We start from the raw sequence: 57671 nt of genomic DNA on the forward strand, positions 1-57671 counted from the left end.
CGCTGCCCCTTGCCGACCTGCACGCCGGAGATTTGAAAGCCGTTCATATCGCTTTCTTAAGCAATGCTTATGCCATGCCGGACCCTGCCGGTGATCCGTCGGAGATCAGCCTTGTTGCGAAGCCGCAATTATTGGTGGATGGCGATACGTCGGATTGGGCCGGCATTCAGCCGCTGACGGTTACCGCAGACGGGCTCACAACGGTGAAGACATACGTGACGGACGGAAAGCTGTATGCACTCCTTGACGGTCGAATCGATAATGCCGAATTCCCGAATTTGTGGGAGCATTTGTTCCTCGACATAGACAAAGATCCTTCGACCGGTACCTCCAGCTGGGCATGGGCCGGGAAGCTTGGAGCCGAGTATCTGGTGCAGACGGCCATTCTGTATGCTTCTAACGGAAGCGGCGGCTGGGATCAGACGGATACGGCATTCCCTTATGTCAGCACGGGGACCGGCGATCATAAAGTGATTGAATGGTCCGTTCCGCTTGATGAGCTGGGGATTACCGATGAGCAGTCTATCCATGCCGGTTTCCTGAGCAACAGCTATGCTTCTCCTGACGCAAGCGGAGATCCGGCCGTTATTCCGATCCGCAGCAGCGGTTCGCTTATTGCGGTGGATGGTGACGACAGTGATTGGAGCGGGGTGGAGATCGGTGCTTCCGCTGGAAATGCCCCTTACCTGATGGACGCTGTTCAAGATGAAGAGAAGCTCTACGTCCGGGTGAAGGGGGAGAATCTGGATCTGCGGAGTGTTTATTATTTGAACACGGACGGCGATTCGGATACAGGGGCATCTGCCGGCTTATGGACGGAGGAGGGCTTCGATTACAAAATCGACCGCGGAGCCTTGTACGAATACCGGCAGCAGGACGGAGAATGGGTGAGCAAGGGGCCGGTCTATCTGGCGGTATCTGATGATTCCCTTGAAATTAATATTTATCTGGATCAGCTTGGACTTGATGAACCGGCAGCCATCGAACTTGGCTTCGTCAACCGCGGAATGCTACGGCTTCCGATGGGCGGTAACCCGCCGCTGACCGTAGATAACACGGTGCAGACTCAGGATGCTTCAGGCGTATTCTACCCGCGCCAAAGCTTTGAGCTGCTGAACAATCCTTATACGGGATGGGTAGCATGGGCGAAGGATTCCTCGAAGCCGGACGGAACGGCCTATCCGCAGCAGCACAGCATGGTGTATGCGGGCATATCGTGGCGCGAGCTCGAGCCGGTGAAAGGTCAATTTGACTGGGAAGGCATCGAGCAGAAATATCAGTTCGCCTATTGGGCTTCGCAGGGCAAACGGATTAATCTTCGGATCGTGCTGGATACGCCTACGGCTGATCCGTCCCATAAAGATATTCCGGATTGGCTGTATGACGAGCTGGCCGCAGAAGGGAATGCCGGCATTTGGTACGATACGCAGGAGGTTGGCTCGGGCTTTAGCCCGAATTACAACAGCTCTACACTGCTGGCCGAACATGAGCGGATGATCGCCAAAGTGGCCGAGCGCTATGATAATGATCCGCGGATTGCCTATGTTCAATTGGGAAGTCTGGGCCATTGGGGAGAATGGCATACTTGGCCAAGCGGCTCCGGCGTGTTTCCAAAGCTGAGTATATCTGACCAGTATGTTCAGCATTACTTGGACGCGTTTGAGAACAAGCAGATTGGCATGAGAAAGCCGTTCCCGATTGCAAGCGAGCAGCAGGTTGGTTTGTTTAACGATGTGTTTGGCATCAAATCCAGCACGGAAGAATGGGTTGGCTGGACGCAGAACGGCTGGGCGGGGATTGGCGAGTCCGTGGATGATCCGGCGGATGCGGCAGCCGCTCAAGCAGCGTCTGCCATGCCGGACTTCTGGAAATATGCGTATTCCGGCGGTGAGTTTGCCAACGGCAATCCGGAAAGCTGGCTGACCGATGATGCCATCATGGAATCGCTGCGTCAGATGCGGGTCAGCCATACCTCATGGCTTGGACCATCATCGCCGGCGCGTACCGCATATGGAACGGACATTCAATCCAACATCGAGACGATGCAGAAATTGATGGGCTACCGCTATGTAATTGAGGCCGTTAAGCATTCGGGCTCAGCCGCACGCGGGACATCCATCTCCGTAGAAACGGTTTTGAACAACAAAGGGGTTGCTCCGTTCTATCAGGATTGGAAGCTGGAATACAGCCTTGCTGACGCGAATGGAACGATCGTATACAAACAGCAGCAGGATACCGATTTGCGTTCGCTTCTGCCTGGCAGACATGTCATGGACAATCGGCTTGATTTGCCTTCGGCGCTCGCAGCAGGCAGCTATAAATTGAATGTTGCTGTTATTGATCCGGCAACGGACGCGCCGGGGATGAAGCTGGCGATTGAAGGGAAGCGCCCGGATGGCCGTTACGAGGTAGGATCTCTAACGGTTTCGGGCTCGCCTGGCAGCACGGGCGGCGTGAGCGGTTCAACGCCGGAAGACAGCAAGGTTCAACGCTTGAGTAACCCGGCTCTTACGGATGGAAAGCTTGCGGTTACTCTGCTTGCAGGCAAAGAACGTATTGAAGTGCCGCTTCAGGCTGCGGCTCTGAAAGGCAATCCGTCTATCGTTATTTCGAGCGGAGACACGAGCTGGGAAATACCCGGGGAGCTTCTCGCTAAGGCGAAGGAGCGGGCTGGCAGCAGTTCGGCCTGGCTGACTATCGATCTTGCGCCAACTGCCGATATAGCCACCTATGCGGCGAAGGATAAAGCTAAAGCGCAAGGAGTCGGGCAGGCGTTCACCGTAGGTGTTGCAATAGTAACGACAGCAGGGGAAACGCCGCTTGATTTCGCAACGTCGCCGATCAAGGTATCGGTAAAAACGGAAGCGGGCGCAGCAAATATCGTTAATCTCTATAACGTTCAAGGCGAACGCCTGAAGGCTGCCGCAGCGGTATTCCGCAACGGCTTGTTAACGGCACAAATGACAGAGCCGGGAACCTATCAATGGCTGCGGTACGAGAAGGCTTACAGCGATGTTGCAGCCGGTCATTGGGCGGCTTCGGCTATCCAAGCATTGGCTGCCAAGCAGGTAATGCAAGGCGTGGATGCCGACCGCTTTGCCCCTGACCGCTCTATTACGCGTGCGGAGCTTGCCGCTATGTTGGCGAGAATGCCGGGGCTTGGAATAGGCTCGGGGGATGGAGCAGAGCTTCCATTCAAGGATATTCCGGCACAGGCTTGGTACACAGAGGAGTTGAAAGAAGTATTGGCAGCAGGATTAATCAATGGTTATGGTGATACGTTCAGGCCAAATGCGGAGATCACGCGCGAGGAGCTGGCGGTCTTGGCGATCCGCGCGGCTTCGAAGGCTTCTGGCGGAGCTCTCTCCGGGACGGCTCGGAATAACGGGGATGGCGATTATCCGGATACCGATCAGATCAGCAGCTGGGCAAAGGACAGCGTGCATAAGGCAAAGCAGCTTGGTTTAATGATCGGCGATGAGGATGGCCGTTTCCGTCCGAAGGAAGGCGTGTCACGCGCGGAGGCTGCAGTGATTACACTCCGTCTGATGGAGATGTTGTTGAAATAAGGGTGAAATAGAAGGCCGTCCGGGCAACCGGACGGCCTTCTGTTTGAAATCTTAATAGCCAAACAATAATTTCAGGCAAAGTTTTATCGCAATTTGCCTAACGAACAATAAATTTGGCGCAAAATTTAAAATAATACCTTACTTTACGGTGTCATATTTCCATTATTTATGGAGTAAAAAGTTTAAACTTTTAGCCTATAACCCGCATGATCACTGAAAAAATTGATGAAAAAATATTTGGCGCAAATATGTTAGGTATTTTACCCAAAAATTGTTGACTTGTTGTGAAGGCTGCGTTATTATCAGAACATGAAAGCGAGTACTCGCCATGAGTTGTAACGATCTGGATCATATTTGGCGCAAAATTATCGATGGAGAGTGTAGACATGGAAAAACTGAGAATGGCATTTATCGGCGTAGGAGATATGGGCTCGCATCATTGCATCGGTTTTGATCTGCTGCCGGAATGCAAGGTGAACTATATTTGCGATATGAACCAGGCGAACGTTGAGCGTACGCTGGCAGAACTGAAGAACAGTAATCCGGTAATCGTGACGGACTACAAGGAGCTTTTACATAAAGAGGATATCGATGCGGTTGTGATCAGCGTTCCGAATTATTTGCACCGCGAGGTGGCTGTCGCTTTTCTCGAAGCCGGCAAGCATGTCTTTCTGGAAAAGCCTGTTGCGCACACGCTTGAAGACTGCAATGCCATTATCGAAGCAGCCGAGGCGAACAAACGTATCCTGCAGATCGGTCTTGTATACCGCTACTCCAACGTGTATCGGAGAATGGCCGAGGAGCTTGAGCGTGGACGTTTGGGCGATGTGAAGCTGATGTGGTGCAAGGAATTCCGCGATCCGTTCCCGCCGACGGAGTGGTTCTACGACAAGAACAAGTCGGGCGGCGCGCTGGTCGAGAAGGACTGCCATCACTTTGATATTTTCAACTGGATGATTGGTTCGAAGCCGCTGCGGGTGTTCGCAACTGGCGGACAGCACGTCATGAAGCAGGGGCAGCCGAATATGATTACGAATTCTTACAGCCATTATCCGGCCAAACCTATCGAGAATGTCTCGATTGTGGATCATGCCTGGGTAACGATTGAATACGAGAACGGCAGCAAGGCAAATTTGGGACTGTGCATGTATCTGAAGCCCCGCAATTTGATGGGGGATGGCCTTGAGATCGGGCTGATCGGCGAGAATGGCGGCCAGATGGTGGCAAAGAACGACAAGACGATCGATATCGTTGGCGGACAGAACTTCACCCGCGATCATCTGGATATCGACGTCACATCGGATTCGATTATGGGCGGGCATACCGGCGGTCAAACGCAGCGGATTGAATTCGTAAGGAGCGTTACGGAAGGCAAGCAGCCCTTTGCCTCCGCTTATGTCGGCAGAGATGCCCTGCTGATCGCGCTGGCAGCGGAGAAGTCGATTGTGGAAGAACGATACGTGTACGTGAATGAATTAATGAAGTAAGGGGGTGCCGGGATGAAAAGCAATTTGAGAAGATATGATACGCTTGTTTTCTTCTTGTTTATATCCCCTTGGATAATCGGTTTCTCGCTCTTTTTTCTTGTTCCTTTTGGTACTTCCGTGTTTTACGCGTTTACGGATGCCCGGCTGCCGGGAGCGGTGGACTACAACTTCGTGGGGTTGTCCAACTTTGTAGATATGGTGGGTAATCCGATTTTTAGCAAAAGCCTGCAGAACACCGCATACTTCGTCATTGTTGGCGTTCCCGTCGTAACGGCCGGCATGCTGCTGATCGCGCTGCTGCTTAATATGAACGTCAAAGGCATAGCCCTTTACCGGACCTTCTATTACTTGCCGACGCTTGTGCCAATCGTTGCAACCGTCATTATTTGGCGGCTTGTGTTTAACTCGGAATTTGGCATTCTGAATGCAGGGCTGTCCGTGCTGGGGATAGGCAAGACCGATTGGATGGGCAGCGAAGGCTTGATCAAGCCGGTTATTATTCTGCTGCAGGTATGGATCTCCGGAAGCGGGGTGCTCATCTTCCTGGCTGCTCTGAAGAATGTGCCGAAGCATCTGTATGAAGCGGTGCTCATTGATGGGGCAAACAAGGTTCAATCGTTCTTCCGAGTGACGCTTCCGATGATCAGCCCTTCCATTCTGTTCGTGGTCATTATTCAGACGATGTATAACTTTCAGATGTTCACCGAAGCGCTGCTGCTGACAAAGGGCGGACCGAATTATGCGGCTTACACCTTTGTCTATAACATCTACAAGTCGGCGTTTACGGATCTGAAATTCAGCATGGCGATGACGCAATCCATCTTCTTGTTCGCGCTGATCTCCCTTGTCACATTCGTACTGATGAAGCTGTCGAAGCGGTTTGTCTATTATGAAGGCGAGAAATAGAGGGGGGAAACAAGATGACCACGTCTAACAAACGTTTGATAAAGCAAACCGGCAAATATGCGCTTCTGACAGCTGCGCTGGTGCTGTTCGCCGGACCACTCGTATGGATGCTGTCTACGATGATGAAGACCAAGGCGGAAACATACAAGGTTCCTCCCGGTCTGCTGCCGGAATCTTTGAACTTCGAAGCGTTTCACAGGCTGTTCGATGTGCAGCCGCTCATGTGGAGATGGATCCAGAATTCATTCACGATTTCCGCTCTTGTTGTGCTCGGCGCGGTAATATCCAGCTCCATTGTGGCCTATGGCTTCTCACGCTTTTCAACGAAATACAAGGATCGGCTGTTCCCGATTGTCCTCATGACGCTGATGATTCCGCCGTCCATCCTGATGATCCCGTCCTACGTGCTGTTCACGAAGCTGCACTGGGTAGACACCTGGCTGCCGCTTATCGTCCCGGCATGGCTTGGCGGCGCGTATTACATCTTCTTGTTCCGGCAGTTTTTCATGACCATTCCGCAGGAGCTGGATGAAGCGACCTACCTCGACGGCGGGAACCGGTGGACCGTGTTCACCAAGGTCATTATGCCGCTGTCCAAACCTATTGTTGTGACAACCGTCATTTTTGCCTTCGTGAACTCATGGCTCGATTTTCTCGGACCGTTCCTTTATATCAAGAGCAACAGCATGTTCACCCTAAGCGTAGGTCTCCAGCTGCTGATCGGCCAGACGAGTCAGGACTTCCCGGCGCTTGCCGCCGGCGCTTTTATCAGCATTGTGCCAATTGGCCTGCTGTTCCTGTTCGCGCAACGCTACATTGTGGAAGGGGTGGTGCTCACGGGTTCGAAGGGTTAAGGTGGACAACGCGGGCAGGCATAAGATGTTCAATACTGCTGTTTTCAAAATAATCTAAAGGGGAACTGGATATGAAAACGAACAGAAAGTGGTTATTGGGTCTTTTTACGCTTATGTTATCAATGGTAATGATCATCTCCGGCTGCGGCAGCAACAATAATAATGGCGGTTCCGGCGAAGCGGCAAACGGTGAGCAAAGCAACAACGGCAGCGCGGAGCAGACAGAGAAACCTGCTGAGCCGGTTACGATCACCTACTCGCAGTGGGGAACGGCGGAAGAGCTGCAGCGTACGCAGGAGCTTTTAAATAAATTCATGGAAGCCTACCCGAACATTACGGTTAAGCTGGAAGGCAAGGACTGGGCCAGCTATTGGGATGGTCTGACGGCTAATGCCGCGGGCGGCACGCTTCCTGACGTGTTCAAAACCAGCTATGCTTTTATCGAGAAATACGGCGAGCTTGGCATCTTCAAAGAGCTTGACGGTTTGCTCGCTGACAAAGGCTTTGAACTTGGCAATATCGATGAAAGCCTTCTTGGTCTACATAAATACGGCGGCAAACAAGTATCTCTTCCAATTGATGCGAACGTGATCGTCTGGTACTACGATAAAGCGATCTTTGCGGATCCGAAGAAGAACCCGAAAGGCGCTCCGGTTCCATCCCTCGAACCAACCTGGGATGAAGTTCTGGACATCGCCACCAAGCTGACGATCGACAAAAACGGTAAAAACCCTGGGGAAGCCGGCTTTGACGGCGACAATATTGTGCAGTGGGGCATGTCCGTATCGCCAGGCTCCACGATGGACTGGTTCCTTGAACCGGAGCTGTGGTCCAATGGCGCGAAGCTCATGAATGATGACGGATCGCTTGCCCTGAATACGCCTGAAGCACGTGAAGTACTGGACTTCTTTATTGATGCAACGAAGAAACAAATCAATACAACGCCTGCTCAAATCGAAGGTCTGGGCGGCCAGGTGAACCTGGGGATTACAACCGGTAAAGTAGCCATGAACCCGGGCGGCAACTGGAACACAACAAACTTCAAAGAAGCCAAAGTGGATTACGGCATGACGTACCTGCCGAAATTCAAAGAGAACAAAACCGTCGTACAACCGGCTGGCATGGCAATTGCGAATAATACGAAGCATGAAGAAGCAGCTTATACCCTGCTTGCATGGCTGGCAGGTCCTGAAGGTCAAACGGAGCTGGCGAAGCAGGGCTATTCGATCCCGGCGAATAAAGCAGCATCCGATGCTTATATCGCAACCGCAGGTGAAGCGAATAAAATCTTCCTCGACGCGCAGCAATTCGGCATCATTTCGCCGTTCACAGTGAAGAAAACGGATCTGGTATGGACATATGGCGAGCAATCGCTTAAGAATCCGCTCGCTGGCGACGGTGACGTGGACGCGGCCATTAAAGATCTGGAATCGAAGCTGAAGTAAGAGGGGTTAGGAAAGAGCGGGGAGAAGAAGCGTCTGGTCGCTTCTTTTCCCTTTTTTGCTTAGGCCCAAAAGCCTGAAATGGCGGTGTTTCTTGACTATTGATGAATACGGCTTTACAATAGAATTTGCCGCAACTTTTGGTTAGTTGCCGCAATTATAGAGAGCATATATTCGATATAGGAATAGAGAGGAACGTATGATGGCCAAGTTAAAGGACATTGCAGAGCAGGTTGGGGTTTCCATCTCGACGGTATCGCGGGTCATGAAGAATGATTCCACACGTTCCGTCAGCGAAGAGACCCGTAAGAAAATTTGGGAAGCTGCGGAGAAGCTCGGCTACAAGGCGAACCGCGTGGAGAAAAAATCCGACAACAAGCTGATGGTTCATATCGGCTGCGTGGTTGCCATTCCTCAGAACAAATATAATAATCCCTACTTCTCTGTTATATTGGAGGGTATTGAGAAAGCGTTGACAGAGTCCGGCTTCCGGCTGGAATTTGTATACAGTATCGAGAATCAAGCGGATATTCAGCAGCTGCAATCGCTGGTGAAGGAGCACCGGATTGACGGCATGATTATTGTCGAGCGGATTGATGCCGATGCGTACCAGTGGATTAAACAAAATGTGAAAGCGGTTGTTGGCGTGGATTTGGCAGACAGAAATATTCCCGTCGTCTGTTACGACCGCGAAGCCGCGGCGAAGGAAGCCGTGCAGCATCTCATTAAACAGGGGCACAAGCAGATCGGCTATATCGGCGGTCCGGAGCTGAATGATCCTTTCCGGCAGGAGAAGCGTTTCCTCGGCTATCAGAGCGCGATGCGCGAAGCGGGACTTGAGCTGAATGACAACTGGGTTATTGATGTGAAATGGGATGTATCGTTAAGCTATGAGCTGACCAAGCAGGCGTTTGAGAAAAAAGGCTATTCGCCAACCGCGATCTTCGCGGCCAGTGATATGATGGCGATTGCCGCGATGCGTGCCGCAACGGAGCGGGGTCTTCGTATTCCGGAGGATATCGCGGTTGTTGGCGTCGATAATATCGAGATCTCCGAGTTCACCTCGCCGCCGCTGACGACGATTCATGTTCCGAAGCTTGAGATGGGGATGTTCGCCGTTAAGCTGCTGCTTGATTATTTGGATCACCAATATTCGCTGCCGGTGCGCATGACCATTCCGTACCGGATGGTATACCGCCGCTCTTCCGAGTCGCAGCAGCCGGCCGTTATTAGCGTGCAATAAGAGGCTGTCCCGAAAGCTATCTTTAATGATGGCATTGGGGCGCCTCTTTTTTTGTCTTTGACCCATTGCACTGGATACTTTGGAACTCCGCCGGTAACTTTCGTTATCAGGAACAAACTTCGGCTCAAATGAGCTGATTTTGCCGGCCGGAATGGAATCCAATGTAATACTGCGGATTTAAACTGCACGAAGTGCAGGATATTTGCCCGGAATGGTAGTTGCTCGAGAGATATACTGTACAAAATGCAGTATATTTCGTCTAATAAGCCCGGAACAGCCGATGTTGTCCGAATATCCTGCACTTCGTGCAGGATATTGCTGATTACTGAGCTTCAACGTTCCATTATACTGCATATTGTGCAACGTAGATGGATAGCGGGTTAAAAGCAAACTTGATCTTGATAGGCTGCAAATAGAGGTGTTTCACGTCTGCGCCCGTGCTTTGGCGGTACGCGCATAGTCCGACGGCGGCATGCCGGTCGCTTTCTTGAAATCGCGAGAGAAGTAATGAATGCTGCTGTAGCCAAGCATAGCGGATATCTCGGTGAAGTTGTACTGCTGCTCGCGGATCATCGTTTTTGCTTCTTCAATCTTCAGCTGCTTGAAGTAGTCCATCGGTCCAACGCCAGCCTGCGCATGGAAGACCTCCTTCAGCCGGCTTTTCCCGAGGTGCAGCTCTTTGCACAGTCTGTCGAGCGTCAGCTGCTCGGATAAATGCCCGCGCATGAATGCAATAATCCGCTCGGCCGTCTGCTGCTCCGCCTTCTCGGTCTGGAACGAAGCGGGCTTGCGCACGGCTTGGCGTTCGGCATCGTCCTGCTGCCGGATCAGTTGAATGAGCAGCGTCTCCAGGTAATTGCGCATGGCCTGCTCGCTGGCGAATGGTGCGCCTTCCCGTGTAATGAGCTCGTGGATATCGGAATTGTCGTATGGCGGCGCGAAGGAGTGGAAGCCTTCCTGCATAAGCAGCGACAGCAGATTCCGATCTTTTGTGCCGAGCTGCATCACCCGGTTCTCGAATCTTTCCATGCACGGGGAAGCGCATTCGAACGACAACACGAATAAGTTAGGCGGCTTATGCCGATGTCCTACATTCACCGTATGAAACTCCCCGGGTTTATGGAAGATGATCATGCCTTGCTCGAGCTGATGCGTAAGCTCATCCGCCCTTACCTCCACAGAACCCTTGTCCACATACAGCAGCTCCCAGAAGTCATGCTGCTCCCCTTCGAACACGTAACCTTTGGCAAACTCGAAATAATGGAATGAAATCAGCTTACGTACCGCAAGCATTTCCTTAAGCGTATGGCGAGCGAATTCCATCGGCCGACCACTCCTTTTTCAACATCGTTTGCATTAATTATAAATGCTTTTTGCTCTGTGCAAAAGGTCCGGCTGATTTGCTAAAGATGGGCTGTGCTTCGGCTATTATAATTGGCAGTATAAAGAGCTGAAGGAGGCTGCCCATCTTGAAAAAAGGGATTAATATCTGGTCATTTCCGGCAGGCATGCGTATAGAAGAAAGTATTGAATTAGCGAAGGATGCGGGCTTTGACGGCATCGAGCTGTCGATGAACGAGACAGGCCCGCTTAGTGCAGAGAGCAAAGAGGAGGAAGTCCGGGCTATCCGCCGTTTTGCGGATGATACGGGGATCGAGCTGTCGAGCCTTGCAAGCGGTTTGTATTGGGATTACCCGCCAACCAGCGAGAATTCGCAGGTGAGCAGTAAAGCATTTGATATCGCGAAAAAGCAGCTAGAGCATGCTGCCGCGCTAGGCGTAGATACGATCCTTATCGTGCCTGGAGCAGTTGGCGTTGATTTTATTCCGAATGCGCCGGTGGTGCCTTATGACCGTGCGTACGACAACGCACTTGCCTTCTTCACGAAGCTGGCGAAGGAAGCGGAAGCGGTGAAGGTATCGGTTGGCATCGAGAACGTATGGAACAAGTTCCTGCTGTCGCCGCTTGAAATGCGCGGATTCATAGATGCTGTTGGCTCCGACTATGTCGGCTCTTACTTCGATGTAGGCAATGTTGTCTATTCCGGCTATCCCGAGCATTGGATCTCGATTCTGAATCAGCGCATCAAGAAGGTGCATTTCAAGGATTACCGCCGTCAGGCAGGCGGGCTGCACGGGTTTGTGGATCTGCTTGCGGGGGACGTGGATTACCCGGTTGTTGTTCAGGCGCTGGAAGCGATCGGCTATAACGATTATGTGACGGCGGAGATGATCCCGCCATACACGCATCATACGAAACAAATCATCTACAACACATCGGCGGCAATGGATGCCATCTTGGGGAGGACGGAACGCTAATGCTGAAAATCGGACTAATCGGACTTGGTTTTATGGGCAAGACACATCTGGAGAATTATCTGCGTCTCGAGAGAGAAGGAGCACCGATTCGCGTTGTTGCGCTGTGTGATGTGGACGAAGTGAAGCTAAACGGCGGCGGCAGCGGCGGCAATATTGAGACATCCTCGGAGAACGAGATCGACTACAGCCGTTTCAGCAAATATACGTCCGTACAAGCCATGCTGGAGAGCGAGCAGCTGGATGCGGTAGATATTACGCTTCCTACCTTCCTGCACCGCGATGTGACTCTTCAATGTTTGAACAGCGGCGTTCACGTGCTCTGCGAGAAGCCGATGGCGATGAACGCGGAAGAGTGCGACATCATGATCGAAGCCGCTGAAGCAAGCGGCAAGCAGCTGATGATCGGGCAATGCCTGCGCTTCTGGCCGGCTTATGTCTACCTGCAGGAACTCGTTAGCAGCGGTAAGTTCGGCAATGTGACGAGCGCATATTTCTACCGCGGCGGCGGCACGCCTTCATGGGGACCATGGGTGCTGCAAAACGAGAAGGGCGGCGGCGCGTTGCTGGATATGCACGTGCATGACACCGACGTCGTGAACTGGCTGTTCGGCAAGCCCGAGGCGGTATCGTGCTACGGCAGAAACGTCATCCCGGGCAGCGGATACGACATTGTCTCCACCCATTACCGTTATGAAGATGATAAAATTGTGTCCGCCCAGGTGGATTGGACGCTAAATGGCGATTTTGGCTTCGAGATGGGCTACAAGGTTAACTTCGAGCATGGCAACGTGCAATTTGACGGTGCTGCCGTCAAGGTGAATCCGAATGACGGAGCGGGCTTTACTGCCGAGCTGCCGGAAGATCAAGGCTATTACTATCAACAGAAATATTTCACGGAAGCCCTTGTTCAAGGCTTGCCGCTCGATACGGCGACTCCGGAAAGCACAAAGGCAAGCATCGAGATCGTGACGGCGGAGCGGGAATCGGCGGACCAACGCGGCGCGTGGATTGCTGTACCTTAAAGGACTGCCATGGGCAAACATCATGAATTTCCTTATGCTTCAAACGCGGCCGGCTTCACGGATAAAGAGTGGGGCCGGCTGCTTCCGGCCGATGTCGCTTATCAGCAATGGCTGCATGTCGAGCAGCCGCCTGAGACGGAGGTTCGAGGGGGATACGACGAGGAGGCGCTGCACCTTCAGTTTAGGGTATACGAGGAAGCGCCAGTCATGAGGCATAGGCAGCATGGAGATCCGGTCTATCAGGACAGCTGCGTGGAATTTTTCCTGCAGCCGTTGCCTGCCCAGGATGACCGTTATCTTAACTTTGAACTAAACGCCGCGGGGATGCTGCTGCTCGAGATTGGTGAACAGGGACAGAAACGCAAACGGATTCTGCCCGAAGCGACCAGTCAGTTTGGCATACGCACGGCTCTTGGCTTGTGGAATCCGGAATGCCGCAGGATGTACTGGGAGCTTAACCTGCGTATTCCGTTTGCCTTTATTAAATACTGGTTTCCGGATTTTAAGGCCGAATCCGGAACGGTCATGAGAGGCAACTTCTACAAGTGCGGCGATCTGACGCCAGCCCCTCATTATTTGAGCTGGTCGCCGGTACAGTCGGATACGCCGAATTTTCACCGCAGCGACAGCTTCGGGACATTGGTTCTAATCTAAAGCGAAAAAACAAATAGACTCTCGAAATAGCGGTGCTTGTGCACCGCTATTTTTTGATTTCTACCCAAGCCGATCGTTATCGCTATTTGCGTTATAAGGATTCGTTAATATCGTTAACGAAGTTTTTTAGACCAATTTTGAGGAAATCTCAAAGTTATTCACATAGTTACCCACATATCAACCGGGTCAATATCCTAGAAAAGTGGATATTGAACAACTGTCGTCCACATATCCACAGGCTGCGTTATCCACACGTGATTAACAATTAGGGCCCTTAATTTATCTCTTCCGCAGCCTCAAGAAGTCTTCATGAAGAACATAGAAATAAGTTGAGGAGCTGACGCTTCGCTATATCGCAGAACGAATGAATTTTTACTACGCCCGATTCCTTCCGAATAACTGTTCTGGTGCTTAGATCAGATCCGTTAGATGGAGCTCTTTGTTGTAAGGGACGGAAGGCTCACCGCTACGCAGCCGCTGGACAAAATCCGGGTTGGCAAGCAGCGGTTTTCCAAACGCGGCCAGATCGATGACGCCTGCGCGGATCGCGCAGTCGGCCATATCGGCTGTTAGACCGCCAACACCGATAATGGCTCCGTTCCAGCGCTGCCGGACCATTTCGTGTAGGGTTAGGCTGCCCGATACCGCTTCATCGAATTTATTCGTTGAAGGATGCAGAATACGCAAGCCCACTTCGTGAAACATCGCTATAAAAGCATCCAATTCCGCTTCGGGCTCCTGCCACTGGAATGCCGGCTGATCGTCCTTCAATTCCGAGAAGCGGAGGCTGAGACGGTCCATGCCAATGACTTCGCCAACGGCGGCCAGTATCTCTTTCATAAATAACAAGCGTCCGGTTCTCCCGCCCCCATAGCGGTCGGTTCGATGATTGGTCGCATCCGAAGCAAACTGATCCACGAGATAGCCATGCGCGCCATGAATTTCCACACCATCAAAGCCTGCTTCCACGGCATGTCTCGCCGCCAGCTCATATTGCAGGACAACCTCGCGAATATCCTCTGTCGTCATCGCTTCAGGCATAGCGAAAGGCTTATGCAGCCGGTGTACCAGTCCCTCTGCCGGTATGGCTGACGGAGCTTGAGGCGGGTAACCTCCCGTCAGATCGGGATGCGTTAATCTGCCGACATGCCACAGCTGCGCAATGATGGTCCCGCCTTCCGCATGTACGGCATCGGTAACTTTACGCCAGCTGTCCGCCTGCTCCTTCATATATAAGCCCGGCACCCCAAACGTTCCTTTTCCCCGGGGGGATGGCGTAATGCCTTCAGTAATAATCAAACCAACTCCGTCTTTTGCTCTTCGCTGATAGTAAGCCGCAACATCAGCACCAACCGTACCGGCTTTATCATCTGCGAAGCTCCGCGTCATCGGGGCCATCGCAATTCGCGTACGAAGGCTCCAAGCGCCAACGGTAACCGGCTTCAGCAATTCCAAATTCGTCATGAATGGTTCTCTCCTCTTTGTGTTTTATAAGGTAAATTCTATATAATATCCTGGGAAGAACACATAGCGTTTTCAAATTGTTTAGTGGAATCCTTTTATAAAATCCTGTTCTTTCTGCTTGATCACCTTAATAATAAAGGGGAGAGTTTCATGGACGATTTAGATAAACAGCTATTGCTTGTACTGCAGGAGCAGGGCCGCATTTCCATGACAGACCTTGGCAAGGCCGTATCTTTGTCCCAGCCTGCCGTTACGGAGCGGGTGCGAAGGCTGGAGGAAAAGGGAATTATTGATCATTATCGGGCTGTCGTTACACCGGAGAAGATCAATAAGATGATCACGGCATTTGTTTTGTTTTATACGAAAGACTGCAACAAGTTCGTGGAGCATTGCCGGCAGACCACGGACGTCATTGAGCTGCACCGGATCAGCGGACATCAATATAACTTCCTCGTCAAGCTTGTCACCGAGTCGCTGCAGACGCTGGAGAGCACCATTAATGAGCTGGGAACATTCGGGGATTCGACGACACTTATCACTCTGTCTTCGCCGATTAAGCAGGATCCGCTTCTTCCATAATGCAAAAAAAAGCAGCCGATTGGCTGCTTTTTTTCTGTTTAAGAGGTTGGATTAACGAGGAAGCTCCACGACATCGGTTCACCAATGTCCATGTTGTCGCCCAATTGAACAAGCTGAACGGTCATCTGGTAGCTGCCTTCCACGGCTAATGTGCTGGTTAACGAAATATCGATTCCACCGCCTGCCAAATCCCATTTACCTGCCGTGCCTGCACCGGTGCTTGATAATTGCAGCAGAGCAGAGCCCTCATTGTTAGTTTCCATGACGATGGCATCAACATCCGCTTCGGAATCATGCGGTCTAATAAACAGACGCATGACCTGACCTGTAACCGGCTCGTTATCCGGGCCTGTCCATGTGATTCGATAGCCTACTTGGGCATCCTCTGCGAGACCATAGGCATTTGATTGGAATTTCCATAATTCCTCAACATTTTGATAGAATTCCACGTGCCCATAATCGAAGACGAAGGTCGCATTCGGAGTGACAGTCAGCGTACGCGTGAAGCTGCCCAGTACAACCGGATCTGCCCCGGCAACGTTAAGCAATTCTGTTTTCTCCGTATACTGTCCGGCATCCTTCAAGGTCGATCTGTAGTTGATCAGGGCATCCTCTGACGCTTGCAGCTCGCCTAGCTTATAGTTCTCATCAGATGATTTGCGCAAAATAAAGCTGCCCTCGGAGTTGGATTCGACCATCGATTCATTAAACTTCACAGGAATTCCGGTGACCGGCTGGCCATCCTTCTCGAGCGTAACCTTAACCTGCACTTCGGTATTCAAATCGATATGCTCTGTTCCAAAATACAGCGATTGGAAATAGTTGTTATGGCCTGCCCGGATCTCGGTAGCCGCGTCATCACTATAATGAATCTCTACCTTTGGCGTCGCCGGAGGCTCCGGCGTTGACGTTGGAGGCGGTGTGAAGACCGGTGTTGTAGGAGGGGCCCACACAGGCGGTGACGCACTCGTTACAATATAACCATTTTGCTGCATCTTTTTCTCAAGCTCTGCTTGCTGCTGAGCTTTCCGGAACTCTTCCTGCAGCTTATCGTTGAGCTGCCTTAGCAGGTCTTCTTCTGCTTTCTTTTTTAATTCCTCTAATGCCCTTTTGTTTGCTTCTTCCTGCTTCTTGCGCTGCTCCTCCAATTGATTCAGCTTCGAGCCAAGCTGGGCTTGCAGCTGTTCAAGCCTTTTCTGCTCTTCTTCAAGCTTTGCTTTCTTTTCCTCTTGGAGCTCTTTAAGCTTTGACTGCCGTTCTGCTTCCAAACGGGGATCTAAGCCAGCTGACGGATCCAGTGGTTTTACGGAGTCGAGGTCCAGCTTCTTACCGTCGCTGCCCGGCTTCTTGTTTGCTTCCTCAATAAGTTTGATTAGTTCTTCTTTGGATATTTTGTTCTTAGCTAAAGCATCCTTGGCTATATTGCCAATTAGCTGTTCGAAATTGTTTTGTAACTTATCCAGCATTTCCTGTGTTAACCAGTCTGGAATAGTCGGATCTTTCGGGGAACCCGCCTGCTTCTTGAGCCCCTCCAGATAAGCTTCGTTTTCCTTATCAATTTCGGCTTTGTTCCGCAAGATTTCCGCTAGGACATCCGGGGATGCCATCCGCACTAAATCCTCCACATTAATAAAGTTGACACTCAGATCAAGAGGCTCATCCTCGTCCTTGTCTAGTGTAATCTGCTGTGAAGGGTAGATATAAGTTGGCGGGCCAGATTGTTCGGTATTGCCGTTGCCGTTAGATACGGCTACCTTACCGCTGACTACAACTAATTTCGTCTGACCTGTTAATGGATCAACAGAGGTCATAAATTGTGTGCCGCGTACGGAATTGGTCATCTGGCCGGTCTGAACCTCGAATCGATCCGCCGAATGCGTTAAGTCAGCAACATGCGGGTAAATATGTCCGGCAACGACGTTTAGACGTGTAATGAGAATGCCTTCCGTACCGCGTAATTCGGTCGCAACCAATACAGTGCCCGATCCTACGGCTATTTCGTCGCCTTTATCCAGCGTGCGCAGCTGGGCAGTGGCTTTTGGTCCTGTTTCCAGCACGGCGCCTTCTCCAAGCTTCATGCCAACATAGGCATCTACGGTTAAGGCTCCGCCAAAGCTCACCTTGGATTCACCGCGAAGAGCCGTAATCTCCATTAATCTTGCTGAGCTCGGATCAGTCCGCTTAGCGTCTGCTGCAGCCGTGCCAGATACGGCAGCATGCTTTAGGTCCCGAATAATAACGAGCTTATCGCTGCCTGCCCATTGCACGTCCTTGCCCAGGATTTCTGCGAGCAGCCGAAGCGGCGCAATGACATGGCCTTTAAGGACGTAAGGAGCAACATCTGCCGTCAGAGTACGTTTTGCGCTTCCGGTTGTTTCGATAACAACATTCCGGTTACCGGGGGTCAGATAGATGGTCCGGCTGTCTTTTTTAAGCTGAATTCTTCCGTTATCGGCTTGAGCCAGGGTGAAGCCGAGGAGCTCGCCAACCGCACGGACCGGCAGCATTACCCGTCCTTGCTTGACCAGGGGAGCAACGTCGGAGGCAAGCAGCTTTTCGCCGTATGCTACAGCGATATTTCCTTTCTTCCATGCAGCAGGAGGCGTATAGCCTGTCCATTGCCGAATGGCGGCATTGTTGGTATCTGCAATCAGCAGTTTGCCGCTTTGCGTGACGGTCACATCTGATGGCGTATTCAATCGGGCTTCGCTTTCAATACCGTCGGAGAAGCTTCCTTCACCGTTTAATGCTCCAGCAAGGGTAGTTACTTTGCCATCCTTCAACTTACGAATGGCGTGATTGAGCGCATCCGCAATAATCAGTCCCTGTTCCTTCGACCATGCAAGACCGCGCGGCGAGTGAAAGCGTGCCGCTGCGGCCGCACCGTCTGCAAAGCCATAATCAGCATATAGAGCTCCTTGCGCATAAGCGGGCTCCGCGCCTGCTGCCGTTGTTACGCTTCCTTTGACGAAATTAATATAACGAATCGCCTGATTACCCGAGTCGCTTACATACAAATTTCCTTGCTCATCAAGTTCCAGTCCCGATGGTTCATTAAACTGCGCTTCTGCCAGCGAACCGTTCTTATAGCTGCCTGCAGGTACGGCTACGCCCGAACGCGGTTCAACAGCCCGTGTGGAAGCGGCGCCAATTGTTGTTACTTCGCCTTGAGGAGAGATACGGCGGATGACATGGTTTAACGTGTCAGCCACGTACAGGGTACCATCTGCTGCAATAGCCACATCCTGCGGGTGACTGAAGGAAGCAGCTTCGCCTTTGCCATTCTTGAAGCCCTGAACGCCGGAACCCGCCACGGTCGTGACATTTCCAGACTTGTCTATTTTTCGAATGGCGTTATTGCCTGCATCGGCCACAAAGACATCGCCTGCTGCGTTAACCGCAAGTCCCGCAGGCTGATTAAAGAATGCCAGCTTTGCTTGTCCGTCCAGCAGAGCTCCGGCAGGAAGACCATTCTCGTCCCGTTTATTAGACAAGGATGCGCCGGCAAAGATCTGGCTCTGGCCGTCCGCGATCCGTCTAATGGCATGATTAGCGGTATCCGCTATCAGGATGGAACCATCCTTCAGCTGAACAATCCCGCTTGGCTGGCGATAAGCATCTTCCAGCTCCGCCAATGCGTTCCGGTCTGGACCACCCGCAAGCGTCACTGTGCTGCCCAGCGGTAATCCGTTAACGGCTGTCCGGTCAGCCGCCGAAGCTATTCCGGCAAAGCTGGCCCCTCCTGCAAAATTTCCTATTAATAGAATAATTAATGCTATGAATCCAAGCTGCTTTCCTTTATACACGATAATCCCCCCGGTTCATACTATAAAATAGCAAACTTATTCTACCATAAATTAGTATTGTTAACGCGATTTATTACTAAGGGGATGAATAATACTTCAAACCGCAATACTACAGTCTGGGGCGGCCGTTTTCCATATTTTCCATCGTATGATAAGGTAGCTGTAGGGATATTCATCTTAAGGAGGTTGAAGATGAGGAACAGGGGCATATGGATCGGAGGAGTTGTAAGTTTGCTGCTGCTGGCCGGATGCGGTAACTCGGCGGATAATGAACCGAAGCCAACACCAACACCCGTGGTTACTGATTCGGCTGAAACAACGGCGCCAGGTACAGAAACACCGGAAGCGCAGCCTAGCGAAACGCCTGATGGAACGGCTATTGTAGATCTCAAGCTTAACCGTCTGGACAATGTGTTTGGGTTCGCGGGTGAGACCGGGGAGCAGCTGATTACTATTCCAATCGACAGCGGGACCGAACTCAACAATCCCGAGCAGTTTGACACGGCTGTAGGAAATGGCGGGGAGCTGATAGAGATCGAGTTTGTCCGCCATCAGGAGGCCAATGATCAGGATACGAACAGACAAACGATTAATAATTTCAATAATATGGACGGATATATTTATAAGGTGAAGGAGGGGACTCTCCTATCAAACAAGTCCTATATGTTAGCGAGGAAAGGCGTCGTTAGCAAAGGTTCATTAATGGAATTAACGAGTACGGAAGACGGGCAATATTCGCAGGCGGATGCCGATACGATTGCCCGCATTGAAGCTTTAAAAAAACGGAAAGTTACGGCGAGCAGCATTCTATCCGAATCGGCGAAAGAGAAAATAGCTTTATTTGTATTCGAACGTGAGGGGGATGAGATGCTGGCAAGCCTCGCTTACGTGAGCGGCGAAAAAGTGCTGTTCAAGGATTTCCCTGCAACCTATAACGAGTCGGGTACTTGGAGAGTAGACGGCGGAGATGATCCCGGACGTTTCGAGGTGCTGTTCCTTGCCCATTCGGACGAAGGACTGCTGCTCGGGATAGCTTGGGCTGGTGCGGAAGGCGAGAACCTATTTGTTTTACAAGAAGAAGAGGGTGCTCTTCAGGACACGAATTTGTTAAGCAATAGATATTGGGCTCCTTAATGGCCAATGGCTGCCTCCCAAGCGATGGGGGCAGCCATTGTGTCGTTATGACCAGCCGAAATCCAGTGTCTTTCCAGTCTCGGTATACGTCTTAATGTTGCTGAGCATCATCCACCAGTGCCCTTGCGTATTGGCCAAGGAGGGGTGATTCTCCGTCCATTCATCATTAATAAGCGTCAGCTTCGTGCAGTTGCCTACCGTCTCCAAGGTGAAGGTTACTCTTGATTCGAGCTCGGCATGGTTGTCCCTGTAAGAGGGTCCTGGATGCTCTACATAGCGGAGTACTTTGCCCGGAACGGCCTCAAGAATGGTGCCGTAAACATGCACCGTATTCTCGCCGTCGTTTCCGGGGCCGACATATTCGAAGGCTGCCCCGGGCTCTAAGGTCGAGTTCAATACGGTACCGAAAAAGGTGCTCCGGGTACCTTCCGGGCTGACGAGCGTCTGCCAGACTTGCTCGGGTGTTGCAAGGATATAGTATTCATATTTTAGTTCCATCTTTTTTGTGTCCTCCTCAGAACCTGTGATTTTATCCGGCGAATTTCTTCTAGGATGTATGGTAAACTCATTATAAAACGAGCTTTTTTCTAAGTATTGTAAAAACGCGACAAGAACGGGAGTGAAGGGATGAGCCATGCAGCAGCCCGGCCCAGTATGGGCGTTCTTGGACTTAACGGGGCGAGAGATCAGTTCCGGCTGGAGCGTTATCCGGCCTCGGAATTGTTGTCACCTTTTATCAAACATTATTGGATCGTCCAGTGGAATTTGGATCATGATGAACCTTATTGGCAGCATGTTGTGCCCAATCCCTGTGCCAATCTGGTGGTGGAGCAGGGCAAGACCTTTTTCTATGGGCCGGGCAAAGAGAAGTTCTCCTATCTGCTCAAGGGAAGCGGGATCGTCTTTGGCGTCAAGTTTCGGCCGGGAGGGCTGTATCCTTTTGTGAATAGGGAGCTGTCCGAATTGACTGTAAAACCGGTGGAGGTTGCTGCTATTTTAGGGATTGATGGTTCGGCGCTTGAAGCGCTTGTCCTTGCGCAGCCGGATGATCAGCGGATGATTCAAGTGGTGGATCAGCTATTGGCTGCCAAGCTCCCGCCTTATGATGACCATATTACGTTAGTGAATCAGATCATCGATTATGTGGCGGGCAACCGTGAAGTCTGCAAGGTAGAACAGGTTGCACGGGAGTATGATATGAACATCCGTCGCCTCCAGCGTTTGTTCGCCAAATATGTAGGCGTTAACCCCAAGTCGGTCATCCGATTGTATAGGCTGCAGAACGCCGCTGAGGCGATGGATCTTGGACAAGCCCAGGATTTAGCCTGGTTATCGGCAGAACTTGGGTATCACGATCAGGCGCATTTCAGCAAGGACTTCAAGGCGGTAATAGGGCGGTCACCGGAGCAGTATTTGACGGGCGTGTAAAGCCTTCTAATTAATGGAATTGTATTGTAGTTTAACGAAGAACGGGTTGTCGGTATGTCATATCGGCAGCCTTTTTCATTACGAATTTATGAGATGCGGGTGTGACTTGCAATGAGAAAACATGTTGCTGGATTGTTGGTATCAATTTGGTTCATTTTTTACGGGTTTTGGAAGCTGCATCATTTTTTTGCCCCTAAAATTGGACCCGTTGGCAACGGCCCTAGTGCTACACTGATTACAGTTATCTGGGTGTTGTTTGGCGTTACTGAATTTCTCGGTATAGCATGTGCAGCCTATTTTTGCTATCGTATTTTTACCCATAAAAAGTGATACTGGAATTCATGGCGGCAGCCTTCGGATGCGACGGCTGTCTTTTTTGTGTAAAATAGTAGATGGGTAAACAATCATAATTTTCTTTAAAACGAGTAAAATATATTGTAAAACGATAAATATTGTGTTACATTCGAATCGACAATAATGAAGTGAGGTGCATGTTTGTGGAACGGGGAACAACACTTTTTTTGAAGGTGACTGTGATCCTTATGGGGCTGCCGGTTCTTGCATTGTGTATTTTCGGATTGCCCGCGATAACGAAGGAAGCTACGGCTGCTTGGCCGGATTATTGGGTGTATCCGATTATCATTGCGATGTATCTATCGGCAATACCGTTTTATATTGCCTTGTATCAGGCATTCAAGCTGCTTGGCTATATTGACAAGAACCAGGCTTTCTCCGAATTATCAGTGAAGGCTCTAAAGAATATTAAGTACTGCGGTATTGCAATCTGTATTTTGTATGCGGCAGCCGAGCCATTCTTCTTTTTTATTGCGGATGAGGACGACGCCCCAGGTCTTATCGTAATCGGTTTAGTCGTTATCTTTGCTTCCTTGGTGATTGCCGTCTTTGCGGCCGTTCTTCAGAAGCTCCTGAAAAATGCCATCGATATAAAATCAGAAAACGATTTAACGATCTGAGGTGGAATAACATGGCGATTATAATTAATGTTGACGTAATGCTGGCCAAGAGGAAAATGAGTGTTACCGAGCTTTCGGAACGGGTTGGAATAACGATGGCCAATCTGTCCATTTTGAAAAATGGAAAGGCCAAGGCTATCCGCTTATCAACGTTAGAAGCGATTTGCAAAGCTTTGGATTGTCAGCCGGGGGATATTTTGGAGTACAGAATGGACGAAGAGAGTTCAGAGTAGTGGATGTAGAAGCAGCCAAGATTGGCTGCTTTTTTTTGTTGGAGAGGAGTTTGTAGGCTGTCAGAAACATCTCTCCGCAGCCTTTTTGAATCGCTTCGGCAGTTGCACACCCTAATTAAGCGAATTTAGCCGTGCTACGGATGGGATCTCGTTTATCTGGTCTGCGCCTGCTGCATGGCGCTCCATACTTCCCGATAATGCGGGCTGTGAATCAAGCCGATAATGTTGCCGAATGGATCAACCACCGATGCCGTGAACCAATTCACGCCGCGTTCCGTCAGCGGTTCGTACTCGGTGGCGCCGAGCTCTTTCAACCTCTCCAGCATGCAGGCCACGTCGTCCACGTGCCAATACAGCGTCGCGCCACCCGCCCCCGCCATATTAGCGGCCGGAGGCGCGTACTTTTTATCGATGATGCCGAGCTCGTTCTGATAATCGCCGATCCGGTACTCGATATATGCGGGAGTGTTCGGATTCGGGGCTTGAAAATAGGGCTCCGCTCCGAGAAGATTCGTATACCAAGCTCTCGCCTCATTCACGTCCTCCGCCCAGAAGCTAACGTTGGCCATTCCTCGTAAAGTCGTTGCGTTCGTCATTATTCATTTCTCCTTTATTATGGTAAATTGGATGGTATATAACCGATTGTAGGTGATGTCATGGGTACCGTATTACAAAAATCCGCATCCGGGTATAAGTCTCTCGGGCAAATGGATCCCGCCGGGTTCGAGCATCACATCGCGTTCGATACGTATCAGCCGCCAGATGGCTTAACGTCGTTCGTCCTCCATTTCTGGACGATTCGCTGGCACAACACGACGGGCCAGCCCTATATTTCCGAACAGGTCATGCACCGCCCCTACGTTGACGTATTCGTCTCCCATCAGGAATCGGGCATCCAGTGCACGTACCGGAACCGGCGGGACTACGAAGCGGCTGACAGCGGTCGCATTATCGGCGCGAGGTTTCATCCCGGCGCGTTCCACGCGTTCCGGAACGGGTCGCTGGCGGGTCTGCACAACGGGACGATTGCTTTGCAGGACATTTTCGCAGATGCCGATCAAGCTTTCGTTGAACGCACGCTCTCCTTGGACGATGCCGCCGCCGTCGGCGCGCTGGCTGATCTTTTGCAAGCCCGAAACCCGCAAGACGACCCTCAAATCGCGATCGTGAGCCGCATTATCGAGGCTATCGAAAAGGATGGCATGCAGACAGTGAAGGAAGTGGCGCAATGGTCCGGCATGAGCGAGAGGTGGCTCCAGCTGTTATTCCAGCAATACGTCGGTATCGGGATCAAGTGGCAGCTCCAAAGGAACAAACTGCTGCAAGCGGCTTCGTCCATTCGCGCATACGATGCCCCTGATTGGGCGGATATCGCTTACGAGCTTGGTTACAGCAGTCAGCAGCACTTCATCTCGGACTTCAAGCGCGTTCTGGGCAAGACGCCTGCGCAATACAAAAGAGAACTCCGCAACCCTGCATCGTCCGTACGCGATGAAGTTTAACGGACTACTTCCAGCTTGGCGATCACTTTCCTAAGCCGAGACGATCGGATGCCGGACGTCGCTGCTTTCAAAATAGGCAGAAACATGGCGTATTGGGCGCTCTTGTCTAGCCGGTGGAATGCCTGCTTCGCATGCGTATGCTCCTCTAACGCGGCCGCGAGATCCGGCGGAATCGCCGCCGTTTTTTGGGATTCGTATGCGGCATCCCATCGCCCGTCCGCCTGCGCGCGGTGAATCTCAGCGTAACCCGGCTCCTTCATTTGTCCGGTCTCGATCAACTGCTCCGCTTTCTTCACGTTGTCCAAAGACCAAGGGCTCTTCGAGCGCCGAGGAGAATACCGCTGCAGATAATATCGTTCGTCGAATGACCGCCGGTGACTGTCGATCCAGCCGTAACAAAGTGCGATATCGCCTGCCTCCTGAATGGTGAACGACGGGATTCCAGAGCTTTTTTTGGCGATCCGAAGCCATGCCTCGCCTTGCCGGTCGCTATGCTCCGCCAGCCATGAATCCCACTCCCTGGAGTTGGTAAAATCGATAAAATCCACCGCATCGGATATAGTCATTTGTCACATGCCCCTTTCGAATTTGTTTTGTTATTCATCTATCTGACTTAAAGATACCAACATGCATGCGCGGCGTATTACAAAAAACCGCAGAGTACGGCGCAACATCAACAAGCCGCCGAAAACGAGTGCGCGGTGAACAAATATGAAAATAAAAAAAAGCCCTGCCATCATCAAACGATGATAACAGGGCTTTTCGTATCGTTAAGCGTTAGTTTCAGTTGTTGCGCTATCTGTTCCCGCTGCGGTGTTCGGTTTCATCCCACCGCCACGATGGCCGCCAACACCTTTGAGCGGGAATTCACCGTTTACGATGCTTTGAGCTTGTTCAGCGGATGTCTCTTTTTTCGCAGCTGCTTCGTCTGCCGTTAATTTGCCATCGGTGACAGCTTGATCGATTTGAGCGTTGATGGCTGCTTCAATTTCACTGACTACAGTATCTTCACTAATTCCTTTCGCCTCAGCTATGGCAGCAATTGTTTTGCCGGCCTGCAGCTCGTCCTTTAATTCGTCTTCGGTTAAATTCAGCGCAGTCGCAACCTCGTCCAGACTGTACCCAAACCCGTTCTCTCTGCCGCCTCTACGTCCTTGAGCGAGTTGTTCGGAGGTAATCATAGTATCCAGGTTTGCAGAGAATTGATCCTTTTCAGCAGTTTGGTGCTCTTCGAAGGCCGTTGTCAGCGCTGCTTTGAGGTCATCATTTGAAACGCCTTGCTCTGCAGCAATTTCCGCAAGGGTGCTGCCTGCAGCAAGCTTCTCATTGAGCGTTTCACGATCAAGGTTAAGCAGCGTAAGTACGGAGTCGGAAATGAATTTAGTGCCAAATCCGCCGCGGCCGTGTTTGCCGTCAAATGATTTGGTGCTGCTGTCCGTTTGGACCTGCGCGGTTGTTGAAGTACCAGTTGTCGAAGCGGAGTCAGTTGCAGCAAATGCGCTTAATGGAACCATTACCGCCAGCGTAGCCGTAATCCCGATTGTTTTTAAGTATTTGTTCATTTCCTATTCCTCCTAGTATGTTTGTTTATTTGTGTTTGTCCTGCCGACAAGACCTATTATGGAACGGGTACCTTAAATGGAACTGAAATGATTAGACGTAAGACTGCTTCCTGCATGATAGGAAGCAGTCTTATTTGCATGAAAGGAGTGAGAATATCCGGATATCGCAATAGGTCATCCGAATATTCACTATTTCCGGTATCTCGAGAGGGCTATACTTTAGGCGTAAATCGACCAATTCTTAAAATGAAAAGAGGGAGGAACAAAAGTGGAGCAGACAAGGACGAAACGATGGGCCGCTCTGATGATTGCTGTGATGACCTTTTTGATGACCTTTGCGCCGTTGCCCGCCTCAAGGACAGCGGAAGCCTCGGGAAGCCCAAGTGCAGTAATCAGCGCATACGATCTGACGACACGCGGCGGGTGGAACGGCTCATACGGCCGCGACGGGTACGTGTTGTTTGGCTATGCAGGCAGAGATGCCGTGCCGTTGGAGAATCAGGGAGACTCAGGCAAGGAAATTGCTTTGTATGACAGCGACGTGGCCGTTAAACCGGCATACGTGCAGGAGCAAGAAGGCAGCATCTATCGCGTGACCGAAGGGGCGCGGGCATGGGTCAAGTCGGAAGATGCCGGCGCTAACGCAGCCGTGCTGGATCCGCCTTCCGGCAGCGCGCTTGCCAAGACCAATGCCTTTATTTCAAGAGGGACACCAGGCAGCGATGGAGATATAAGGCAGTTCGCCTTCACGCTTGAGGATAACGAGGAGCATTTGTTCTCGGTTTATTTTGCGGGGGACATGAACTACAAGTATTATGCGATAAAGGATTTGGACGGCAATAATCTCGTAAATACGTTCAGAGGAATGAAAACGCTTAACCCTCCGCTGGCCGATGCGCCAGGATTGCCGGAAGAGGTGGACAGCCTGGGAAATCAAGGCGCATACATCACGTTCAAAGTAAAAGGGAGCTTCGTCTTTGAAGTGATGGGGGCTTGGAGCGAAGGACCGTCCGGCATGTTCTTTGATCCCGTCTCCGGCGCGTCTGAGGTCAGCGTCGACAAATCGACCAAAGGGAATTGGATTGGAAATTATGGACAGGACGGACACATTCTGCTCGGGTATAACTATCCCGATGCCGTTCCGGGCGATAATCCGGCTTGGGGAACGTGGCTGTTTATGGATCCGACGATCTATGATTACGTGTCGGAGCCGGATTATCTGAATCAATTTACGTACAACGTCAACGGTAGCTTGTGGGCGAGAAGCTCGACAAACGACGAAGCCAGCTTAAGCGTTCCGGACGATGCCGGGTCTCCGGCCAAACATGACACTTATGGAGGTGGTGGTTCACCGGGGCAATTCAGCTTCGAGCTGAACGATCAGAATTGGCATCAATTCACGATCTATAGCAATGCGGTTCCGCAAAATCCGGTGGAGCTTGCCTTCCTGGACAACAATGGAAACGCGATGCTTCCGAACCAGTCGATAACGCCGGATGTATTTAGCGGCGGTGTTTATTTGACTTATATGGTCAAAGGCAGCTTTACGCTTCAGGTCATTAAAGCAGACAGCGACATGACCTTCGGTCCGCAGGCGTTTTTCTTCGACGAGCCTGCCGTTTACGACCTCTCGGGGCTGACCGGCGAGTATCAATCTCCGCGATCCGCTAAGCTGAGCTGGAGCGGCGGGGATGCGGACTCGATCGCGGTCATCGAACGTTCCATTCAGGCCGCGGGTCCTTTCGTGCAGGTAGGTACGACGGCGGCTGCGGACGGCACTTATGTCGATTCCAATCTGGGATCGAGCAGCACGTACTACTACAGATTGCGCGTCAAGGACGGACAACGTAATTCGTTGCCCGGCGACAGCGTCGTGTCCGTCGATATGCCGTCCTATCAAGCCACAGCCCTGCAATTTGAGTTGCCGGCCTATGAAGTGTCCGGCTCGGGATCTCTTGTCGAGCTTCAAGTAGCGTTGTCTTCCGGAGGAGTCCCGGTGAGCGGCAAAACGATCGCTTTCACCTTGTCGGGCAGAACGGTCGGGGACTATATTCCCGCCGCTTTAGGAACAGCCGTAACCAACAGCAACGGGCAGGCGACGCTCAGCATCACGCCTGAATATTCGGGAACCTTTACCGTCACGGCTTCGTTCGCTGCAGACGACGAGGATCAATTGGCGCAGGCGACCCAAGATGTGGCGTTGACGATTGGCAGCAAGGCTTGGGAGCTTCCGCCGGTCGTCTACAAGCTCTCGGATGCGGTGAAGCCGGGCGAACTGATTTCCATTAACGGCTATGGATTAAAAGCCGACGAGCCTGACGATATCCAGGTCGTCATGAAGACTTACAACGGCTCCTTGCCGGCATCGCCGCCGGCAGACGGAACGCCCGCGGCGATTAAGCAATACGATCAGCGCGACGGTTACTTCCTAGTAGCCGAGTTTCCAGCGCAGCTGTCTGAGGGAGTATACGCGGTCTGGATTAACAACGGACACGGATGGAGCAAGCCATCGTTACTAAACGCCGCCCGTCCGCTGTTCATCTCCGAATATGAAGCATGGGAAGGCCAGACGATCGATTTATCCGGACGCAACTTGATGGCAGAGCAGTTTGGACTGGACTCGGTTACGCGCTTGCGTCTCGTTAATGCCTCCCGTTCGGTCGAGCAGGAAATCGTGCAGTACTCGCCGTATTCCTTGCAATTTAACGTAAAGGCGCCAATCGGCAGCTATAAGGTAGAGGTGAGCAACAATGACGGCGCGATCTGGGCGCCGCTGGCCAGCGGACAAACGCTTCAAATTGTGGAAGAAGGCCGGGATCCGCTTGGCTTAGGCGTTGCTTGGGCAGACCGGTTCAATTGGGATAATCGGTATGACGTCACCGATTTCGGAGCCGTCGAGGGAGACGGCGAGGACGATACCGCTGCCGTGACGGACGCGATCGAGGAGGCTAAGGCTTCCGGCGGCGGAGTTGTGTTCTTTCCATCGGGCACCTACGTGCTGAGCCGGGTTCCGATGTATGCGGACATCGTGCTGCTCGGTGAAGACAAGAATTCGACGCATCTCGTCTATTCGGGTACGGGTGTCAATATGTTCGAATCCGAAGGCGATGGCGCTGTAGAAGGCCGTTACGGCGTGTCCGGATTTACGGTCGGACTTTCCGATAACGCCAAACGTCCGGATATGTTTTTCGCGTTCGGGCAGCCTTGGAGCGAAGCGGCCGGCAACATGGCATTGCGAACGGCCAGCGAAATGTTTATCGACAACATTAAGTTAGACTATACGCTGGATACCGGCTACGGGCAGGCGAATCCGGATCCTTACGCGGGCATGCGGGGGCTGGCCGTCGTCATTATCGGCAAAGAACGGTTTATCGTTCGCGACTCCGAGCTGAGCGGCTGGTCCGCGGGCATTACGCATGCTTATCTCAATGAATACACGACGTATTATAATAACAAGCTCAACTATGCGCACGAAGGCTACTTGCAGACCGTAGCCAACTACTCGTTCATGAAAGGCAACATCGTACACGGCCGCGGATGGGAAGCGGGATTGCTGAAGGATTCGCATGGCCTGTTCGCCCGCGCCAACGTGCATATGGAAGGCAATCAGGTATACGACGTGGGAAGCGATTATAACGATGGAGAAAGTTATGCGATAGACAGCCCGGGAGGGAACTTTAACTCGGGATACGTCATTCATGCAACCGAGAACACGCTGACGACAGCCTCGCTTGTGCCGCATCGGGACTACTCCATCATGTACAACACGCTGGGCGTGCAGATTACGGACGGCCGGGGAATGGGGCAATGGCGGGAAGTGGATAGCATCGACGGCAATGTCATCACGATTAAGGGCAGCTGGGATGTCGTTCCGGACGGAAACAGCGTCTTTACGCTTATTTCGCCCAATGACAATGTAACCATCTACAACAATTTTGCGGAAAATACGAGCAAGGGAATTTATATTTTTGGCAATGCGGTCGACACGGTGGTAGCCAACAACGAAGCGATCGATACGGAAGGCGCGTTTGTATGGACCGCGTTAATAAAGCAATCGGCGGCGCTTGTTACCGCGATGCATGTGGCGATCCGAGACAACGAGTTCGACGGCGTGTCGCCGAAAACCCGCACGGGCGGCATTCTGCTTAATACGCAGCGCTACGGATCCGAGGGCCGGTATTATTCGGTAGCCGCTTACAATATCGAAATACGCAACAATGCCCTTACGGGCGTGCCAAGCGCCGTGCCTAACAACTTGTCGGAGGCGCCGCAGGAATCCGGAATCGTATTCTGGTCGGGTCTCAAAAGTTCTGACTTGATTACGGACGGTTATAGCGGCGATGCGACCAATCTGCTTGTGCAGAACAACTTCCTAACGGACTTTAACCGGGGCATCAGCGTAACGTTAGGTGATTACGGCGTCATAACCACCGGCAATACGTTTGATAACGTAGGGAACGAATTGTATCATGCAGGCAAAGACCGGGTTGACGGAGAAGTCGAGAATCTGATTCAGCTGGAAGGCGAAGCTTCGGTGGATGCCGCTGATCTGGATCGGCTGTACCATGCGGAGCTCGCTCTTAACAGAAGCGCTTCGAGCTATACAAGCCAGACATGGGAGTTGTATTCCAGCAGCATGACTGCTGCCGGAGAATGGTTAGGCTTACCGTCGCCACGCAACATCGACATCAGTAACGCGCTGTATGCGCTTCGTTCTGCCGTGGCAGGTTTGAAGATTACTCCATCCTCTCCGGGCGAACCCGGTCAGCCGGGCAACGGCAGCATTCCGCAGCAGCCTGTTCAACCTGTAGAGCATTGGCCGGAGAAAGGGGAGGAAATCAGCTATACCGGACCTTATTTGTCCGCGAATAGCAAAGGTCTTCTCGAGCCCGACCGGAAGCTCACAAGGGGCGACGTGGCCGACATCATCTATAGTCTATACGGGAAACCCCAATCGAAGCTGGATACAGGAGTGCTGGGGAAATTCCGTGATGAAAGCTCCCTTCGCGAGTATGCGGCGGCCATCGCCTTCTGTACGCAGCTTGAATACGTGAACGGTTACCCGGACAACAGCTTTAAGCCCGAGCGATTAATTACGCGCGCGGAATTCCTATCGATGGCTCTCAAGCTCCGGAGTCTTCCTCCAGCCGAAGGCGATGCGCCATTCGCCGATATTGAAGGACATTGGGCCCAGTCGGCTCTGTATACGGCTTATAGCAACGGCATAATAACCGGTTATTCCGACGGCAGCTTCAAGCCGAACCAGACCATATCCAAAGCCGAGGCTGTTACCATTATAACCCGAATTCTGCAGCGCTCCTCGGAATGGACGGGAGAACAGACGTTTCCGGATCTGCCGGAGAGTCACTGGGCATACGGTCCGTTAATGAACGCAGCGCACGGGCAACAGAAATAATCATCCATTAAGCCAGGCGATAATCCTCCTCATTAGCCAAAATGAGGAGGATTTTTTTGCTGCATCAGAAAGCAAAAGTTTATCGATCACAAAAAACTCATTTTCACATATTCGAAGGGCTTCAATAGAAGTTTTTCTCATGCCGATGCTGAGAAACAAGCTATAATAAGAGAATAATAGAGCTCCGAATTCCGGCATCTATTCTCCTGATATGAACTGGATTTTGTGTGTATACCATCCTACCATTAGAATGAAAACGCTTAACTTTCGATAAGGGGGAGCGCTTATGTTCAAGCTGATCATTGTTGATGATAACAAATACGAAAGAATGGGCATCAAGCAAGCGGTTGACTGGGCATCGCTCGGAATCGAAGTCGTTGGCACCTTCGCTAACGGAGCGGATGCGCTCGCGAGCGTCGGCGAGCTTCATCCCGATCTGATCGTGACCGATATCGCCATGCCCATGATGAACGGGATCGTGCTGGCGGAGCGCGTGAGGGAGCAATATCCCGCTATAAAAATCATATTTACAAGTTGCCACAGCGACTTCGAATTCGCGAAATCGGCGGTTAACCTCGGCGTTTACGGTTACGTGCTTAAGCCGATTATCTCCGGAGAGCTGGAGACGGCAGTGCAGGGCGTGCTGGGGGAGATGACCGAACGGGAGCGGAGAGAGAGGGAAAGGTCCGGCATGCTGCGTCAGCTCGAGGGGATGCTCCCGCTCGTGCAGGAGCAGTTCTTTAAGGAGCTGCTGCTCGGCAATTTCCGTGACGAAGGAGACATTCGCGAGCGAATTGACTTCCTTCGCGTATCCATACCGGACAATTCGAGCTTCGCCATGCTTGCCCTGGACGTCAGGGAGGAAGCGGAGCCGACAAGCGGGGAGCTGTCCCACAGCGTCGTAGACACCTACTATCAATCGTATACGATCAAGAAGGCAGTTGGCGCGCTTGCGCAACGGGCAAGTTTTGAACCGGCCGCAGATGGAGAGGATACTTCGAACGAGGAAGCATCCCGCGAACGCCGCGTTTCGGCCTATCCGGTGCAGATGGCGGGAGACTCATTTGCCGTGCTCCTATTCGGTGAGCCCGATCAATTTTTGGAGACGGCGGTGGACCTGCATCTGATGATAACGGAGCGGCTGGACCGTTCCGTTATCATCGGCATGAGCCAGACTTCGGCTTCGCTCGCCGACATGGCGGAGCTATACCGCCAAGCCCGCCAAGCGGCTTTGACGACCTTCTACGAAGGGAGCAGCCCGATTATCGCGTATTCGGAGATCGAGGACCGGGCGGAGCGCAGCCCGTTCGACGCGGTGCCTGGACTCGAATCGTTATACGGGGACGTGAAGGCGCTGTTGTCTTACGGCGGAGAAGAAGGCATCGACGCATTTCTGGACAAATATTTGATCGTTCCCGGAGGCGGAGCCCCTAGCGAAAGCTACGTTAAGGTGTTCGTCTTTATGACGCTGAATCTGGCGAGCGTGCAGCTGGAAGAGGCGAACAAATCGTTTCGGCTTTTGCTTGGCGAGGAGCCGGCGGTCTGGAGCAGGGTTAACGGACTCTCATCGGTAAAGGAAGCGAGAGGGTGGCTCCGGCATATCTTAAAGGCGCTTCGGGAGCAGCTGACTGAGCGCAATCCGACCAAAAATCAGAAGGTCGTCGATCAAATACGCGAAATTATCGGGCATCGTTACAGCGAGCCGCTCACAATCGAGGATATTTCCAAATCCGTGTATCTGAGCGGACGGCACGCGAACCATATATTCAAGAAGGAGACGGGGCAGACGATCTTCGATTATCTGATCGACTACCGGATCGGCATTGCCAAGGGGCTGTTGAAGGAGCAAGACAGCAAGGTGGCACTAGTCGCGGAAGAAGTGGGGTACGTCAACACCTCGTATTTCTGTCTGGCCTTCAAAAAAAACGTCGGCATGACCCCGGCGGAATATAAAAACAAGGTTATGCTGCGATAAATCGCCGCATGTACCCTGAGAGGGGCTCGGCAGCATGTTTGGAAAGTGGAAATACCGTCACAAAATCGCGTCCATTATTTTTATCTTTTCGCTGATTCCGATGCTCATTCTAGGTTCGGTGCTGTTCTTCAACGTCTGGAATGAGAAGGTTGACGCCATCCTGGAGAAAAATGAAGCCCAGCTCGCCGGCAGCGTGGCGGGGGTCGATAATATGCTGACGTCTAACGTCGACAAGCTGCTGTTCATTAACAGCAACTTTTATATTAACAACTATCTCGAAACGAAGACCGATCAAAATCTGGTCGGCATTATTTCGTTTAACGATTATTTACAAAGCGTTGCCGGTGCAGTCAAGGCGGATATGTCGAACGACAGCGTTATTATCTATTCGCTCAGCGAGGATACGCTGAATGGCGACTATCTGCGCAGAATCGACTCAATGGGAAGCTTCGAGCCGGATGGGGGGATCCAGCTCCGGAGGGATATTCTGGCCTCGGATACGGGCAGCATCATTTGGAGACTGGCTACGCTAAAGGGACAAGGCTCTGCGGAGAATCGGACCTTTATCTATCTCTACAAAAAACTGGCGTCTCTCCGCGGACCGCTAGCCGTCACGGAAATCCGGGTGCCCTTCTCGTCCATTCGGAGATACTTCGATGTCGAGCTGCCGACAAACTCGACTATTGGATTCGAGTCCTCGATTGGAGGAGGACGGTTTCCCATTGCAGGTTTCGATACCGAAGGGGAAGCCAATGCCGCAGCCAATGCCAATGCCGCCGGCTCATCTCATCAGTACGAGATTCGGAATTCGCTCAAGTCGGGGATCGGGGAAATTGTAATGAAGATTCCCAGGTCGCTGGTCTTTCGGGAGCTGAAGTCTTATCTGATCGGAGCCGTTGCCATGTTGATCGGGGTCATGGTGATTCTGTTCCTAATGGTAGAGATCGTTTCGTTTTACTTAACCCGAAAGTTAGAGGTATTGTTCCGCCGCATGAATACGACCGTAGAAAATTTGCTGCATAATGAGAATTTGCAGTTCTCCACCACCGATGACGAGTTTAGCCGCATGGGCAGCGTCCTCCATGAGCTAATGGTTCGCGTGCGCGATTATTATCAGCGAATCAACGCTTATGAAACCGAGCGCACCGTGCTCGAAACCCAGCTTCTGCAAGAGCGCATTAATCCGCATTTTTTGTATAACACACTCTCCACCATGAGATGGTTGAGCGGGGACGAGCGCATTCGCGGCGTCATCGATTCCATGGTGCGTTATTACCGTATCGCGCTTAATAAAGGCAGCAGCATTATTACGATCGACCAAGAGCTGGAGATGATGAATGAATATTTGAAGCTGCAGAGATTCGCTTACGGCATCGACTTCGAATTCACGATTAGAATCGAGGAAGGGCTGGGCAATACGCCCATGCTGAAGCATCTGCTGCAGCCCGTCGTGGAGAATGCCGTATTGCACGGCATTAACGGGCGGGAGACCGGAGGCAGCATCGATATTCGCGTCGAACGGAAGGCTGGTCCGGAGTTGTCATCAGGCGAGGTATGGATCAAAATTTCCGACAATGGGGATGGCATCGATCCGGAGAAGCTCGGCAGCATACTGCGGGGCGAAACCGACAGCATGTATGGCGGTTACGGCATGATTAATACGAGAAAACGGATCGAGGTCTATTACGGGAAGCCGTATGACATCGATGTCGAGAGCGAGTCCGGCAACGGAACGACGGTGACGCTCCGCATACCGGCATCCGCGTAAAAGCCGGCAGCGCGGTTTGATACCGGCGGAAAAAAGAGGAGTCTTTCGCGAAAGCGAAAGGCTCTTTTTTGCGATCAGGCTTAAGATGATGTCCGAATTCAGCTATAGAAGCTCCGTTTATTTACTATATCAACTATTCGCAAAGGACTAGAATGAGAGCAACACCTACGAGGAGAGGAGCTGGAACAAACATTGCACAAAGAGATCATCTACAATCAATCTGCCAAGCCGACCGGCAGCAGGTTCATGCGGGCGCTGCGCAAAAACTCGTTCGGCTACATGCTCATGCTGCCGTCCATCGTGCTTACCTTCGTGTTCGCTTACGTGCCGATGCCGGGCATTATCGCCGCTTTCAAGGACTACAACATCTTCTTGGGGCTATGGAATAGCCCATGGGTCGGGCTCGAGCACGTCCGGGAAATCTTTGAGACGCCGATGCTGAGGCAGGCGATCTTTAATACGCTGGAGCTTAGCTTGCTGACGATTCTCGTAGGCTTCCCGGCACCGATCATTCTTGCTTTAATGATCAATGAGATCAAGGACGGCCTGTTCAAACGATCCGTGCAGACGCTCAGCTATTTGCCCCACTTCCTGTCCTGGATCGCCGTTGTTGGCCTTGCCTACTCGTTCTTCGATCTCTACGGTCCGCTTAACGATCTGTTGCTCAAGCTATCGGGCGGAGAAGGCGAGAGAATCATGTTTCTCTCCAAACAGGAGCTGTTCCTTCCGTTTCTTCTTCTGCTAAGCGTCTGGAAGGAAGTAGGCTGGGGAACGGTTGTATATCTGGCGGCCATTACTTCTATCGATCCGAGCTTGTACGAAGCGGCAAAGATCGACGGAGCCAACCGTTGGAAGCAGCATCTGTACATTACGTTGCCCGGACTTAAGATGACGACCATTCTGCTTCTGATTTTCACTCTTGGCACGTTGTTCAACAGCAACTTCGAGCTTGTCTACGGGATGCAAAACGCATTTATCAGCTATGACGTCATCTCGACGATCGTCTATTCGTCCGGCATTCAGCAGGGCAATTATTCGATGGCGGCAGCGGTGGGTTTCTTGCAAGGACTTGTGGCGCTTCTCTTGACTGTCGGAGCCAACACGATCTCCAAAAAAACGACCGGAATTTCGATCTGGTAAGGAGGATGCACCATTGAATCATGAATCGCTGTCGTACCGCATCTTCAAAGTCGGCAACGCCTCGTTGCTGATCCTCATCGTAGTCGCCATGGTGTTCCCGTATCTTAACGTTCTCGCTTACGCGCTCAACGATCCGATGGATTCTCAATTCGGCGGTCTTACCTTCTACCCGCGGGAGCTTTCGTTTGCCAACTTCGAGATGCTGCTTACGAACTCCGCCATTATTCAGTCGACGCTCATTTCCGTGCTCCGCGTCGTGATCGGCACGGCTTTCGCCCTGCTCATTCAGTACACCTGCGCCTACGCATTCACTCTGAAGGGGCTGCAGGGCAAGGGAATCATACTGATTTTTCTGATGATTCCGATGTATTTCGGGGGCGGACTCATTCCCGTCTATCTGCTTTATTCAAAAATGCACCTGCTCAATAACTTCCTGGTCTATATCCTCCCGGTTTCGTTCAGTTTGTACAACATGGTTATCATCCGTTCGTTCCTGTATACGATCCCCGACAGTCTTGCCGAATCGGCTCGGATTGACGGAGCGAACGAGTTTGTCATCATGCTGCGCATCTACGTGCCGTTATCGATGCCGATCCTTGCGGTTATGGCGTTATGGACGGCTGTTTATCACTGGAACGATTGGACCACGACGCTTTATTTCATCACGGATCAGAAATTAAACACGCTGCAGTATATTCTGATGCAGATTCTGAAGGAAGGCGAGCGGATGGCGAGCATGTTCCAGGAGGCGATTCGGGCAGGCATTACGTCCGGCGCGAATACCCAGCCTCAGGTGACGCCGCAGGCGATTCGGGCCGCGAACATTATATTGACGACCATTCCGATCGTTATCGTGTATCCGTTTCTTCAGAAACATTTTGTCAAAGGCATTACACTTGGAGCAGTTAAGGAATAGAGGCAGGAATAACCACGGTATGATGCCGGATTTGATAGGATGGTATAACAAACCCATGCACGAGTCCGGCATGATATAGATGCAAATTCATTCTAGGGGGAGTAAGCATGAAATTACGGATGCGCAATACGGTTACGCTGAGTACGGCCGCAGCTTTGCTGTTGTCGCTTGCGGCAGGGTGCACGAACGAAGGCAATACCCCGGCAGAAACGGCAGCTCCAGCCAACGCTACAAATGAAAACGTTTCCGGAGAGAAAGCCTATTACGACATGTACGATGAGGTGACCGACAGCTCCGAGCTGCCGGATTGGAAGGGCAAACAGCTCAAGCTGAAAATCTGGTATGCGCACGGCACGGGTGACGCCAAACGCCCGGTTCCGACGGAGGATATCGTAAGTCCGGAGATCAAGCGGGTAACGGGGATCGAGATCGACAAGGACGGCTCCTTCGATAACGGCGGGCAGGCAATCGACGTCAAACTCGGCATGATCAACGCGGCGAACGATTGGCCCGATCTCGCGTTCGTCACCGACTCCGGCATGGGCAGCCTCAAGGACATGTTCGCCGCGGGCAAAGCTTACGACTTGACGGACGCGATCGAGAAGTATGCTCCAAACCTGCAGAAGAGGCTGAGCTTCGAGACGTTCCCTTACGTCAAACGTTTTTCGACCAATAACGATCAGGATGGAAGCATTTATTCGTTCCCTACGCAGATGGGGGACCCTGACCGATCGATCAAAATGATGGATCCGTCGTTCGTCACTCCGAACGCGCTCGAAGGTACCGACCAATACGTCTGGGTGCGCGATGACCTCTTGAAGAAGCTGTACCCTGAGGCCAAGACGCAGGACGAGATCGATGCGCTGTTCGTCGAGAAAGGCGGCAAGTTCAGCAGAGAGGATATCTACGATGTTCCTGTTAAGACAACGGAAGACTTCACCAAGCTTCTGTACGATCTCCAAAATATAATCAAAACCGAGAACATCACGGAGAACGGCAAGCCGGTCGAAGTGAGCTACGCGTTTGGCGGTCAAGACAACTGGGGCACGCTGGCCGTTCTGGCCAACCTGTATGGCCGCATTCCGAAAGGCAGTAACTACTTCACGTACTTCGACAAAGAGACGCAGCAGATCGAATTTATGTTCCAGCAGCCGTTCTTCAAAAATATCGTCCACGACTTCAACAAACTCGTGCGCGATAAGGTCATGGATCCGAATTCGCTGGTCGAGAACAACGCGATGCATTTGGAGAAGCTGAACAACGGACAATACGCGGTTGCTTATCTGTACGATATTCCTGACGAGAATGTCATGAAAGCCGCGGGCAAATCTTACAGGTACCGCAAAGTATTCTTGGATTCGCCGGTCAACACGGATCAATTCATTTCGCCGATGGGCGGCGTCAAAAACAATATAGGCGTCGTCGTCTTCAAGGACAGCGTGAAAGAAGAGGACCTGCCGCAGGTCGTTCACTTCCTGGATTACATGGTATCCGAGGTCGGCGAGAAAATGTACACTTGGGGACCAAAGAGCGCGGGCTTGTTCGACGAGGTAGACGGCAAGCGCGTGTTCAAGGACAAGGAACTCGAGGATGCCATGGTTTACAACAAGGACAACGGCAAGTCACTCCATTACAACCTGGCGAATACAAGATTGGCCTCAACGAACATTTACGGCAGCGGCTGGCCATATTATCCGACCTACATGTGGGGCGGCTCCAAAGTTTCGCCGTTCTACAGCTACGATCGGGTGATATCGCCTTCCGAGGCGAGAAACTTCTTCGATCCGGGCAATTTGCCTAACAATTCGTACTCGGATCTAGGCATACCAATCAACAATGACATGCAGATCTGGAATTTCTTCGGCGTCGTGCCGGAAGCCGATCAATTCTGGAAAGGCCGTGACGCCTTCGAAAAAGCGTTGACCAAGACGCTTGCGGCTCGCGACGACGCGCATTTCGAAGAGCTGTGGAAGCAGTTCAGCGAAATCGCGACGAAAAACGGCGGCAACGAGGATTTGCGGAAAAAGATCGACGATTATTTCAAAACGACGAACAAAGATCAGCTTGAATCGCTGAAATAACGGCTGTTCAAGTAATCCAAACAACAATCCCCCTGCTCGTTAATCCATTAGCCTTAACAGGCGAGATTGACGAACGGGGGTTGTGTATACATAAACGGGTAACCGCTTACAGAACAAAAAACCAATCTGTCAGGAGGCTAATTGATGTACGCAACGTTTGGAAGGCAGTACCGCAAAGGATTGTCCCAGATTCTTATCCTAGCCATATTATTAACGCTGATAGCCGCGCTTGATACTCGGCCGGTTTATGCCGCAAACGCTCCGAAAATTCAACGGTTATCGGATGCGGTGCAGGCTGGCACAACGTTTACGATCACGGGGTGGGATATGACGGCATCCTCGCAAGACGTCGCGATCAAGCTGGATTCGACCAATACGTCTCCGGCTGCGCCGCCGGCTGACGCCCTGCACCCAGCCATTATCCAGAGCGACCAGAAAGGGAATTACGTCACGGTGACAATGCCTGGCGGGGCGGCCGCGGGTGTCTATAACGTATGGGTCAAAAACGCCACGGGCTGGAGCGCTCCGGCTAAGCTCAATGCGGCTCGCGCGCTCTGGATTTCCGAGAAACAAGCCTGGTCCGGCCAAAAAATCACGATCGTCGGCCGGAATTTCGCTGGCTCCGAATTTGGAGCAGGAAACGGAACCGTGGTTCGATTAAAAAACAGCTCAAACACGGTGAACCAGACCATCACATCCGGCAATGCGTATATGGCCGAGTTTTCTATCTCGTCTACCACACCGCTAGGCACGTACGACGTCGAGATCTCAAGCGACAGCGGCGTGCACTGGAGCAAGCCGAGCAGCGGGCAGCAGCTGCAGGTCGTCTCCGTGGGAAGCGACCCGCTGGGGCTTGGCGTTGCTTGGGCGGGCAACTTCAACTGGGCGAACCAAGTGAACGCGAGCTCGTACGGCGCAGCTCCTAACAGCGGGGTCGACGAGACTGCCGACATTCAGGCTGCCATCGACGCTGCGGGCACAAATCCGAACGGTGGCGTCGTGTATCTGACAGACGGAACGTACCGGATCACATCCTTGCATCTCTCGCGCAAAGTCGTCCTCCGCGGCCAGAGCCGGTCGGGTACAATATTGCAGTATATAGGGACGGGCGGCGCCACGGCTATCGATAGCAAAACGAACTTCGGTCAGGTCGGCGTAGCCAATCTGACGGTGACCATCGCTCCCGGCCACACGAGCCGTCCGGATATTTTCCTCATACTCGGCTCACCGTGGGAGGTATTGGACGGAAGCGGCAATCCGACCTATCCGGCAGGAAATGTATTGGAGCGAACGGCCGAGCAGATGTTCCTTAAAGGCGTGAAGATCGATTATGATCTTGGCACGAACGGCGCCTCTGGGCAGCGCGGCTTCCCGATGATGACGCTCGGCAAGGAACGTTTTCTCGTTGCGGACAGCGACTTCCGCGGTTTTGCGGGTTACGCTCACAACTATGTCAACCAATATTCTTCGTTTACGAACTCCTATATGGAATTCAGCTTCGGCGTCTACATTAATACGGCGGAATATTACATCGCGACGGGCAATACCCTCATCGGACATACCGCCGTTAATGCCGAGAAACACGGATTATCGGTGCGCGCCAACAACTACGTGGCGGACAATACGATCGTCGGCATGCGTTCCGTGGCGAGCGGGCTTGTGGTTGGGCACGAAAACGACGGCGAAGCGATCATGTCGGAAGCGCCGGGCGGTTATTTCAACTACGGAACGGTAAGCTCGGCAAGCGGACTTAACGTCACGGTCAGCGCAGATCGCGCGCTGGTCGCTCCGACCGTCATGTACAGCTATCCGGCCATCCAGATTATCGACGGTACGGGGCTCGGACAACTGCGCAGAGTAACGGGCATCTCAGGCAATACGATCACGGTTGACAAGGCATGGGACAAAATGCCGGACAGCACGAGCAAATGGACCCTTATCACGCCTAACGAACATACGACTGCCTACAACAATACGATCACCGATAACGACAAGGGCATTTGGTTGTTCGGCAATGCCTATGACAGCGTAGTCGCCAACAATACGTTCCTGGATTCGGAAGGCGTCTTTATCTGGAGCGTGAATGTCAAGAACGCGAACGAATCCAACCTGTCGCCCAACTACTTCAACCGGGTGACGGGAAATGTCCTGACGGGCGTTTCTCCGCTTAGCAAAAACTCGGGCGTGGGAGTCGCGTCGGAGCGATTCGACAACGGGGGCGGCCATTACTTCGCCGTTCAGGCGTTCGGCAACGAATTCAGGGGCAATGACTTGTCGGGGACAAACGAAACGCCGGTCGGCAACAGCATAACGGAAGCGCCGTCCTACAATACCGGTATCTATATCTCCACGGCGGATATCGGTTATTACGACGGCAATAACGACGTGAGCGTATCAGGAGACACGACAAATACGATCGTAGAGGACAATACCGTCCGGAATAAGGAGTATGCCGTCACTCTAACCCATAGCAGCTATGGCACGGTGCTTGCAGGAAACAAAACGGCCAATATTACCGGCAGCTTCGTCAGAGATACGGGCTCGCACAATACGCACAATGCCAATAACGCGGGAGCGGCAGCCTCTCAGTCTACTGCGGCTGCGCCTACTTTCACCCCGGCTGCGGGATCGTACAGCGCGCCGCAGACCGTGACGATCGCTTCATCGACGACCGGAGCGACGATCCGCTACACGACGGACGGCAGTACGCCGAATGCGGGCTCGCCGATTTACAGAACGCCGCTTACCATATCGCCTTCACAGACCGTAAAGGCGATGGCAAGCAAAGCGGGCATGCTGCAGTCAGCGGTATCGACGGCCGCTTACACGAACTCGGGCGGCGGTAACTTGACGCTGCAAGCGGAAAGCTATGCCGATATGAGCGGCATTGTCAATTTCGGCACCACGATAGGCGATCTTCATGACGGAGACTGGATCAAGTTTAGCAACGTGAATCTGGGAAGCGGATTTGCAACGCTGCGGACACGTTTCACGAACGGCGACGTGACGGCCAAGACGGCCGAGATCCGGCTGGACAGTCTGACGGGCACGCTCATTGGTTCGATATCGACGCCGCCGACGGGAGGCTGGAGCAATTGGGTGGAGACGACGAGTTCGCTCGCCGGGGCGAGCGGCACGCACGATATTTACATCAAGTTTTCCGGCATGACCGACTTCGACTGGTTCCGCTTCGAGGATAGCGTAAACGCTCCGACGCCGGTAACGATTCAAGCGGAAAGCTACAACAGCAGCAATAGCGTCTCCAACTATGTTACGACAATCGGAGGCTTGAATTCGGGATCTTGGGTGAAGTATAGCGGCGTCAACCTCGGCAGCGGCTTCACGCAGTTGAAATTCAGGTTCGCAAACGGCGAATCGACGACCAAGACGGCGACCGTGCACCTGGACAGCCTGACCGGTACGCAGATTGGCACCATCACGACGCCTGCTACGGGCGGATGGAGCAATTGGACGGAAGGAACGGCTTCGCTCACGCCTTCGAGCGGCATCCACGATATTTATATTTTGTTCTCGGGAGCGACGGACTTTGATTGGTTCCGATTCGAGTAAGGGAGAAGAAACAATGACAATGGCACCTATTATGCTGCTGATCGACTCTTCGATGGCGGCTCAACCTGACAGCATACGGCATGCCGTTGCCGATATCGCGGGACATGGCTTCGACGCCATTGCGCTTGAGTTTCGCAATTGCAGCTACAGCGAATTCGACGAGATCGGCCAGAGAGCCATGCGCACGGCGGAGGAGGAGGCCCGAAGGCACGGCCTCTCCTTCGTTCAGATTATACCCTGGCCGGGATTGCGGCTCCTCAAACATCATCCCGAGGCTAGACAGAAATGGATAAGCGAGCATGAAGGCTCCATTAGAAACGGCAAGCTCGAAATCAGGCTTAACGATCTCGAGTCTGCCGGACATACCGATATCCGGCCGGTATACGAAGGGATCGCCAAAGCGTTTCTCGTTAAGCGGGAAGGCGGAATTATTCGGGAGGCAAAAGATATTACCGCGGAATTAAGAGATGTCCGTCTGGTCATTACGAGCCGCTCCGATCTAAGCGGAAGGTATGGGGAGGACGGCGACGTGCTGCTCTATGCGTCCTACTCGACCGATTATCCCGATTTTGCGAGTGCTGACATGGCCGAGTCCATTGACGAAACGCTTGCTTGTTACCTTGGAATGAAGCTTGACGGCTTCGCCATCGACGAATTCGGAGCCGGCAGCAAGAAGGAAGACGTCTATCTAGGCGGAGCCGCTTTTTTGGAAGCTTTTCGTCATAGATACGGCTATGAATTTCTCGACCGGATTTATCTGATGCGACACAAGTCGGCGGACGATCGCTTGGGCAAGCTTCGTTTCGACTATTACAATTTGACGATGGAGCTGACGTACCGGATCCAGAAAGAGGTGAAGGAGCGTTACGAAAAGCAGCACGGAAAGGCTTCCTTTATGGGATTCCACAGCACGTGGTGGGGAGAAGGGAACTCCGGCGATCTGTGGGCGGGCAACATTGACTATTTTAAGCTGACGGATAACCTGAGCGGGGGTTTTGTCGATGCGCAATACGACGCGGAGCGGACGATGCTGTCCATGACGATGCTCGCGGAGTCGCTTGCTAAATATTCAAGCAGCGGACTGGCGTACAACATGTGCTGGGATCGGGAGCCGACGACCGGAAAAATGACGTATTACCATCGTCTGCTTGCCGCCCGCAACGTACGCTGGGTCGCTCATGCCTACGGGCATTCCGGACCGTTCGGACCGGGCTATCCGCATCACCCGACATGGGCGATAACTAACGGCTGCGTTGCCATGCAGAAGGCGATGCAGCGATTTGCCGGCAAAGCGGTCAGCCGTCCGCGGGTCGCCTTGATGTATGCATGGGAATCGGTCGCCTATCGCAACGATTCGTTTATGCATTATCATCGCCTAAGCATGAAAGCATTGCTGCATAAGCTGATGCTGCGTCACGTGGAGGTTGATGTCGTGCCTACCTTTGAAGAACATCTCTCGCGCTACGACGCGTTGATCGTGCTGTGGCCGGCCATGCTGCCGGAGGCTGCATGGGAGCGAATTCGGCGATATGGCGAGTTGGCCGGGAAACGGCTGATTATTATCGGGCTTCCTGCGGTTTGCACGACGGAAGGCAGGAATATTGCCGCTGAATTTGCGGAGCTTACCGGAACAGCGGTTCATGAGGGCGACCTCGGGGAAACCGACTATCCGGGCGAGTACGAATACGTGGCCTGGGATTTGTGGTTTACGAACGATCGGATTCCGATGAAGTGTTTTCCGCTTTCCGTTGCAAACGGAGCAGGCGATACCAAGGTGACGATCCGGCACGACGATCTGGCCATCGCGGCGCGAAGAGGCAATGTCGACTATTATTCGTTTGAGCTGCCGCTTACGCCATACTGCGAGTCTCTATTGCATGAGCTGGAAAAATACAAGGAGCTGCAGTTGTCTCCGGGCGTGCTTGCCAAAACCTCCTATGACGATGACGGCACCGTACTGACGTTGATTCCGCGTCTGGGCGAGGAGTTAAATGTTTCGTTCCATTACGACGGCATCAAATTTGATATTCATGGCAGAGGTCTAATCGGCCTTAGGATCACTAGCGGCCGGTTGGATGCAGCTATTGGGGAAGAGGGGGCGGAGCTGTACGCAAACGGCGTGCGGGTTGACGATTCGTTGTTCGAAAAGATTGCCAGGCTTGTACCGTAGAATCAGCAGCCGTACATCAACTAAAAAGGCAGCCGCTTAAAAAGCGGCTGCCTTTTCTTTTGCTTCTTATAGTGGTTCAGTCTTATGCTGCCCCGGCAGCGGCTTTGTCCGGCAAAGCCGTTCGGTGAAGACGGAGCCCCAGACGGAGACGCCAATTAGAGTAAGCGTTGCGATAATAGATAAGAGCAATGGCGAAATAAAGCTGTAGAGCAGGAATGAAGCAGCAAGCACGATGATCCCAACGGTATATGGGGTAGAGATGACACCGGCTGCAATTCGCGTAAACAGCATATTGCCGAGCAGATAGAGAGCCGGACCTGCCAATATGACCATAGCGGTCTTGAGCTCCAGGTGTCCCGTCGGATGCGCGAGCACCAGTTCATCGGCTACGGCAGACAGGATGATGCCTGCAACGAGCAGCAGATGCGTATAGGTGTAGGCGGAGCGGGCAACACGGCCGGGATCGTCGGAATGCGCGATAAAGTGATGGCCTGTTTTGGCTGTCATGTTGAAATAAATCCACCACATGGCGACGGAACTAAGGAATGCGACTGCAAAGGAGCCTAGGGTAAGAACATCCCATTCTAACTCGGCAAAGGTCGCTCCGGTAACAAGAATAGATTCGCCCAGCGCAATAATAATGAACAATCCGCATCTTTCCGCCATATGGGACCCTTCAACATCCCACACGGTAGTGGGTGTTTTTCCGAGCTTGGGTATCCAGAAGCCAAGAGAGGGGGAGAGGTATTCGATAAACAGCGCGATTACCCATAGGATAAGCCGATTCTCGTCATGCGCAATTCCTCCGGCAATCCAGAAGATCCCGGATAACGCCAGCCAACTGAGTATGCGGATAAAATTAATGCGCAGCTCGGTTGAGCCTTTTTGCAGGACCCAGACGGTATAAGCGGTTCTTCCCACCTGGAACAAGGTATAGGCACAAGCGAAATAAATGCCTGTCTTCTCGAAGGCTTCCGGCAAGGAGCTCGACATGATTAGTCCGACCAGCATAAGTCCGAAAAGCATAAACCGGACGCGTGTCGTTTCCGGATTCAGCCAGTTCATCACCCATGCCGTAAAGATCCAGACCCACCAGATGGCCATGGTCAGTATCCCGAGGTGAATAGCCCCTTCCAACGTGAAGTTTTTCAGGAAGGAATGGGATAACTGGGTCACCGCAAAGACAAAGATTAAGTCAAAAAACAATTCGATAAAGGATACCTTTCCTGAATCGCTGCTGCCCCTGCTGCGAAACAGCATAGAATTCGCTGCCAATCTCTTCATTCGTTCTCTCCTTTGGCCTATATTATTTCCATAGTTTTCGTCGATTGTAACATGTATTAATGGTTGAAGAAATCCCCATATGGGAATATTTCAAAAGGTGTTTCTTTTTGGTTTTCGCAAAAAATGGGTAATTAACTCTAGAAAGGAAATACTAGCGCAATGAACAGGAGGGATTGCAGTGTTATCGAAAGAGCTGTATAAGACAACGGTAAAAGCAGTTGGAGGCCGTGACGGCAGAATCGAATCGGAAGATGGTTTGCTGGCTATTAATGTGATTCATCCGAAGGAGCTGGGGGGCCCGGGAGGGGCGACCAATCCTGAGCAATTGTTTGGAGGCGGCTATGCGGCATGCTTTGAGAGCGCGCTAAATCTCGTATGCAGGGAAAGAAAAATCAAGCCGGACAGCACGTCAGTGACGGCGCATGTAACGCTTGGCAAAGATGCAGAAGACAATTTCGAGCTTGCCGTTACACTCGATATTTCCTTGGTTGGCGTGGACCGGGAACAAGCACAGGACATTGCCAAAGCGGCACATAATGTTTGTCCGTACTCGAGAGCGACTCGCGGCAATATCGACGTTCAGTTAAACGTGGTGTAATCATTGCCTTGAAGAATAAAGCCCATCCGATAGCCATATCGATGGGCTTTTCCATGTTTATATCCTTTTATGAAAAAGGGTTTCTCATATTCGGCACGAAATTCATATCTTCTGCCGAAATGATTAACCATCTTAAATCAACGCCTATTTAATCATTTTCCTTATCTGAATTAATTCATTGATGTAAAAGTCTATCTGCTGCTGCACGGATTCGGTCTGTCTCAATTGATCAACCTCGGATCGTGATTCGGAGAACATTTCTTCTTCTAATGCCCGAAGGGCTATGCCTGCGGCGATCGCGGCTATACCATCGCCTAAGGTGGCAATTATAGCGCCGATATATCCAAGCCGGGCGACGATGAGGTCGACGGAATCGCTATTTTGATTATTGCTGTCATTACTGTTGCTTTTATTGTTGCTCATGAATCACGGTCACCTCGCAAAAGCTTTATCTTATCCCCGATAACAGCCTATGCAGGAGTGGTTAGCGGGGTATGGGCGCAAGGATGAAGCCGAGAGAAGCGCTAAAAGCGGTAGACCAAGACTTGAAGTTCAAGTCCCGGTCTACCGCTTTTCATTGAGACATTAACGCTTATTTCGCTGCGTTCAAAGCTTCTTCCAGACGGTCCCAAGTTTCGGTAATGCCTTGCAGCATGCCCATGTCCATAACCGTTTTGAGCGCGTCGCCGGAAGAGTAGACAGCACGATTAACAAGCTTTGTAGTGCCGTCGCCCAGATCAACGAATTCCATTACGATATCGGTTGCAGGAAGTTCTTCGTTAATGTTGCCTTCAGCATCCGAGAAATAATCCATGTAGCTGAAGCTGTTTGGCTCGTCGATTTCCTTGTAAACGCCTTTACCCCAGGATTCCATGCCATAGAACTCGCCTTGGCTCTCATCCATGCACTTCATGCAGTAATGCCATACGCCGCCCGGACGGAAATCGATTGTACATACAGGAACTTCCCAGCCTCTAGGTCCCCACCAGCGTTTCAGATGCTCAGGCTCCTTGAACATCTTGAACACCAGCTCGCGTGGTGCCGCGAATACGCGCTCGAGCACCAGTACATTTTCGTTCTCTACTCTTGAAATCATTGCATTTGTCATTTGAAATCCTCCTCATGATTTGGTTTTGGATGCTGTAATTGTTCGCTCTTTTGCAGCTCCCGCAAGTAGTTCTCCAGGTTGTCGTACCGTTCTTCCATGATGCGGCGGAAGGAGTTAACCCATGAATCCAACGAATGGAAGGGCTCTGGCCGAAGCTTATAGAATCTGCGGTTGGCTTCAGCCTTCACTTCCACAATTCCGCTATCACTAAGCACCTTCAGATGCTTGGATGCTTGGGGCTGTCTAATCCCCAACCGGTCGGCAATTTCTCCTACTGTCAGGGGACCGTCTCGCAGCAGCTCAACGATGTTCATCCGATTGGGCTCAGACAATGCGCTCAGCGTCGTCATATCCAAACCCGGATAATGTCCTGACATGCCGTTCACCTCTTTATGTGTTAGTCTCTCCTGTTGTTGATTTAAATATACACCATAGGGAATATTCCTGTAAAGGAATACTTTAAAGTTTTTTGGAAAAATATTTTGCAAACCGCATCCTTCATATCAGCAACAAGCCTGAGAGTAAAAGCTGCGCCGTTTATAGACTCCCTAGGATCCACCTATACCCTTACCCCAAAAAGCGGCGGAAGTAACACGGTTAAAATGAGAGCAGCCGATTCTCGTGAATTAGCGTGCGAGCTGATTAACCCGTTTGGTACAACGATGACGCAGGGGTAACCGAAAGCCCGGTTATGAAAGTAACGGTAAAATAACATAGCTTCAAAGTGGCTGGCGGCTGATTATAGCAGTCTGTCCTTTGTTCTTTTTTGCCACCAACCTCTTGATCTAACCGTATGAGGGTATAATAAGTACAAAGGAAAAGGGGAGTATGGCTTTGGATGAAATCAACGAATAAGCAGAAAAAGATTTTATTACGTTCAATTGCATCTACAATAATCATATTGATTGTATTTGGCTGGATTGCGCAGCTCGTCAGCGGGCAGCGGATCGCGGCATTTGATAACAAAATAACGGATGCCGTACGAAGCGTGCATTCCGATACGATGACGTTCTGGATGAAAGGTTTCACAGAGCTTGGTTCTGAGATTTTTGTCATTCTTATGATTGTCGTCTTTGCAGCGGCATTGGCGGTTATCGGCTATCGGAGAGAGCTTATTTTTTATCTCGGCGTAATCGGAAGCTCAGCGCTGCTGAATCTGCTGCTGAAGGTTATTTTTCAACGGGCCAGACCGGATATTGACCGGATTGTTGAGGCGTCAGGCTTCAGCTTTCCAAGCGGACATTCAATGTCTGCGTTTACGTTATACGGCATGACGATCTATTTCCTGTGGAAGCATTTGAAGTACAGATGGATGCGAACGGCGGTTATTTTGATCGGAACCGTCATTATCGCAATGATCGGAATCAGCAGAATTTATCTTGGGGTTCATTATCCTAGCGATGTGATTGGCGGGTATTTGGTAAGCGCTGCATGGCTGATCATGAGTATCGGATTATATGAACGTTATCTGGAACAACGATGGCTTTCCCAAAAGTTTCGGCTTCAAGCGGAGAGAAATGGAGGACCGTCCCATACTTAGGATGGTCCTTTTTTACGTGGAGCCGATCATCTTTTCCTCCACATGAGCGGCTTCATCATCTGCAGCAGCGGAGTTGAGAATTTACGGCGCGGTTTTTTTAAATCTTCCTCATGCTTGACATAAAGTCCCGAGCGGATTGCCCGGTTGATCTCTTCCTGGCGCATTTTGTACAGCAGATCGGTGGTATGGTAATTATGATACGGCATATGAACATCCCCTTTATATGAGGCCTTGTGTACCTCGCTTGTGTTATTGATTTCATTATGCAGGTGAAAGAAAGAGGTAAAAAGTGTAGAATATGCTCAATAGATTTCCCCTTTTAGCGAGGTGAGGAATAACGATGTTAACAATCGAACGTTATTTGACGCTTTACGGACGGTTTGCAAGTGAGCTTGGAGCCGGGGCAGCGGCGGAAGCCTCCATCGAGCAAGTGGCTGAGGCGCTGTACTGCACGGAACGAAATGCCAAGCTTGTCCTCCGCAAACTGACGGAGGAAGGCTTCATCGAGTGGAAGGCCGGACGGGGCAGGGGCAACCGCTCGCATATTACCTTCCGGGAAGACCGGGAGAAGCTGCTTCTGGATCTGTCACGGCAATATGCCGAAGATGGCGAATACAATAAAGCCTTTCATCTTCTCCAAACCTTTGGGGAAGGAACGGCCGCGAACGAAAAATTTATGGAGTGGATGAGCGGAAGCTTTGGTTTCCACAAGCAGCTGGGGAAAGAGGCGGATATTCTTCGGCTGCCGATTACGAGGGTTATTATGACGCTGGACCCGGCGGAATGCGTTTTCTCGTTTGATTCCCATGTGATTCAGCAGATTTTCGACAAGCTTGTTGTGCTGGAGGAGAATACAGGACGAATCTTGCCGGGAATTGCCCATGATTGGGAGTGTAATGAGGACGCAACAATATGGACCTTTCACCTGAGGAAGGGTGTATTGTTCCATGACGGAACGGAGCTGACCGCCTCTGACGTTGTCTTCACCATGGAACGCCTAAGAAGCGGAAAGCTCAATAGCTGGATTATGCGGTCGCTTGGCAAAGTCGAGGCGGTGTCCAATCGGATTGTTCGTTTTCACTTGAATAGACCGAACTGGCTGTTTCTCAAATATGCCTGCTCCAACGTAATGGCTATCTTGCCCTCCGGTCTGCTGGGACAAAGCGAGGAATTGTTCTGGAAACGTCCCGTTGGCACGGGCCCATTCCAGATTGAAGAGTGGACCAGCGGAAGGCTGCTCCTTGGAGCGAATGTGCATTATTTTCAAGGCCGTCCTCACCTCGATCAGGTCGAGATCGTACCTGTACCCCCAAATGAGGCGCTTAAGGGACGAATGGTCACCTGGCAGCAGCTGATCTGTGATCCGAAGCAGCAGGCGGTTACGGTGGAGAACGGCTGGATCAAGCTTGAATCGAAGAATGTCTGCACAAGTATGCTCAGCTGGAACATGCAAAGGAAGGGACCGCAGCAGTCAGAGCTGTTCCGCCGCATTGTAGATCAGCTGCTTGACCGGAAGCTTATGATTCGCGAACTGGAAGGATACCGGTATTTGCCGGCGAATGGCTTTTTCCCTGAGTCGGAGCCTTCAACATCCGTCACGCCGCCAAATGACACTCCGATACCCCCGGATGAGCTGCGGAAGCTGATTGCCCGGCACGGCTTCGATCAATTCCCGGTTACGTTATGTGCGCATACCGTCCACTCGGCGGATGCCTTCTGGATTCAGAAGCAATGTATGGCGTATGGCATTGAAGTAAAGGTTCGTATTGAAGGGCAGGAGACTATCCATAGTGTCTTTGACGAGGTAGATGTTACGTTTCATTCGTTAGTCTTTCCGGAGGATGAAGTCAGCTTGATCGAGAGCTGCGAACAGGATAACAGCTTCTTGAAAAGACTGATGACGCCAGAGCTGTCGGCCTGGACCATCGAAAGATTTGATGAGGCGCTCGCGTTCAAAAATTCACCGGACCGAATGGCGATTTATGCAGAGATTGAAGAAAGACTTCGTGGAGAATACCAGGTATTATTTCTGCTTCATAACCGATTTTATACCGATTACCACCCAACGCTCAAAGGTGTCCGGATCAATTCGCTTGGATGGATAGATTTCAAGCATATATGGCGTGCCTGATTATGATCCCTCAACAGCCTGCTTCCGGCAGGCTTTTTTTCATGAATCAGTTGCTATTCCGCCGAGGCACGGGCAAGGCCCACCGTCAAAGCGCGGTTCGTCCACATGACTTGCTGTACTTCATCCGCTTGGATGGTCTGGCATTGCACAATGACCGTAACTTCTGCTGTATGCTTGCTTTGCCGTTTGTTCTTCTTGGAAAACAGGGCATTGATACCAAAACCCAGGCTGAAGCCGATAAAGGCAGAGATAATTCCCCAAATAATCGGCCCCCATGTCCATATAAATCCAAGGCTTGTTCCGATGACGGAGAACGCCGTCGCACATGCCATGCCAATCTCTATTCCCTTTGAATGTGAGCTTTCTTTTTGCGGTTGATCGGATTGATATTGCTTGGATGTCTGGTCCATGCAAACGACTAGCAGCCGCTCCCTGGCGATTCCTATACTCTCCAGCTTGGAAAGCGCATATTCAAGTTCAATGGAGTGTTGGAAGGTGGCGATAACAATCATATTTTTTCACCTGACTTACCAAAAATTTGTACGGCAGAGGAACTGTACCGGTTAAGCAGATACTGGCGTTGCTCCAGGCTGAACAGCAAATTATGTTCCTTGGCTTTCATATAAGCATGATAAATCGAACCGCCAATGACAGAGGGCATAAACAACAGCCAATGCGGCCGCAGCACCGAGACTGATTCGGCTAGATGGCCGGTTAGAATAGCGATAAGCGATTCATGAACATGAGACAACGCTAGATAGAGCCACCACCAGAACATGGCATAGAAGGCTAGGCCGATCCGATGATTGTACAGTTGGCCCATTCCAGGGAAGAAGAATGAAAACAGAGCTGCAACTAACGGACTTTTGGGCTGGATGTACTGCACTTCGGAGGCGAAGATTTTCATGCTTGGAAGGGGCTCTTTCTCAAGCTGGGCGATATGGTAAAGCTTGTTCTGATAGATGGAGGAACGATAGCTGTCCCACATGGCGATGAAATAAATAATGATATAGCCGAGAACATATTGGGGGGCCAGAATCGCTTTGGCTTCGGCAAATTTTCCGCAGAAGCTTAAAACGATAGCCTCATTGATATGACCCAGAGAATTGAAAGTAACTTCGGATAAGGTAAGAAAGGTTCCTCGCAGGTACTGATTCAGCAGCATATGCCCGAAGCCCGGGAAGGCAGCCGACCACCACATGATCATGTATGGACTGCGTATATTGAGCGATGTGATGCCAAACAGGCTTAACTTGGCCAAGGGACGGCGCGACGGGCTCATGTTGTTCATAGGTGCTCCCTTCCTATAATGCGATATATCCCGTTCAACAGTTGAATAATCACGATCTGGAACAAAATAAGCAGGATCACCGGCCAAATACCTGTAGTAAATAATAAGCGCTGCCAGATTAGCCAAAGGTATATACATCCTAATATACCAACTAACAGGGTTTTCCAAAGCCAGTTGCCCCGTAATGAAATTAACAGCGCAAATAAAACGGAATCGATATGGACGAATAGGGTAGCGAATGCAAGGTTGTCCCTGGAGGGATTCTCGAACCAGCCCGGCCGATATTCAATCTGTTGAAAGAAGATCATATAGAAAGAAAGGATAGATCCCTGCAGGGAAACATTGATGATGTAGAGCACGATTAATTGGAACAGGTAAGAGTGATTGGCATGGCACAGCATGTTCCAGAACCGTTTCCCCATAGAGAACAGCACCGTTAAGCCGATACCCGTATAAATGATTTTCCACCAATGATGCTCGAAAATGCCTAAGGAAATAAAGGTCTGTTCAACCCCCATAAAACCCGCTGCAATGAGCAATATCCACCAGAAACGAATGCCATATACCGCGATTAATGTACAGGTAGACGGAACGATCAGTCCATTCGATACGATAGCTCCAATGGCGCTGTCATAATAAGGATCCTCAAGTACTCCGGGCATATATACGTAGCTGTCCAGAATAATGAAGATGATCAGCTCGAAAATATAAACGGCTCCGGCAACAGCTATATAGAAGGGGATGATCTTGGGGTTCCTTGTTTTCATCCATGAGAAGGCAACAAACACGAAGCTGGCTAAAGTAAGGACGAGATAAGGGACAAAAGCAGGAATACGATCAACTCCAGATAAGCAGTATTTAGAGGCGGCAATGTTTATTTTTCCAATATCATCCTGACTTATTCCATTGATGTTCTCTTTAGGGATGAAGATGGGATGATAGCTTTAACATATAACCTTCAATTCACCGAAACATTCACGTAATCATTCGTCCATACAATAGGGTTTGTACCACAATTTACCTTATGGGAGAGTGAATTATGTACAAGAAACAAGCTTCACCACTGCAACGCATGGTGAAAACAGCTCTGGTCGGAACGGTTGCTGCCGCCATACTTGCCACTCCGTTTCTGCATTCGCAATCGGCATTTGCAGCAGTCGGCACACCTAACTATGAGGTTAAGCTGAATCTGGATCCTTCGCTGGTGCTGGATTCGAGCCACAATCTGGTCAGCAGCGTAAGAAGCGAGTTCGACACAGGCAGCTCCTACAAATCTTACAAAGTGCAGTACATGGATACGGCAACGCAAAGTATGCAAGGACAAGGCTGGAGCGAGCGGATCCGCAAGCGCAGCGATGAAAGCACGCACGAGATTCAATTCAAGAAACGGTACGATGTGGCGAGCGGCAACATTAACGCCGCTTTGACGCAAGCTGCCGGCGAAGGACTGGATTCGTCCTCGGGCTTTGATTTTCAGGTAGACTGGGGCTACTCCAAACAAACGCTTAGCGTTTCCTATGAGAAGGATGTTACGGTGTCCGGGTCCAGCGGCAGCGGACTTAATATGCCGAATCAAACCGTTTCCCGTACGGTGTCGGTCGCTAATCAGCCAAGCAAATTCGCCAACTGGACAAGCACTGGCTGGGGCACAGCACAGCTGAACAATTCCGTCGTGTACGGACCGGTTGATTTCAAGCGATATGAAGGTACGTTTGATGATCTTGACCTGGACATTGAAGTGTGGACGGTCATTAATGAAGCGAAGACGGGCAATGAGTACTGGGTCGAGGCATCCTTCAAGACGGATAGCTTTAGCGAAGCAAGCTCGACACGGACTGCCCTTATTAACGAGCTGAACAGCAAGGGCTGGCTGATCCCGCAGGACCTTCTTCGGACAAGCCAAATCATTGAACGTTACGCACCGGCACCGGCAGTGCCGGATACAACGGCTCCTGCAGCTCCAACAAATGCGTCAGCAACGGCCGCATCCAGCAGCCAGATCAATCTGAGCTGGACCGCTTCAACGGATAATGTCGGCGTAACCGGCTACGACGTGTACCGTAACGGAGCGCTGGCTGGTTCCTCGGCGGGTACCTCCTACAGCGACACGGGTCTTACGGCTTCTACAACCTATTCTTACACGGTAAAGGCGAAGGATGCAGCGGGTAATGTTTCGGCAGCCAGCAGCGCAGTCAGCGCTGCGACGTTAGCAGCGGGCAGCGGCGGAACGACTGGCGGAACCTATAACGTGAACGGCAGCACGGGTGCTTATATTGAGGCTGAGAACTACTCGGCGAAAAATGGCACTTTCGTTCAAGCATCCTGCTCCGTATGCTCGAACGGCTTTGCTATGGAGACGGCTAACGGCTCCGGTGACAGCAATACGAACTATATCGCCTATACGATTAACGTGACCAACGGCGGCTCCTTCTACGTTCACCTGCTGAGCAGCGGCGTTGACACAAGCTCGGACAGCTTCACGGTTGCCATTGACAACGCGTCCGGCTCGCAAGTTACGACTACATCAAACGGCACATGGGCCTGGAAAAAATCAAGCAGTTCAATCTCGATCGCAAACGGCACGCATACGCTTTACATTAAAGTAAGAGAAGACGGCGCAAAGGCAGATAAAATCTACCTGTCGAAGTCGAGCACAGCGCCAACCGGACTTGGCGGAACGGCAGCAGTGCCGGTGAGCTAGCGGACATAGAGCGGACACTTTCCAAGGTGCCCGCTCTATTTTATATTCCCGAATGATAGATGGAGTAAGTAACTTCTAATACCGTCCTCGGCAAATAAGACCCTTTGAGGGTCTTATTTGCTTTGATTGCTCCACTCTAGCTATTAATAAAGCCTCCTAAGGCTGATTCCTGGGTATTAAAAAACGGAAACGTCAGCCGCATCACACGCGTATATGCCCAATAATGGCTATTGCTGAATATTTTTAAAACGATGGACGAATCTGCTAGAAATTAAACTTATATCCATAAATTGCTCGCTCCAGGATTTAACATTATTGTACAATGATAATGAGATGAGGAAATTCTTTCGGCAGAGAGGGGGTTCAATTGAGCGTGACCAGATACATAAAGCTGCTTGGCTTGACACTTGGTGTCGCAGCGTTGAATATTGTCATTTTCTCCCGCGGATTTATCGGGATCGAAATTGGCGACAATGCGCTTTCTTCGGCAATCGGCGTAACTTTTCTCGTCGCCAGCGCCATCACGCTGACCTATGGGTGTTACTCCCTCATATTTAAAGCCCCGGTAACTCTGCCGGTGAAGGAGATTAAGACGCATGACGATTATATTGAGGCATTATCGCGCTTCAGGCGTACTAAGGTTTTAGAAGAAGATATCGGTTTGGCTTTGCGTCAACTGGAACGAATGCGGAAGAAAAGGAACACGCTGCTCGATGTCTTGAAACAGCGATTCGATCCCGCTGAATTGAGCTATAAGAAGTTTTCTTCCGTCATCTACGAGGTGGAGAAGCTCTTCTACCTGAACGTCAGGAGCATCCTCAATCGGCTGCATGCATTCGATGCGTCGGAGTTCGAAAGCCTCTCGGGCCGGAAGCCGTCGTCGTTGTCGCAGGAGCTGCTGCAAGCCAGAAAAAACGTGTACGGCGAATACCTTTCCTTCACCAAGCAATCGCTGGGCACAAACGAGGAAATCCTGTTAAAGCTGGATCAGCTCATGCTGGAGATCTCCCGTTTGGATAGTTTGGAGCCAGGCGACATCGACAGCATGCCTTGCATGCAGGAAATCGACACGTTGATTAAACAAACCCAATACTACAAGAATTAAGAGGTGGCCTGGATGCAAAGAAAGAGTAAGTTTTTTTTGATCTCTACTGTTCTTCTGGCGGTCGTCTTCGGACTTGTTTATGCCGGGATAACCTTGACCTCCAATCTGGGTAAATCGAAAGCGGAGGTGACGGCAGAGAATGCCGGGGATCGTTTGAGCAAACTTTTCAAAAAAATTTCCCCGAATACCGAAATACCCGTAAAAGGCCAAATCGACTTGGATCCCGTCGATGTCGCCGCGTCCTTGCCCGACATCAGCAAGTTTCCCATCACGGTGAACAACACGAACGACAATTTCGTCGAGATTTTCTCTTCCACGGAAAAGTCGGGAACGGGCGTCGACGGATGGCTGACGGACGTCGCAACCGAGTTTAACAAAGCGAATATAACCGTGAACGGAAAACCCGCGTCGGTCAAGATTCGCAATATCGCCTCGGGCACGGCCGCGGACTATATTAAATCCGGCAAGTACGTCCCCGATGCTTTCACCCCTTCGAATGAACTATGGGGCGAAATGGTGCAGGCAAGCGGGGTTAACACAAAGCTCGTGACCAAACGTTTAGTTGGTAATGTTCCCGGAATCGTCATCGCCAAAGCGAAGTACGACGCCATGATCGACAAGTACGGCTCCGTCAATATCCAATCCGTCACGGAAGCCATCGCGAATAACGAGCTCTCCATGGGGTATACCGACCCCTTCG

Annotated in this window: 44 protein-coding genes (2 of these 44 cut by a window edge); 29 read left to right on the forward strand and 15 right to left on the reverse strand. The window is 51.5% G+C overall.

Annotation, left to right across the window (positions count from 1 at the left end; all coding sequences use genetic code 11):
• From BM200_RS08000 to BM200_RS08025, 6 genes are all read left to right on the forward strand, one after another.
• Nucleotides 1-3569: the 3' portion of an S-layer homology domain-containing protein gene (locus tag BM200_RS08000; RefSeq protein WP_091183711.1), read on the forward strand. 964 nt of this gene lie to the left of the window's left edge; only the last 3569 of its 4533 coding nucleotides appear in the window; its start codon lies off the left edge, out of view; it ends in the stop codon at nt 3567-3569.
• A 386-nt stretch (nt 3570-3955) separates the two neighbouring features.
• Nucleotides 3956-5056, forward strand: coding sequence for a Gfo/Idh/MocA family protein (locus BM200_RS08005; RefSeq protein WP_091183714.1), 1101 nt, complete (start codon nt 3956-3958; stop codon nt 5054-5056).
• A gap of 12 nt (nt 5057-5068) precedes the next feature.
• Nucleotides 5069-5962 (forward strand): carbohydrate ABC transporter permease, encoded by an 894-nt coding sequence (locus BM200_RS08010; RefSeq protein ID WP_091183717.1) that lies wholly within the window; start codon nt 5069-5071, stop codon nt 5960-5962.
• A 14-nt stretch (nt 5963-5976) separates the two neighbouring features.
• Entirely contained in the window at nt 5977-6816 is an 840-nt protein-coding gene (locus BM200_RS08015) for a carbohydrate ABC transporter permease (RefSeq protein WP_091183719.1), read from the forward strand.
• 71 nt (nt 6817-6887) lie between these two features.
• Entirely contained in the window at nt 6888-8261 is a 1374-nt protein-coding gene (locus tag BM200_RS08020) for an ABC transporter substrate-binding protein (RefSeq protein WP_091183722.1), read from the forward strand.
• A gap of 196 nt (nt 8262-8457) precedes the next feature.
• Nucleotides 8458-9501: a LacI family DNA-binding transcriptional regulator gene (locus BM200_RS08025; RefSeq protein WP_091183724.1), complete on the forward strand. Its 1044-nt coding sequence runs from the start codon at nt 8458-8460 to the stop codon at nt 9499-9501.
• A gap of 423 nt (nt 9502-9924) precedes the next feature.
• Here the strand turns inward: BM200_RS08025 and BM200_RS08030 are convergent, their stop codons facing one another.
• Nucleotides 9925-10824 (reverse strand): helix-turn-helix domain-containing protein, encoded by a 900-nt coding sequence (locus BM200_RS08030; RefSeq protein WP_091183727.1) that lies wholly within the window; start codon nt 10822-10824, stop codon nt 9925-9927.
• 146 nt (nt 10825-10970) lie between these two features.
• Between BM200_RS08030 and BM200_RS08035 the strand changes: the two genes are divergently transcribed.
• From BM200_RS08035 to BM200_RS08045, 3 genes are read left to right on the forward strand one after another with little or no spacing between them, the layout of a single operon-like run.
• Nucleotides 10971-11819: a sugar phosphate isomerase/epimerase family protein gene (locus BM200_RS08035; RefSeq protein ID WP_091183730.1), complete on the forward strand. Its 849-nt coding sequence runs from the start codon at nt 10971-10973 to the stop codon at nt 11817-11819.
• On the forward strand, nt 11819-12841 hold the full coding sequence (locus BM200_RS08040) for a Gfo/Idh/MocA family protein (RefSeq protein WP_091183733.1): 1023 nt from the start codon (nt 11819-11821) through the stop codon (nt 12839-12841). Before BM200_RS08035 ends, BM200_RS08040 begins: the two co-directional genes overlap by 1 nt.
• Nucleotides 12842-12850: 9 nt before the next feature.
• Nucleotides 12851-13495, forward strand: a complete 645-nt coding sequence (locus BM200_RS08045) for a carbohydrate-binding family 9-like protein (protein WP_091183735.1) — start codon at nt 12851-12853, stop codon at nt 13493-13495.
• A 411-nt stretch (nt 13496-13906) separates the two neighbouring features.
• Here the strand turns inward: BM200_RS08045 and BM200_RS08050 are convergent, their stop codons facing one another.
• On the reverse strand, nt 13907-14959 hold the full coding sequence (locus BM200_RS08050) for an oxidoreductase (RefSeq protein ID WP_091183738.1): 1053 nt from the start codon (nt 14957-14959) through the stop codon (nt 13907-13909).
• A 150-nt stretch (nt 14960-15109) separates the two neighbouring features.
• Here BM200_RS08050 and BM200_RS08055 point away from each other — a divergent pair, with 150 nt between their 5' ends.
• Nucleotides 15110-15538: an Lrp/AsnC family transcriptional regulator gene (locus BM200_RS08055; protein ID WP_091183741.1), complete on the forward strand. Its 429-nt coding sequence runs from the start codon at nt 15110-15112 to the stop codon at nt 15536-15538.
• 38 nt (nt 15539-15576) lie between these two features.
• On the opposite strand, the gene BM200_RS08060 is transcribed toward BM200_RS08055, so the two are convergent.
• Nucleotides 15577-19344 carry an NHL domain-containing protein gene (locus BM200_RS08060; protein ID WP_091183743.1) on the reverse strand — a complete coding sequence of 1256 codons (3768 nt, stop codon included), beginning with the start codon at nt 19342-19344 and terminating at the stop codon, nt 15577-15579.
• A gap of 192 nt (nt 19345-19536) precedes the next feature.
• Here BM200_RS08060 and BM200_RS08065 point away from each other — a divergent pair, with 192 nt between their 5' ends.
• Nucleotides 19537-20478: a hypothetical protein gene (locus BM200_RS08065; RefSeq protein ID WP_091183744.1), complete on the forward strand. Its 942-nt coding sequence runs from the start codon at nt 19537-19539 to the stop codon at nt 20476-20478.
• Between the two features lie 45 nt (nt 20479-20523).
• Here the strand turns inward: BM200_RS08065 and BM200_RS08070 are convergent, their stop codons facing one another.
• Complete coding sequence (locus BM200_RS08070) at nt 20524-20976, reverse strand: SRPBCC family protein (protein ID WP_091183746.1); 453 nt, start codon at nt 20974-20976, stop codon at nt 20524-20526.
• A 129-nt stretch (nt 20977-21105) separates the two neighbouring features.
• Between BM200_RS08070 and BM200_RS08075 the strand changes: the two genes are divergently transcribed.
• From BM200_RS08075 to BM200_RS08085, 3 genes are all read left to right on the forward strand, one after another.
• Nucleotides 21106-21906 (forward strand): AraC family transcriptional regulator, encoded by an 801-nt coding sequence (locus BM200_RS08075; RefSeq protein WP_091183748.1) that lies wholly within the window; start codon nt 21106-21108, stop codon nt 21904-21906.
• Nucleotides 21907-22403: 497 nt separating this feature from the next.
• The gene (locus BM200_RS08080; RefSeq protein ID WP_091186175.1) at nt 22404-22880 is read left to right on the forward strand and encodes a DUF2975 domain-containing protein; all 477 of its coding nucleotides are present in this window, start codon (nt 22404-22406) and stop codon (nt 22878-22880) included.
• A gap of 11 nt (nt 22881-22891) precedes the next feature.
• The gene (locus BM200_RS08085; protein ID WP_091183750.1) at nt 22892-23113 is read left to right on the forward strand and encodes a helix-turn-helix domain-containing protein; all 222 of its coding nucleotides are present in this window, start codon (nt 22892-22894) and stop codon (nt 23111-23113) included.
• Between the two features lie 152 nt (nt 23114-23265).
• Here the strand turns inward: BM200_RS08085 and BM200_RS08090 are convergent, their stop codons facing one another.
• On the reverse strand, nt 23266-23709 hold the full coding sequence (locus tag BM200_RS08090) for a VOC family protein (protein WP_091183752.1): 444 nt from the start codon (nt 23707-23709) through the stop codon (nt 23266-23268).
• Between the two features lie 111 nt (nt 23710-23820).
• On the opposite strand from BM200_RS08090, the gene BM200_RS08095 reads away from it, so the two are divergent.
• The gene (locus BM200_RS08095) at nt 23821-24615 is read left to right on the forward strand and encodes a helix-turn-helix domain-containing protein (protein ID WP_342716350.1); all 795 of its coding nucleotides are present in this window, start codon (nt 23821-23823) and stop codon (nt 24613-24615) included.
• On the opposite strand, the gene BM200_RS08100 is transcribed toward BM200_RS08095, so the two are convergent.
• The gene (locus BM200_RS08100) at nt 24612-25181 is read right to left on the reverse strand and encodes a YdeI/OmpD-associated family protein (protein WP_091183755.1); all 570 of its coding nucleotides are present in this window, start codon (nt 25179-25181) and stop codon (nt 24612-24614) included. The two genes, BM200_RS08095 and BM200_RS08100, sit on opposite strands and share 4 nt — an antisense overlap.
• A 204-nt stretch (nt 25182-25385) precedes the next feature.
• Complete coding sequence (locus tag BM200_RS08105) at nt 25386-26177, reverse strand: hypothetical protein (RefSeq protein WP_091183757.1); 792 nt, start codon at nt 26175-26177, stop codon at nt 25386-25388.
• A gap of 268 nt (nt 26178-26445) precedes the next feature.
• On the opposite strand from BM200_RS08105, the gene BM200_RS08110 reads away from it, so the two are divergent.
• The 8 genes from BM200_RS08110 to BM200_RS08150 all read left to right on the forward strand — a co-directional run bounded on the left by BM200_RS08110 (nt 26446) and on the right by BM200_RS08150 (nt 45213).
• Nucleotides 26446-31593 carry an S-layer homology domain-containing protein gene (locus BM200_RS08110; protein WP_091183760.1) on the forward strand — a complete coding sequence of 1716 codons (5148 nt, stop codon included), beginning with the start codon at nt 26446-26448 and terminating at the stop codon, nt 31591-31593.
• A gap of 286 nt (nt 31594-31879) precedes the next feature.
• The gene (locus BM200_RS08120; protein WP_091183764.1) at nt 31880-33568 is read left to right on the forward strand and encodes a response regulator; all 1689 of its coding nucleotides are present in this window, start codon (nt 31880-31882) and stop codon (nt 33566-33568) included.
• 34 nt (nt 33569-33602) lie between these two features.
• Entirely contained in the window at nt 33603-35336 is a 1734-nt protein-coding gene (locus BM200_RS08125) for a sensor histidine kinase (RefSeq protein WP_091183767.1), read from the forward strand.
• Nucleotides 35337-35528: 192 nt separating this feature from the next.
• Nucleotides 35529-36476, forward strand: coding sequence for an ABC transporter permease (locus BM200_RS08130; protein WP_091183771.1), 948 nt, complete (start codon nt 35529-35531; stop codon nt 36474-36476).
• 13 nt (nt 36477-36489) lie between these two features.
• Nucleotides 36490-37392 (forward strand): carbohydrate ABC transporter permease, encoded by a 903-nt coding sequence (locus tag BM200_RS08135; RefSeq protein WP_091183772.1) that lies wholly within the window; start codon nt 36490-36492, stop codon nt 37390-37392.
• Nucleotides 37393-37499: 107 nt separating this feature from the next.
• The gene (locus BM200_RS08140) at nt 37500-39473 is read left to right on the forward strand and encodes a type 2 periplasmic-binding domain-containing protein (protein WP_091183775.1); all 1974 of its coding nucleotides are present in this window, start codon (nt 37500-37502) and stop codon (nt 39471-39473) included.
• Between the two features lie 144 nt (nt 39474-39617).
• On the forward strand, nt 39618-43043 hold the full coding sequence (locus tag BM200_RS08145; protein WP_091183778.1) for a carbohydrate-binding protein: 3426 nt from the start codon (nt 39618-39620) through the stop codon (nt 43041-43043).
• 13 nt (nt 43044-43056) lie between these two features.
• Nucleotides 43057-45213: a hypothetical protein gene (locus BM200_RS08150; protein WP_091183780.1), complete on the forward strand. Its 2157-nt coding sequence runs from the start codon at nt 43057-43059 to the stop codon at nt 45211-45213.
• 66 nt (nt 45214-45279) lie between these two features.
• On the opposite strand, the gene BM200_RS08155 is transcribed toward BM200_RS08150, so the two are convergent.
• Nucleotides 45280-46497, reverse strand: coding sequence for a low temperature requirement protein A (locus BM200_RS08155; RefSeq protein ID WP_091183782.1), 1218 nt, complete (start codon nt 46495-46497; stop codon nt 45280-45282).
• 178 nt (nt 46498-46675) lie between these two features.
• Between BM200_RS08155 and BM200_RS08160 the strand changes: the two genes are divergently transcribed.
• Nucleotides 46676-47095, forward strand: coding sequence for an organic hydroperoxide resistance protein (locus BM200_RS08160; RefSeq protein WP_091183784.1), 420 nt, complete (start codon nt 46676-46678; stop codon nt 47093-47095).
• A 144-nt stretch (nt 47096-47239) separates the two neighbouring features.
• Here BM200_RS08160 and BM200_RS08165 read toward each other — a convergent pair whose 3' ends face one another.
• From BM200_RS08165 to BM200_RS08175, 3 genes are all read right to left on the reverse strand, one after another.
• Nucleotides 47240-47518 (reverse strand): hypothetical protein, encoded by a 279-nt coding sequence (locus BM200_RS08165; protein ID WP_091183787.1) that lies wholly within the window; start codon nt 47516-47518, stop codon nt 47240-47242.
• A gap of 169 nt (nt 47519-47687) precedes the next feature.
• Complete coding sequence (locus BM200_RS08170) at nt 47688-48203, reverse strand: SRPBCC family protein (protein WP_091183790.1); 516 nt, start codon at nt 48201-48203, stop codon at nt 47688-47690.
• Nucleotides 48200-48580, reverse strand: coding sequence for an ArsR/SmtB family transcription factor (locus BM200_RS08175; RefSeq protein ID WP_091183792.1), 381 nt, complete (start codon nt 48578-48580; stop codon nt 48200-48202). The genes BM200_RS08170 and BM200_RS08175 overlap by 4 nt, the downstream gene beginning before the upstream one ends.
• Before the next feature lie 461 nt (nt 48581-49041).
• Between BM200_RS08175 and BM200_RS08180 the strand changes: the two genes are divergently transcribed.
• Nucleotides 49042-49743 carry a phosphatase PAP2 family protein gene (locus tag BM200_RS08180; RefSeq protein WP_091183794.1) on the forward strand — a complete coding sequence of 234 codons (702 nt, stop codon included), beginning with the start codon at nt 49042-49044 and terminating at the stop codon, nt 49741-49743.
• A 26-nt stretch (nt 49744-49769) separates the two neighbouring features.
• Here the strand turns inward: BM200_RS08180 and BM200_RS08185 are convergent, their stop codons facing one another.
• Nucleotides 49770-49949, reverse strand: a complete 180-nt coding sequence (locus tag BM200_RS08185) for a hypothetical protein (protein WP_091183797.1) — start codon at nt 49947-49949, stop codon at nt 49770-49772.
• Nucleotides 49950-50083: 134 nt separating this feature from the next.
• Between BM200_RS08185 and BM200_RS08190 the strand changes: the two genes are divergently transcribed.
• A complete protein-coding gene (locus tag BM200_RS08190; protein ID WP_091183799.1) occupies nt 50084-51874 on the forward strand; it encodes an SgrR family transcriptional regulator in 1791 nt (596 codons plus the stop codon).
• A gap of 53 nt (nt 51875-51927) precedes the next feature.
• Here the strand turns inward: BM200_RS08190 and BM200_RS08195 are convergent, their stop codons facing one another.
• From BM200_RS08195 to BM200_RS08205, 3 genes are read right to left on the reverse strand one after another with little or no spacing between them, the layout of a single operon-like run.
• Nucleotides 51928-52386, reverse strand: a complete 459-nt coding sequence (locus BM200_RS08195) for a hypothetical protein (RefSeq protein ID WP_091183801.1) — start codon at nt 52384-52386, stop codon at nt 51928-51930.
• Entirely contained in the window at nt 52383-53165 is a 783-nt protein-coding gene (locus tag BM200_RS08200) for a hypothetical protein (protein ID WP_245772947.1), read from the reverse strand. Before BM200_RS08200 ends, BM200_RS08195 begins: the two co-directional genes overlap by 4 nt.
• The gene (locus tag BM200_RS08205; RefSeq protein ID WP_091183804.1) at nt 53162-53932 is read right to left on the reverse strand and encodes a hypothetical protein; all 771 of its coding nucleotides are present in this window, start codon (nt 53930-53932) and stop codon (nt 53162-53164) included. Before BM200_RS08205 ends, BM200_RS08200 begins: the two co-directional genes overlap by 4 nt.
• 272 nt (nt 53933-54204) lie before the next feature.
• Here BM200_RS08205 and BM200_RS08210 point away from each other — a divergent pair, with 272 nt between their 5' ends.
• From BM200_RS08210 to BM200_RS08220, 3 genes are all read left to right on the forward strand, one after another.
• Nucleotides 54205-55866: a fibronectin type III domain-containing protein gene (locus BM200_RS08210; protein ID WP_091183807.1), complete on the forward strand. Its 1662-nt coding sequence runs from the start codon at nt 54205-54207 to the stop codon at nt 55864-55866.
• A gap of 373 nt (nt 55867-56239) precedes the next feature.
• Nucleotides 56240-56971, forward strand: coding sequence for a hypothetical protein (locus BM200_RS08215; protein ID WP_342716300.1), 732 nt, complete (start codon nt 56240-56242; stop codon nt 56969-56971).
• Between the two features lie 12 nt (nt 56972-56983).
• A protein-coding gene (locus BM200_RS08220; protein ID WP_091183810.1) for a vWA domain-containing protein crosses the window boundary here: on the forward strand, nt 56984-57671 show its 5' end (the start). Its footprint extends 1001 nt past the window's final position; the window shows 688 of its 1689 coding nt (coding positions 1-688); its start codon is at nt 56984-56986; its stop codon lies off the right edge, out of view.

The sequence above is a fragment of the Paenibacillus catalpae genome (assembly GCF_900112695.1).
Taxonomy (GTDB): Bacteria; Bacillota; Bacilli; order Paenibacillales; family Paenibacillaceae; genus Pristimantibacillus; species Pristimantibacillus catalpae.

Excerpts from the sequence above, each read along its gene's own strand:
- BM200_RS08005 (WP_091183714.1), top strand. The coding sequence starts at position 3,956 with ATGGAAAAACTGAGAATGGCATTTATCGGCGTAGGAGATATGGGCTCG.
- BM200_RS08095 (WP_342716350.1), top strand. The coding sequence starts at position 23,821 with ATGGATCCCGCCGGGTTCGAGCATCACATCGCGTTCGATACGTATCAG.
- BM200_RS08120 (WP_091183764.1), top strand. The coding sequence starts at position 31,880 with ATGTTCAAGCTGATCATTGTTGATGATAACAAATACGAAAGAATGGGC.
- BM200_RS08185 (WP_091183797.1), bottom strand. The coding sequence starts at position 49,949 with ATGCCGTATCATAATTACCATACCACCGATCTGCTGTACAAAATGCGC.
- BM200_RS08050 (WP_091183738.1), bottom strand. The coding sequence starts at position 14,959 with ATGACGAATTTGGAATTGCTGAAGCCGGTTACCGTTGGCGCTTGGAGC.
- BM200_RS08170 (WP_091183790.1), bottom strand. The coding sequence starts at position 48,203 with ATGACAAATGCAATGATTTCAAGAGTAGAGAACGAAAATGTACTGGTG.
- BM200_RS08105 (WP_091183757.1), bottom strand. The coding sequence starts at position 26,177 with ATGAACAAATACTTAAAAACAATCGGGATTACGGCTACGCTGGCGGTA.
- BM200_RS08025 (WP_091183724.1), top strand. The coding sequence starts at position 8,458 with ATGATGGCCAAGTTAAAGGACATTGCAGAGCAGGTTGGGGTTTCCATC.
- BM200_RS08180 (WP_091183794.1), top strand. The coding sequence starts at position 49,042 with ATGAAATCAACGAATAAGCAGAAAAAGATTTTATTACGTTCAATTGCA.
- BM200_RS08075 (WP_091183748.1), top strand. The coding sequence starts at position 21,106 with ATGAGCCATGCAGCAGCCCGGCCCAGTATGGGCGTTCTTGGACTTAAC.
- BM200_RS08195 (WP_091183801.1), bottom strand. The coding sequence starts at position 52,386 with ATGATTGTTATCGCCACCTTCCAACACTCCATTGAACTTGAATATGCG.
- BM200_RS08140 (WP_091183775.1), top strand. The coding sequence starts at position 37,500 with ATGAAATTACGGATGCGCAATACGGTTACGCTGAGTACGGCCGCAGCT.
- BM200_RS08190 (WP_091183799.1), top strand. The coding sequence starts at position 50,084 with ATGTTAACAATCGAACGTTATTTGACGCTTTACGGACGGTTTGCAAGT.
- BM200_RS08090 (WP_091183752.1), bottom strand. The coding sequence starts at position 23,709 with ATGACGAACGCAACGACTTTACGAGGAATGGCCAACGTTAGCTTCTGG.
- BM200_RS08125 (WP_091183767.1), top strand. The coding sequence starts at position 33,603 with ATGTTTGGAAAGTGGAAATACCGTCACAAAATCGCGTCCATTATTTTT.
- BM200_RS08205 (WP_091183804.1), bottom strand. The coding sequence starts at position 53,932 with ATGAAAACAAGGAACCCCAAGATCATCCCCTTCTATATAGCTGTTGCC.
- BM200_RS08210 (WP_091183807.1), top strand. The coding sequence starts at position 54,205 with ATGTACAAGAAACAAGCTTCACCACTGCAACGCATGGTGAAAACAGCT.
- BM200_RS08085 (WP_091183750.1), top strand. The coding sequence starts at position 22,892 with ATGGCGATTATAATTAATGTTGACGTAATGCTGGCCAAGAGGAAAATG.
- BM200_RS08150 (WP_091183780.1), top strand. The coding sequence starts at position 43,057 with ATGACAATGGCACCTATTATGCTGCTGATCGACTCTTCGATGGCGGCT.
- BM200_RS08045 (WP_091183735.1), top strand. The coding sequence starts at position 12,851 with ATGGGCAAACATCATGAATTTCCTTATGCTTCAAACGCGGCCGGCTTC.
- BM200_RS08200 (WP_245772947.1), bottom strand. The coding sequence starts at position 53,165 with ATGAACAACATGAGCCCGTCGCGCCGTCCCTTGGCCAAGTTAAGCCTG.
- BM200_RS08100 (WP_091183755.1), bottom strand. The coding sequence starts at position 25,181 with ATGACTATATCCGATGCGGTGGATTTTATCGATTTTACCAACTCCAGG.
- BM200_RS08165 (WP_091183787.1), bottom strand. The coding sequence starts at position 47,518 with ATGAGCAACAATAAAAGCAACAGTAATGACAGCAATAATCAAAATAGC.
- BM200_RS08010 (WP_091183717.1), top strand. The coding sequence starts at position 5,069 with ATGAAAAGCAATTTGAGAAGATATGATACGCTTGTTTTCTTCTTGTTT.
- BM200_RS08065 (WP_091183744.1), top strand. The coding sequence starts at position 19,537 with ATGAGGAACAGGGGCATATGGATCGGAGGAGTTGTAAGTTTGCTGCTG.
- BM200_RS08070 (WP_091183746.1), bottom strand. The coding sequence starts at position 20,976 with ATGGAACTAAAATATGAATACTATATCCTTGCAACACCCGAGCAAGTC.
- BM200_RS08145 (WP_091183778.1), top strand. The coding sequence starts at position 39,618 with ATGTACGCAACGTTTGGAAGGCAGTACCGCAAAGGATTGTCCCAGATT.
- BM200_RS08020 (WP_091183722.1), top strand. The coding sequence starts at position 6,888 with ATGAAAACGAACAGAAAGTGGTTATTGGGTCTTTTTACGCTTATGTTA.
- BM200_RS08155 (WP_091183782.1), bottom strand. The coding sequence starts at position 46,497 with ATGAAGAGATTGGCAGCGAATTCTATGCTGTTTCGCAGCAGGGGCAGC.
- BM200_RS08175 (WP_091183792.1), bottom strand. The coding sequence starts at position 48,580 with ATGTCAGGACATTATCCGGGTTTGGATATGACGACGCTGAGCGCATTG.
- BM200_RS08055 (WP_091183741.1), top strand. The coding sequence starts at position 15,110 with ATGGACGATTTAGATAAACAGCTATTGCTTGTACTGCAGGAGCAGGGC.
- BM200_RS08040 (WP_091183733.1), top strand. The coding sequence starts at position 11,819 with ATGCTGAAAATCGGACTAATCGGACTTGGTTTTATGGGCAAGACACAT.
- BM200_RS08030 (WP_091183727.1), bottom strand. The coding sequence starts at position 10,824 with ATGGAATTCGCTCGCCATACGCTTAAGGAAATGCTTGCGGTACGTAAG.
- BM200_RS08015 (WP_091183719.1), top strand. The coding sequence starts at position 5,977 with ATGACCACGTCTAACAAACGTTTGATAAAGCAAACCGGCAAATATGCG.